The sequence below is a fragment of the Variovorax sp. dw_954 genome (assembly GCF_018449755.1).
In the GTDB taxonomy this organism is placed as follows: Bacteria; Pseudomonadota; Gammaproteobacteria; order Burkholderiales; family Burkholderiaceae_C; genus Variovorax.
This window is the reverse complement of sequence record NZ_JAAVVD010000024.1, coordinates 55,197-111,327: the sequence shown is the minus strand read 5'-3', so window position 1 is coordinate 111,327 and position 56,131 is coordinate 55,197. Positions and strand designations below refer to the sequence as shown.

Annotated in this window: 52 protein-coding genes (1 of these 52 running past the window's edge); 25 read left to right on the top strand and 27 right to left on the bottom strand. The window is 66.2% G+C overall.

The window, feature by feature from the left end; translation table 11 throughout:
• The 12 genes in view from HB681_RS29330 to HB681_RS29275 are tightly spaced (at most 46 nt apart) and all read right to left on the bottom strand, a layout consistent with a single transcriptional unit that may run on beyond the window.
• A protein-coding gene (locus HB681_RS29330; RefSeq protein ID WP_213958405.1) for a dihydrodipicolinate synthase family protein crosses the window boundary here: on the bottom strand, nt 1-939 show its 5' portion. Its footprint begins 231 nt before the window's first position; only the first 939 of its 1,170 coding nucleotides appear in the window; the start codon lies at nt 937-939; its stop codon lies beyond the left edge, outside the window.
• Nucleotides 940-966: 27 nt separating this feature from the next.
• Nucleotides 967-2,586 carry a GMC family oxidoreductase N-terminal domain-containing protein gene (locus HB681_RS29325; protein WP_213958404.1) on the bottom strand — a complete coding sequence of 540 codons (1,620 nt, stop codon included), beginning with the start codon at nt 2,584-2,586 and terminating at the stop codon, nt 967-969.
• Complete coding sequence (locus HB681_RS29320; protein WP_213958403.1) at nt 2,583-3,350, bottom strand: 3-ketoacyl-ACP reductase; 768 nt, start codon at nt 3,348-3,350, stop codon at nt 2,583-2,585. Before HB681_RS29320 ends, HB681_RS29325 begins: the two co-directional genes overlap by 4 nt.
• On the bottom strand, nt 3,347-4,867 hold the full coding sequence (locus HB681_RS29315) for a GMC family oxidoreductase (RefSeq protein WP_213958402.1): 1,521 nt from the start codon (nt 4,865-4,867) through the stop codon (nt 3,347-3,349). Before HB681_RS29315 ends, HB681_RS29320 begins: the two co-directional genes overlap by 4 nt.
• Nucleotides 4,868-4,872: 5 nt before the next feature.
• Nucleotides 4,873-5,994 (bottom strand): ABC transporter ATP-binding protein, encoded by a 1,122-nt coding sequence (locus tag HB681_RS29310; protein WP_213958401.1) that lies wholly within the window; start codon nt 5,992-5,994, stop codon nt 4,873-4,875.
• 26 nt (nt 5,995-6,020) lie between these two features.
• Entirely contained in the window at nt 6,021-6,878 is an 858-nt protein-coding gene (locus tag HB681_RS29305) for an ABC transporter permease subunit (RefSeq protein ID WP_213958420.1), read from the bottom strand.
• Nucleotides 6,879-6,921: 43 nt separating this feature from the next.
• Nucleotides 6,922-7,788 (bottom strand): sugar ABC transporter permease, encoded by an 867-nt coding sequence (locus HB681_RS29300; RefSeq protein WP_213958400.1) that lies wholly within the window; start codon nt 7,786-7,788, stop codon nt 6,922-6,924.
• Between the two features lie 8 nt (nt 7,789-7,796).
• The gene (locus HB681_RS29295; protein WP_213958399.1) at nt 7,797-9,041 is read right to left on the bottom strand and encodes an ABC transporter substrate-binding protein; all 1,245 of its coding nucleotides are present in this window, start codon (nt 9,039-9,041) and stop codon (nt 7,797-7,799) included.
• A gap of 46 nt (nt 9,042-9,087) precedes the next feature.
• Nucleotides 9,088-10,596 (bottom strand): aldehyde dehydrogenase family protein, encoded by a 1,509-nt coding sequence (locus tag HB681_RS29290; RefSeq protein ID WP_213958398.1) that lies wholly within the window; start codon nt 10,594-10,596, stop codon nt 9,088-9,090.
• A gap of 22 nt (nt 10,597-10,618) precedes the next feature.
• Nucleotides 10,619-11,398, bottom strand: coding sequence for an enoyl-CoA hydratase-related protein (locus HB681_RS29285; RefSeq protein WP_213958397.1), 780 nt, complete (start codon nt 11,396-11,398; stop codon nt 10,619-10,621).
• Nucleotides 11,391-13,082: an acyl CoA:acetate/3-ketoacid CoA transferase gene (locus HB681_RS29280; RefSeq protein ID WP_213958396.1), complete on the bottom strand. Its 1,692-nt coding sequence runs from the start codon at nt 13,080-13,082 to the stop codon at nt 11,391-11,393. The genes HB681_RS29285 and HB681_RS29280 overlap by 8 nt, the downstream gene beginning before the upstream one ends.
• Nucleotides 13,083-13,090: 8 nt before the next feature.
• Nucleotides 13,091-14,113, bottom strand: coding sequence for a Gfo/Idh/MocA family oxidoreductase (locus tag HB681_RS29275; protein WP_218628332.1), 1,023 nt, complete (start codon nt 14,111-14,113; stop codon nt 13,091-13,093).
• A gap of 111 nt (nt 14,114-14,224) precedes the next feature.
• On the opposite strand from HB681_RS29275, the gene HB681_RS29270 reads away from it, so the two are divergent.
• Nucleotides 14,225-15,238, top strand: coding sequence for a LacI family DNA-binding transcriptional regulator (locus HB681_RS29270; protein ID WP_213958395.1), 1,014 nt, complete (start codon nt 14,225-14,227; stop codon nt 15,236-15,238).
• 30 nt (nt 15,239-15,268) lie between these two features.
• Here the strand turns inward: HB681_RS29270 and HB681_RS29265 are convergent, their stop codons facing one another.
• The 3 genes from HB681_RS29265 to HB681_RS29255 are packed head-to-tail and all read right to left on the bottom strand — an operon-like array spanning nt 15,269 to nt 17,568.
• Nucleotides 15,269-16,033 (bottom strand): aldolase, encoded by a 765-nt coding sequence (locus HB681_RS29265; protein ID WP_213958394.1) that lies wholly within the window; start codon nt 16,031-16,033, stop codon nt 15,269-15,271.
• Between the two features lie 9 nt (nt 16,034-16,042).
• Nucleotides 16,043-16,681, bottom strand: a complete 639-nt coding sequence (locus HB681_RS29260; RefSeq protein WP_213958393.1) for a 2-dehydro-3-deoxy-6-phosphogalactonate aldolase — start codon at nt 16,679-16,681, stop codon at nt 16,043-16,045.
• A complete protein-coding gene (locus HB681_RS29255; protein WP_213958392.1) occupies nt 16,678-17,568 on the bottom strand; it encodes a 2-dehydro-3-deoxygalactonokinase in 891 nt (296 codons plus the stop codon). The genes HB681_RS29260 and HB681_RS29255 overlap by 4 nt, the downstream gene beginning before the upstream one ends.
• Nucleotides 17,569-17,713: 145 nt before the next feature.
• On the opposite strand from HB681_RS29255, the gene HB681_RS29250 reads away from it, so the two are divergent.
• From HB681_RS29250 to HB681_RS29210, 9 genes are all read left to right on the top strand, one after another.
• A complete protein-coding gene (locus tag HB681_RS29250) occupies nt 17,714-18,688 on the top strand; it encodes a tripartite tricarboxylate transporter substrate binding protein (RefSeq protein ID WP_213958391.1) in 975 nt (324 codons plus the stop codon).
• Nucleotides 18,685-19,629, top strand: coding sequence for a 2-hydroxyacid dehydrogenase (locus HB681_RS29245; protein ID WP_213958390.1), 945 nt, complete (start codon nt 18,685-18,687; stop codon nt 19,627-19,629). The genes HB681_RS29250 and HB681_RS29245 overlap by 4 nt, the downstream gene beginning before the upstream one ends.
• 21 nt (nt 19,630-19,650) lie before the next feature.
• Nucleotides 19,651-20,394: a FadR/GntR family transcriptional regulator gene (locus HB681_RS29240; RefSeq protein ID WP_213958389.1), complete on the top strand. Its 744-nt coding sequence runs from the start codon at nt 19,651-19,653 to the stop codon at nt 20,392-20,394.
• A gap of 80 nt (nt 20,395-20,474) precedes the next feature.
• Entirely contained in the window at nt 20,475-21,851 is a 1,377-nt protein-coding gene (locus HB681_RS29235; RefSeq protein ID WP_213958388.1) for an ABC transporter substrate-binding protein, read from the top strand.
• A 143-nt stretch (nt 21,852-21,994) separates the two neighbouring features.
• Nucleotides 21,995-22,867, top strand: coding sequence for a sugar ABC transporter permease (locus HB681_RS29230; RefSeq protein ID WP_213958387.1), 873 nt, complete (start codon nt 21,995-21,997; stop codon nt 22,865-22,867).
• The gene (locus HB681_RS29225; RefSeq protein WP_213958386.1) at nt 22,864-23,718 is read left to right on the top strand and encodes a carbohydrate ABC transporter permease; all 855 of its coding nucleotides are present in this window, start codon (nt 22,864-22,866) and stop codon (nt 23,716-23,718) included. The genes HB681_RS29230 and HB681_RS29225 overlap by 4 nt, the downstream gene beginning before the upstream one ends.
• A 22-nt stretch (nt 23,719-23,740) precedes the next feature.
• Nucleotides 23,741-24,811, top strand: a complete 1,071-nt coding sequence (ugpC, locus tag HB681_RS29220; protein ID WP_213958385.1) for a sn-glycerol-3-phosphate ABC transporter ATP-binding protein UgpC — start codon at nt 23,741-23,743, stop codon at nt 24,809-24,811.
• 12 nt (nt 24,812-24,823) lie between these two features.
• Nucleotides 24,824-25,207, top strand: a complete 384-nt coding sequence (locus HB681_RS29215) for a hypothetical protein (protein WP_213958384.1) — start codon at nt 24,824-24,826, stop codon at nt 25,205-25,207.
• Between the two features lie 16 nt (nt 25,208-25,223).
• Nucleotides 25,224-26,042, top strand: coding sequence for a phytanoyl-CoA dioxygenase family protein (locus HB681_RS29210; protein ID WP_213958383.1), 819 nt, complete (start codon nt 25,224-25,226; stop codon nt 26,040-26,042).
• Nucleotides 26,043-26,047: 5 nt separating this feature from the next.
• On the opposite strand, the gene HB681_RS29205 is transcribed toward HB681_RS29210, so the two are convergent.
• Nucleotides 26,048-31,558 (bottom strand): CHAT domain-containing protein, encoded by a 5,511-nt coding sequence (locus HB681_RS29205; RefSeq protein WP_213958382.1) that lies wholly within the window; start codon nt 31,556-31,558, stop codon nt 26,048-26,050.
• A 305-nt stretch (nt 31,559-31,863) separates the two neighbouring features.
• Between HB681_RS29205 and HB681_RS29200 the strand changes: the two genes are divergently transcribed.
• On the top strand, nt 31,864-32,598 hold the full coding sequence (locus HB681_RS29200; protein WP_213958381.1) for a toll/interleukin-1 receptor domain-containing protein: 735 nt from the start codon (nt 31,864-31,866) through the stop codon (nt 32,596-32,598).
• Between the two features lie 195 nt (nt 32,599-32,793).
• Nucleotides 32,794-34,425, top strand: coding sequence for a toll/interleukin-1 receptor domain-containing protein (locus HB681_RS29195; protein ID WP_213958380.1), 1,632 nt, complete (start codon nt 32,794-32,796; stop codon nt 34,423-34,425).
• A gap of 49 nt (nt 34,426-34,474) precedes the next feature.
• On the opposite strand, the gene HB681_RS29190 is transcribed toward HB681_RS29195, so the two are convergent.
• From HB681_RS29190 to HB681_RS29155, 8 genes are all read right to left on the bottom strand, one after another.
• The gene (locus HB681_RS29190) at nt 34,475-34,945 is read right to left on the bottom strand and encodes a hypothetical protein (RefSeq protein ID WP_213958379.1); all 471 of its coding nucleotides are present in this window, start codon (nt 34,943-34,945) and stop codon (nt 34,475-34,477) included.
• 136 nt (nt 34,946-35,081) lie between these two features.
• On the bottom strand, nt 35,082-35,774 hold the full coding sequence (locus tag HB681_RS29185; protein WP_213958378.1) for a Crp/Fnr family transcriptional regulator: 693 nt from the start codon (nt 35,772-35,774) through the stop codon (nt 35,082-35,084).
• 89 nt (nt 35,775-35,863) lie between these two features.
• A complete protein-coding gene (locus HB681_RS29180) occupies nt 35,864-36,595 on the bottom strand; it encodes a Crp/Fnr family transcriptional regulator (RefSeq protein WP_213958377.1) in 732 nt (243 codons plus the stop codon).
• Nucleotides 36,596-36,769: 174 nt separating this feature from the next.
• Nucleotides 36,770-37,804: an L-idonate 5-dehydrogenase gene (locus HB681_RS29175; RefSeq protein WP_213958376.1), complete on the bottom strand. Its 1,035-nt coding sequence runs from the start codon at nt 37,802-37,804 to the stop codon at nt 36,770-36,772.
• A gap of 12 nt (nt 37,805-37,816) precedes the next feature.
• A complete protein-coding gene (locus tag HB681_RS29170) occupies nt 37,817-38,590 on the bottom strand; it encodes an SDR family NAD(P)-dependent oxidoreductase (protein WP_213958375.1) in 774 nt (257 codons plus the stop codon).
• Nucleotides 38,591-38,608: 18 nt separating this feature from the next.
• Complete coding sequence (locus HB681_RS29165; protein ID WP_213958374.1) at nt 38,609-39,607, bottom strand: D-glycerate dehydrogenase; 999 nt, start codon at nt 39,605-39,607, stop codon at nt 38,609-38,611.
• Nucleotides 39,608-39,643: 36 nt separating this feature from the next.
• Nucleotides 39,644-40,315, bottom strand: coding sequence for an RraA family protein (locus HB681_RS29160; protein WP_213958373.1), 672 nt, complete (start codon nt 40,313-40,315; stop codon nt 39,644-39,646).
• A 30-nt stretch (nt 40,316-40,345) separates the two neighbouring features.
• On the bottom strand, nt 40,346-41,584 hold the full coding sequence (locus tag HB681_RS29155) for an aspartate transaminase (protein WP_213958372.1): 1,239 nt from the start codon (nt 41,582-41,584) through the stop codon (nt 40,346-40,348).
• Between the two features lie 204 nt (nt 41,585-41,788).
• Here HB681_RS29155 and nac point away from each other — a divergent pair, with 204 nt between their 5' ends.
• The 12 genes from nac (at nt 41,789) to HB681_RS29095 (ending at nt 52,105) form a co-directional block, all read left to right on the top strand.
• Complete coding sequence (nac, locus tag HB681_RS29150; RefSeq protein ID WP_213958371.1) at nt 41,789-42,730, top strand: nitrogen assimilation transcriptional regulator NAC; 942 nt, start codon at nt 41,789-41,791, stop codon at nt 42,728-42,730.
• A gap of 162 nt (nt 42,731-42,892) precedes the next feature.
• A complete protein-coding gene (locus tag HB681_RS29145; RefSeq protein WP_213958370.1) occupies nt 42,893-43,345 on the top strand; it encodes an acetyl-CoA carboxylase biotin carboxyl carrier protein subunit in 453 nt (150 codons plus the stop codon).
• A gap of 5 nt (nt 43,346-43,350) precedes the next feature.
• A complete protein-coding gene (gene accC, locus HB681_RS29140; protein WP_213958369.1) occupies nt 43,351-44,703 on the top strand; it encodes an acetyl-CoA carboxylase biotin carboxylase subunit in 1,353 nt (450 codons plus the stop codon).
• Between the two features lie 71 nt (nt 44,704-44,774).
• On the top strand, nt 44,775-45,446 hold the full coding sequence (gene pxpB, locus HB681_RS29135; protein WP_213958418.1) for a 5-oxoprolinase subunit PxpB: 672 nt from the start codon (nt 44,775-44,777) through the stop codon (nt 45,444-45,446).
• Entirely contained in the window at nt 45,443-46,429 is a 987-nt protein-coding gene (locus HB681_RS29130; RefSeq protein WP_213958368.1) for a biotin-dependent carboxyltransferase family protein, read from the top strand. The genes pxpB and HB681_RS29130 overlap by 4 nt, the downstream gene beginning before the upstream one ends.
• A 404-nt stretch (nt 46,430-46,833) precedes the next feature.
• Nucleotides 46,834-47,241: a biotin/lipoyl-containing protein gene (locus tag HB681_RS29125; protein WP_213958367.1), complete on the top strand. Its 408-nt coding sequence runs from the start codon at nt 46,834-46,836 to the stop codon at nt 47,239-47,241.
• A 19-nt stretch (nt 47,242-47,260) separates the two neighbouring features.
• Nucleotides 47,261-48,028, top strand: coding sequence for a 5-oxoprolinase subunit PxpA (locus HB681_RS29120; protein WP_213958366.1), 768 nt, complete (start codon nt 47,261-47,263; stop codon nt 48,026-48,028).
• 90 nt (nt 48,029-48,118) lie between these two features.
• Nucleotides 48,119-48,871, top strand: a complete 753-nt coding sequence (locus HB681_RS29115; protein ID WP_213958365.1) for an SDR family oxidoreductase — start codon at nt 48,119-48,121, stop codon at nt 48,869-48,871.
• Between the two features lie 46 nt (nt 48,872-48,917).
• Nucleotides 48,918-49,619 (top strand): amino acid ABC transporter permease, encoded by a 702-nt coding sequence (locus tag HB681_RS29110; RefSeq protein ID WP_213958364.1) that lies wholly within the window; start codon nt 48,918-48,920, stop codon nt 49,617-49,619.
• Nucleotides 49,620-49,624: 5 nt separating this feature from the next.
• Nucleotides 49,625-50,389 carry an amino acid ABC transporter permease gene (locus HB681_RS29105; RefSeq protein ID WP_213958363.1) on the top strand — a complete coding sequence of 255 codons (765 nt, stop codon included), beginning with the start codon at nt 49,625-49,627 and terminating at the stop codon, nt 50,387-50,389.
• Nucleotides 50,390-50,484: 95 nt separating this feature from the next.
• The gene (locus HB681_RS29100; RefSeq protein ID WP_213958417.1) at nt 50,485-51,219 is read left to right on the top strand and encodes an amino acid ABC transporter ATP-binding protein; all 735 of its coding nucleotides are present in this window, start codon (nt 50,485-50,487) and stop codon (nt 51,217-51,219) included.
• A gap of 43 nt (nt 51,220-51,262) precedes the next feature.
• The gene (locus HB681_RS29095; RefSeq protein ID WP_213958362.1) at nt 51,263-52,105 is read left to right on the top strand and encodes an ABC transporter substrate-binding protein; all 843 of its coding nucleotides are present in this window, start codon (nt 51,263-51,265) and stop codon (nt 52,103-52,105) included.
• 20 nt (nt 52,106-52,125) lie between these two features.
• On the opposite strand, the gene HB681_RS29090 is transcribed toward HB681_RS29095, so the two are convergent.
• Nucleotides 52,126-53,139, bottom strand: coding sequence for an endonuclease/exonuclease/phosphatase family protein (locus HB681_RS29090; protein WP_213958361.1), 1,014 nt, complete (start codon nt 53,137-53,139; stop codon nt 52,126-52,128).
• A 59-nt stretch (nt 53,140-53,198) separates the two neighbouring features.
• On the opposite strand from HB681_RS29090, the gene HB681_RS29085 reads away from it, so the two are divergent.
• Nucleotides 53,199-53,579: a hypothetical protein gene (locus tag HB681_RS29085; RefSeq protein WP_213958360.1), complete on the top strand. Its 381-nt coding sequence runs from the start codon at nt 53,199-53,201 to the stop codon at nt 53,577-53,579.
• A gap of 34 nt (nt 53,580-53,613) precedes the next feature.
• Here the strand turns inward: HB681_RS29085 and HB681_RS29080 are convergent, their stop codons facing one another.
• Together HB681_RS29080 and HB681_RS29075 are read right to left on the bottom strand one after the other, a co-directional pair.
• Nucleotides 53,614-54,009 carry an MAPEG family protein gene (locus HB681_RS29080; protein ID WP_213958359.1) on the bottom strand — a complete coding sequence of 132 codons (396 nt, stop codon included), beginning with the start codon at nt 54,007-54,009 and terminating at the stop codon, nt 53,614-53,616.
• A 115-nt stretch (nt 54,010-54,124) separates the two neighbouring features.
• Nucleotides 54,125-56,005 carry a DEAD/DEAH box helicase gene (locus HB681_RS29075; protein WP_213958358.1) on the bottom strand — a complete coding sequence of 627 codons (1,881 nt, stop codon included), beginning with the start codon at nt 56,003-56,005 and terminating at the stop codon, nt 54,125-54,127.
• Nucleotides 56,006-56,131: the final 126 nt, after the last annotated feature.

The following is a 56,131-nucleotide window of genomic DNA, read 5'->3' as shown; positions in this document are numbered from 1 at the left end:
CTCGCGCGACAGGGTCACGGTGGGATCGAGCAGTTCTCGAAAGCGTTCGGTGCGGCCGGCGGCCAGCTCGCCGAGCGCGACGGCAGCCACCGGCGCGATGGGGTCGAAGATGCCCAGCAGCCCGTGCGAGTGACCCTGCTCGTCACCGGCCATCAACTCGGCATAGTTGAAGTCGTCGCCGGTGTACATCTTCACGCCGGCCGGCAGGCGCCGACGCAGGTCGAGTTCCCATTTGGCGTCGAGCAGGGAGACCTTGATGCCTTCCACGTGCGAGGCGTTGTCGCGCACGAGTTGCGCGACCGTGTCGAGTGCGGTCGGCAAGTCGGTCGAGCCCCAGTAGCCGCGCAAGGCGGGATCGAACATCTCTCCGAGCCAGTGCAGCACGACCGGCTTCGACGCGTCCCTGAGCAGCCGGCCGTAGAGCGCGAGGTAGTCATCGGCACTGCCGGCGCAGCGCACGAGGGCGCGGCTGGCCATCAGGATCGCGCGGCCGCCTTCGGCTTCGACGACTTCCAGTTGTTCGCGATAAGCCGCTTCGACCTGTGCAAGCGTCACATCCGGGCCTGGCAACAGTTGGTCCGTGCCGACGCCGCAAGCGAGGTCTGCACCGGGGATGGTCTTCGCGTGGCGCAGGCTGCGCTGGATCAGTTCGCGCGCAACCGGCCAGTCCACGCCCATGCCGCGCTGCGCGGTGTCCATCGCCTCGGCAATCTTGAAGCCGAGCGACCAGAGATGCTCGCGAAAGGCCAGCGTGCGCTCCCAGTCGATGGCCGGCGAAGCGTCCCATGGGTCGACGGTCCCCAGGGGATTCACCACGACATGCGCGGCGGCGAACACGGTGCGGTTGAAGGGCGCCAGCTTGCCTGTCGGCACGATCGGGCGGGCCTTGAGCGCGTAGGGCATCAGCGTGCCATCGACTTGGGGAAGGGTGATCTGCATGATGAGTCTCTGGATGTGGATGTGAACTCAGGCGATCCGCCCGAGGATGTGGTCGGCTGCCTTCTCGGCGACCATGATGGTTGGCGCGTTGGTGTTGCACGACGGAACCCGCGGCATGACGGAGGCATCGACCACGCGCAGTCCCTGCATGCCGACGAGGCGCAGGTCCGGCGTGACGACACTGTCTGGATGGCTCGCGGGCCCCATGCGGCAGGTGCCGACCGGGTGGTGGTCGGTCTTGGCGTTGGCGCAGGCGTAGTCGAAGAGTTCCTGGTCGGTCTCGAGGCGCGAGCCCGGCAGGACCTCCGTCTGCACGTAGCGGCGCATGGCCTGCTGCCGCATGATGTCGCGCGCCAGCCGAAGGCCCTTGATCGACATCTCGCGGTCGTACGGATCCGACCAGTAGTTGGGGTCGAGCAGCGGCGCTGCCGCAGGATCCTTGCTCGCGAGTCGCACCGTGCCGCGCGAACGGGGCCGCAGGTAAGCCGTGTTCAGCGTGACGCCGGCATTGTTCAGCTTGGCCATGCCCGCTTCGATGCCGGAGCCCAGACCGAGGTGGAACTGGATGTCCGGCGAGCGGGCGTTTTCCTTCGGATCGGCAAACCAGAAGCCGCCCGTCTCGAAGAGGCTGGACGCCACCGGGCCCGTCTTCAGAAGCAGGTACTGCAAGCCCGCCAGCGCGGCATGCTGCGGCTTGTTGTACTTGTCATAGGTGTGGTCGCCCGTGCACTCGGCGATGACGAACAGGTCCAGGTGGTCTTGCAGGTTGCCGCCCACGCCGGGCAGGTCGTGGATCACCGGCACGCCGACCGAGCCCAGATGCCCCGCTGGACCGATGCCGGACTGCATCAGCAGCTTGGGCGATCCGATGGCGCCCGAGGAGACGATCACTTCGCGATCGGCGCGTATCACGCGCGGGCTCGCACCGCTGCCGCTGACGACCTCCACCCCGACGGCCCGACCGTTCTCCACCACGACGCGAAGGGCACGCGTCTGCATCATCACGGTCAGGTTGGGGCGGGCGCGGACTTCCTTGCCGAGGAAGCCGGTCGACGTCGATGAACGACGGGCGTTCAGCTGCGTCAGCTGGTAATAGCCGAGACCGCCCTGGCTCGCGCCATTGAAATCCGGATTGAACGGAATGCCGAGTTCCTGGCCGGCCTGGAAGAAGGCTTCGCAGATCGGCAACGGGCTGATCGGGTTGGACACGCCCAGCGGTCCGCCGTAGGAGTGGAACTCGTTGGCGAAGCGCTGGTTGTTTTCCGAGCGCTTGAAGTACGGCAGCACGTCGCGATACGACCAGCCGGCGGCGCCTTCCTCGCTCACCCACTCGTCGTAGTCCGCCGCGACGCCGCGCGTGTAGAGCTGCGCGTTGATCGACGAGCCCCCTCCGATGACCTTCGCCTGCGTGAAGCGCAGCACGCGGTCCTTCATGTGCTTCTGCGCGACGGTATGCCAGCCCCACGAGCCGATGCCCTTGGTCATCTTCGCGAAGCCGGCCGGCATGTGGAAGAAGGGGTGGCGGTCGGAGCCGCCCGCTTCCAGCAGCAGCACCCTTGCCGACGGCTCGGCGCTCAGGCGGTTGGCCAGTACGCAGCCGGCGGAGCCGCCGCCTGTGATGATGTAGTCGTAGCCTTCGGTTTTCATAGCGTCGGAATGGAAAGGGCGCCGTCCACATGGAGGACGCTGCCGGTTGAGAAGCCCAGCTGCCCGCCGGCCAGCGCGGCCACCGCGCGTGCCACGTCCTCCGGATAGCCCCAGCGCCCCATGGGGACGAGGCCGTCGGCGATGCGCTGTTCGTACTTGCCCGCCACGCCCTCCGTCATCGGCGTGCGGATCACCCCGGGACGGACCTCGAACACGCCGATGCCGAGCGGCGCGAGCCGAAGCGCGAAGAGCTTGGTCAGCATGCCCAGGCCCGACTTGGAAACGCAGTACTCGCCACGGTCGATCGAGGCCATCTCGACGCTGACCGAGGAGACCGTGACGATGGCGCGCTCATGCGGGGAGCTCACGGCGACCATGTGGCGCGCCACGGCCTGCGTGAAGAAGAAGGTGCCGCGCAGGTTCACGTCGAGCACCCGGTCGAAGGCGGCCGGCGTCACGTCGAGCAGGTCGCCGCGGCTTGGCGCCGGGATGCCTGCGTTGTTGACGAGGCAGGCGATGGGACCGTGCCATTCGACGATGCGCTGCACCACGGCGGCATGGTCGTCGACCTTGCCCAAGTCGGATTCGAAAAGCCTGCATCGCGCACCCTGCGCGGCGATGTCCGCCAGCGTGTCTTCGGCGCCCGTGCCGTCGATGTCGGTGAGCGCGATATCGAAGCCGCGCGAGGCCAGTTCGGTGGCGATGCCGGCGCCGATGCCACGTCGGGCGCCGGTCACCACCGCCAGGGGTCGGGTCGTTGTCATTGGAGTACCTGCGTACGAAGGTGATGACCGACGCGCAACGCCTGCGCGGCGATGGTCAGTGCGGGATTGACGGCCGCCGACGAGGGAAAGAAGCTGGCGTCGACCACGTAGAGGTTGTCGTGGTCCCAGGCCTTGCACAGCGGGTCGAGCGCCGAGGTTGCGGGGTCGTCGCCGAAGCGCGCTGTGCCGCACTGGTGCGACGGCGTGTCCATCGTGAAGGGCTTCGTCAGCACGATCGGATAGCCCGTGCGCTTGATGATTCGAGTCGCGGTCTCGACCCACTTGCGATGAGCGCCCAGGTTGGTCCGGTGCCAGCGCAGATCGATGCTGCCGTCGGCGTTGACGCGCACCGTGCTGTCCCGGTGCGGCAGGTCCTCCGACATGACATACCAGTCGACGCTGTGCCCGGCCACCCACTGGCGCAGCGCACGAGGCGTCCATGCCGGCATGGCGCCACGCAGGATCGGCTCGCTCAGCTTGCCGAGCAGTTGCAGGTTGCCCAGCGGCGGACCCTTGCCTTCCAGGTCACTGAAGTAGCAGTCGTTGATGGAAAGCGTCTTCGGGAACTTCGTGTCGTTGCGCTTGATGGGATGCAGGGCCATCAGCCCCGTGCAGTTGTGGTTCATGAAATGGCGGCCGACCACATCACTGGAATTGGCCAGACCGCGCGGATGGCGCGCCGTGGCCGAACGCTGCAGCAGCGCTGCCGAGTTGATGGCGCCCGCGCTCAGGACGAACAGGCCGCCGTGGATGCGCCGCCTCGCGCCACGCTCGATGATTTCCGCAGCGACGATCCGGCGGCCGGTGTCGTCGGTGATGAGGCGATTGACGTATGCCTCGGAAATCAACTGCACGTTGGGCTGCAACAGGGCGGGGCGGACGAGGCAAGTCTCGGCGTCGCCCTTCGCGTCGATGCGGCAGGGGAAGGCGTCGCAGGTGCCGCAGCGCTGGCAACGGCCGCCCGGACCGAAGTCGACCGCCGCGGGCATGGGGAAGGGCCGGAGTCCCTGCGCCTTCAGGCGCGCGGCGATCTCGGCCAGCACCGGCTCGTGCGGGATGGGTGCGTGCGCATAAGGGGCCTTGCGCGGTGGTTCCGTCGGATCGAGCCCGGCCTGCCCGCGAACACCGAAGTGCTGCTCGGCCTGCGCATACCAGGGTTCGAGGTCGCCGTAGTTGATGGGCCAGGCAGGCGAAACGCCGTCTTCCAGCTCCAGCGCGCCGAAGTCCCGCTCCCTGAAGCGGAACATGGCAGTGCCATAGAACTTGGTGTGGCCGCCGACGTAGTAGTACTGGCCGGGCCTGAAGCGCCGCTCGCCGCTGGTCCAGGTTTCGGTGCTGCGATAGCGCAGGTCGACGAACACCGATTCGGGGCTCCAGTTCTCCGGCTCGCGTGGCAGCACCGGGCCGCGCTCCAGGATCAACACGCGCGCACCGGTGCCCGCCAGCTGCCGGGCCACGGCGCCGCCGCCGACCCCCGAGCCGATGATCACCACGTCGTAGTCGTCGCGTGTCGTCATGGCGGTCACGCGATCAGCGATTCGCTCTTCGCATCGAAGCACACGAGCTTCGACAGGTCGACCAGGAAGCGCGCGTCCTGCTCGGGCTTGAGCGGCGCGTCGGGCTCCAGGCGCACCGTGAACTCGCTTCCGCCGAGGTTCAGCACGACCAGCGTGTCGGCGCCGGTGGGCTCGATGACTTCGACGCGCGCATCGACGAAGCAGTGCATCGGCCCCGCGACCATGCCGTCCCGCGCCAGGCTGACGGCCTCGGCACGGATGCCGGCGATGACTTCCTGGCCGGCATAGGCCTGCAACCCCGCCGGTGCCACGGAAGGTGGCAGCGGAATGCTCGCGCGTGGGCTGTTGCCGGCCTGGATGTCCAGGCCCAGGCCGCCGCCCGTTCCGGTCACCCGCGCCTTGACCAGGTTCATGCGGGGCGAACCCATGAAGCTCGCGACAAAGGTGTTGGCAGGCCGGTTGTAGACCTCGTACGGCGTGCCGAGCTGTTGCAGCACGCCACCCTTCATCACCGCAATGCGCGTGGCCAGCGTCATCGCCTCGATCTGGTCATGCGTCACGTAGACGATGGTCGCCTTCAGCCGCTGGTGCAGCTTCTTGATCTCGGTGCGCATGTCGACCCGCAATTGCGCGTCGAGGTTCGAGAGGGGTTCGTCGAAGAGATAGAGCTGCGGCTCGCGCGCCAGCGCCCGGCCGATGGCCACGCGTTGTCGCTGGCCACCCGAAAGCTGGCGCGGCTTGCGGTCCAGCAGGTGCTCGATCTGGAGCAGCTTCGACACCGACTTGACCCGCTCGGCCCGCGCCGACTTCTCGACCTTGCGCATCTCGAGCGGGAACTCGATGTTCTTGGCGACCGTCATGTTCGGATAGAGCGCATAAGACTGGAACACCATCGAGATGTTTCGCTCTGCCGGCGCAACCGTCGTGATGTCGCGGCCCTGGAGGCTCAGAGTGCCGGCGGTCGGCTCTTCGAGCCCGGCAATGATGTTCATGAGGGTGCTCTTGCCGCAACCCGACGGGCCGACGAGGACGAGGAACTCGCCGTCCTGGAGGCTGATGGAAATGTCGTGCAGGATCTTGACGGGGCCGAAGCTCTTCTGCACGTTGACGAGGTCGAGGGATGCCATGCTTATCTCCTGGGAGGTCCGGGCGTTCAGCCCTTGACCGAGCCGGCCATGAGGCCGCGAACGAAATACTTGCCGGACACGAGGTACACGACGAGCGTTGGAATGGCTGCGATGAAGGCGCCGGCGAAATGAACGTTGTATTCCTTGACCCCGGTGCTGCTGTTGACCAGGTTGTTCAACGCCACCGTGAGCGGGTAGGAGCTGAAGTCGCTGAAGGACGCGCCGAAGAGGAACTCGTTCCAGATGTTGGTGAACTGCCAGATCACGGTGACGACGATGATCGGCGTGCTGTTGGGCAGCAGGATGCGGCCCATCACACCGAAGAAGCCGGCGCCATCCATGCGGGCCGAGCGGATCAGCTCCGCCGGAAAGGCCGCGTAGTAGTTGCGGAAGAACAGCGTCGTGAAGCCGATGCCGTACACCGTGTTCACGAAGATCAGGCCCTTCACCGTACCGGCGAGCCCCAGGAAGCCCAGCGTCTTGGCCATCGGGATCAGCACGATCTGGAACGGGATGAACACCGAGAACAGCATCGCCGCGAACATCAGGTTCGAACCCCTGAACCTGAACTGGGTCAGGATGTAGCCGTTCAGCGCACCGATCAGCGTCGACAGCACCACCGACGGAATCACCAGCAGGAAGGAGTTGATGAAGAAGGGCCTCAGGCCCGTCGGCTGCACGCCGATCTGCGCCGTGCTCCAGGCGCTCAGCCATGGTGCGATGGTCCAGTCGATGGGCAGGGACATCATGTTGCCGGTGCGGATCTCGTCCAGCGGCTTGAACGAGTTGACGGCCATCACGTAGACGGGCATCAGGAACGCCACCGCAAACACCAACAGGACGACGTAGAGCGCGATGCGTGCGATGTCCAGCCTGGGCGCGATGCCGCTGGCGCCGTGCAGGTGCACGACCGGATGGGCAGTTGCATTAGCCATTTTTGACCTTCCGCATTTCACTGAAGAGGTAGGGGAGCACGACCACGCCGATGGCCAGCAACATCAGTACCGAACTCGCGGCGCCGACCGCCATCTCGTTGCGGGTGAAGGTGTACTGGTACATGAACACCGACGGCAGCCAGGTGGAGCGGCCGGGGCCGCCGTTGGTCAGGGCAATGACCAGGTCATAGGACTTGATGGCCATGTGCGCCAGGATCACGAAGGCCGAGACAAACACCGGGCCGAGCTGCGGCAGGATGATGCGCAGGTAGACCTGCCAGGTCTTCGCGCCGTCGACCCTGGCCGCGTTGACCTGCTCGGTATCGACGCCACGCAGCCCGGCCAGGAACATCGCCATCACGAAGCCGCTGGTCTGCCAGACGGCTGCGATCACGACGCAGTAGATCGCCATCTCGCTGTCCTTGATCCAGGTGAAGGAGAAGCTCTCCCAACCCAGCAGGTGGATCGAGCGCTCCAGCCCGACGCCCGGGTCCAGCAGCCACTTCCAGGCCGTGCCGGTGACGATGAAGGACAGCGCCATCGGGTACAGGAAGATCGAACGGAAGGCGCTCTCGGAGCGGATCTTCTGGTCGATCAGGATCGCGAGGCCCAAACCCATCACCATCGCGATGATGATGTAGAGGCTTGCGAAGGTCGCGAGGTTGGACAGGGAGACTTGCCAGTTCTCCAACCCAAGCAGTCGCGTGTAGTTGGCCGTGCCTGCCAGCTCGGACGTCGGCAGCATCGTCGACGTCGTGAAGGACAGGTAGACCGTGAACATGATGTAGCCGTACACGCACACCAGCACGAGAAACGCGCTGGGACTGAACAGCAACTTGGGAAGGACACCGGCTTTCATGGCAGGGCTCAGTTCCTGGCCGCGGACACCAGCTCGGCGACGGCCTTCCTGTCGTCGATCTGGCCGTTGAAGTGGCGCGTGATCACGTCATAGAAGGCGCTCTTCATCGAGGCCGGAACCGCATGCCCGTGTGCGATGGAGCCGACCAGCGTGTTGTTCTTGCTGGCCTCGGCGGCGTCCTTGATGGCTTTCTTGCCGCAGTCGTCGAAGGCCGCGTCCGACACATCGTTGCGTGCGGGGGCTGCGCCCTTGATGACGTTGAAGGAGGACTGGAACGAGGGATCCATGACGTCCGCGGCCATCTTCATCTGCGCGGCGGTCTTTGCCGGGTCGCCCAGCTTGAACATCGCGAAGTTGTCGGTGTTGAATGCGGCCGTGCCCTGCGTGCCGGGGAAGCGATAGCAATAGAAGTCCTTGCCCGGCACCTTCTTCGCATTCACGAACTCGCCCTTGGCCCAGTCGCCCATGATCTGGAAGCCGGCCTTGCCGCTGATGACCAGGCCCGAGGCGACGTTCCAGTCACGACCCGAGAAGTCCTTGTCGACCAGCTTGCGGATCTGCGACATGCGCTGGAACACCTTCAGCGTGGTGGGCGAGCCGAGCGTCTTGGTGTCCAGGTCGATGAAGGCCTTCCTGTAGTAGTCGACGCCGCCGGTGGACAGCACGACGCTGTCGAAGACTGTCGCGTCCTGCCACGGCTGGCCGCCGTGCGCGATCGCGATGAAGCCGGCCTTTTGCACCTTCTCGGCGCTGGCGATGAACTCGTCGAAGTCCTTGGGTTCGCTGGTCACGCCAGCCTTGGCGAGGACGTCCTTGTTGGCCCAGACCCAGTTGGTCGTGTGGAGGTTGACCGGCACGGCGATCCACTTGCCGTTGTACTTGGTGAACTTCTGCAGCTGCGGCGGAACGACCTTGTCCCAGTTGCCCTTGGCCGCCATGTCGTTCAGGTCGGCCAGCACGCCTTGCTTGGCCCAGTCCTGTACGTCGAAACCGAGCAGCTGGACGGCAGTCGGCGGGTTGCCCGCGGTGACGCGTGCGCGCACGGCCGTCATGGCCGCCTCGCCGCCGCCGCCGGCAACGGGCATGTCGTTCCAGGTCACGCCCTGCTTCTCGAGCGTGGTCTTGAGCACGTTGAGGGCCGAGGCTTCGCCGCCGGAAGTCCACCAATGGAGGACCTCCACGCTCTGTTGCTGGGCCAGTGCGGGAGCCGCAAGGGTCGTCGCGATCGCGAGGCTGATGAGTTGCTTCTTCATGGTGGTCTCCGGATGGGTGAGGGTGGTGGAAGTGGCGGGTGGGATGTCAGCGCGGCAGGTACCAGTCGGTGCGGCCGCCGAGGTGCATGTGCAGGGTCTTGGTCTCGGTGTAGTCCTCGGTCGCGAAGCGGCCGAGTTCGCGGCCGATGCCGCTTTCGTGGTAGCCGCCGAAGGGCAGTTCGGCATGGCCCTCCAGGAAGGTGTTGACCCAGACCGTGCCGGCCTTGATGCGGCGCGCGGCGTTGAGGCAAGTGCTGAAGTCCTGGCTCCAGACAGCAGCCGACAGGCCGTAGAGCGTGCCGTTGGCGAGGTCTACCGCGTCGTCGAGATCCTTGAAGCTCAGGACCGCCAGCACCGGGCCGAAGACTTCCTCCCTGGCGATGGCCATGTCGCGGGTGACGCCTGTCACGACGGTGGGTTCGACGTACATGCCGGTCGTGTCGATGCGCGAGCCGCCGAGTGCAACGATGGCGCCGCCGCGGCGGGCGCCCTCGACGTGGGAGAGGATCGTCTCGAGTTGCTTGTCGGTCGTGATCGCGCCGACCTGCATGCCAGGCGTGAGCGGGTCGCCGACCTTGACGAGCTTCGAGCGTTCGACCACGGCCGCGGTGAAGCGTTGCGCAATCGACTCGTGCACGAGGATGCGGCTGCCACTGTTGCAGCACTGGCCGGCATTGAAGTAGATGCCGTACACGGCCGCGTCGACGGCGGCATCCCAGTCGCAATCGGGGAAGATGATCTGCGGGTTCTTGCCGCCCAGTTCCATCGAGACCTTCTTCAGGGTCTGGGCCGACTTGGCTACCGCCTGCTTGCCGATCGCCGTCGAGCCGGTGAAGGACAGCATGTCGACATCGGGATGCGTCACCATCACTTCGCCGACCACGCTGCCGCGACCGACCAGGATGTTCACGACGCCGCCGGGCACGCCGGCGGCCTGGAGGATTTCGCCGAGCATCACGGTGGTGCCGGATGTCACCTCGGCAGGCTTGACGATGGTGGTGCAGCCGGCGGCCAGCGCGAATGGCAGCTTCTGGCTGACGATGAGGAACGGGAAGTTCCAGGGCGTGATGATGCTGACCACCCCGATCGGCTCGCGCAGCACGACGCCGAGGGTGTTCTCGCCGAGCGTGTTGTAGCTGTCGCCGTGCAGGTTGCGCGCCAGCGTCGCGGCGTAGTGCCACAGGTCGGCCGCGCCTTCGATCTCGGCCAGCGACTGGGCCATCGGCTTGCCGTTTTCCAGCGTCTCCATCAGCGCCAGTTCATGCTTGCGCGACAGGATGCCCTCAGCCACGGCGCGCAGGATGCGGGCGCGCTCCGCACCCTTCATGCGAGGCCATGGGCCCTTGTCGAAGGCGTGGCGCGCGGCGGCGATGGCCCGCTTCGCATCGGCTGCGCCGGCCTGGGCGTATACCGCCACCAGCGTGTCATGGGCAGGCGACTTGCGATCGAGCGTCGAGCCATCGGCGGCGTCGGACCAGGCGCCGTCGATCAGCAGCTTGCCTTGGTAGGGCGCGCGGGTCAGCGCCTCGGTGGGGGAGAGGGTGGAAGTGCTCATGGGGTTGTCCTGTGTCGGTGGGTCAGAGGCCGGCGAAGCTGGCTGCGCGCTTCTCGCGAAAGCTCCGGATGCCTTCTGTGGCGTCTTGCGTGGTGGCAGCGAGTGCACCGGCCATGGCTTCCAGCGTGGCGGCGGTGTCTTCGCCGGCGGCGGCGTTGATGAGTTGCTTGGTGAGTTGCAGGGAGACGGGTGCCTTGGTTGTCATCTCGCGGGCCAGCGCAGCGGCGCAGTCCCTGAGTTGCGCCGCGGGCACCACTTCGTGGACGAGGCCGGCGCCCAGCGCGTCCGCGGCCGTCTGGCGCACTCCGCTCAAGGCCAGGTACTTGGCACGGCTCGCACCGATCAGCTGCACGAGCCGCTGCGTACCTGACCAGCCCGGGCAAGTCGCAATGGAGGCTTCGGGCAACGCGAACTGCGCGCCTTCGACGGCAATGCGGATGTCCCCCGTGATCGCGAGTTCCAGCCCGCCACCGAAGGCGTGCCCATTGATGGCGGTGATGACGGGTTGGCGAAGACGGGCCCACTGGTCGAAGACCTGGTGACCACGGCGCACCCAGCGGCGCCACATGTCGAGCGGTTGCAGTGCGGCCCATTCGTTGATGTCGGCTCCCACGCAGAAGGCCTTCTCGCCGCCGCCCAGGAGGATGACCACGCGCACGCTGGTGTCGGCATCCAGTTGACGGGCAACCAGCTCCAACTGGTCCAGCATGGCTGGCGTCAGCGAGTTGAGCTTGGATGGGCGGTTCAGGATGACGGTCGCAACAAACCCGTCGCGCTCGAGCTGGATCAAGGACTCAGCCACGGTGCAACTCCGCCACCAGGACTTCCTTGGCCACCGAAGGACTCGACGTGGCATCCAGCGGGCGCGTATCCTTCGCAATCGGAAGCGATGTACCCCGACGCACTTCCTCCGCCTTGAGCCGAAGACCGAACGGCGCATCGGTGAACAACGCGGGGTTCATCACACGCAGGTCCTTCGCGACCCGCAGCGGGATCTCCGCCTGGTCCAGCACGTCGCGCTGCAGGTCGATGCCGGGCGCGATCTCGCGCACCACCAGCGCGTCGTCCTCCAGGTCGATCACGCAGCGCTCGGTGACGTAGGTCACGCGCTGGCCGCGCTGGCGTCCGACCACACCGCTGAAGGTGATGTGCTCGGCCGACTGGACGAACTTGCGGGTCTTGCCTTCCTTGAGGATGGTCAGCTTGCCGTTGCCGACTTCCAGCTTCGCGCCCGCCGTGAAGAATCCCGAGAACACGATGCGCCGCGCATGCGCGGTGATGTCGACAAAGCCGCCGCAGCCTGCGGTGAGGTAGGGCTTGGCGCCCAGCTTCGAGACGTTGACGCTGCCGTTGCCATCGACCTGCAGGAAGGACAGCAGGGTCACGTCGAAGCCGCCGCCCTGGAAGTAGGTGAACTGGTTCGGCGAGGCCATGATCGCGTCTGCGTTCGATGCGCAGCCGAAGGCGAAGCCGAGCAGCGGCATGCCGCCGACGGCGCCTTGCTCGATGGCCCAGGTCACTTCGCCGTGCAGGCCTTCCTCGAGCAGGATGCGCGGCACGTTGGCCGAAATGCCGAAGCCGAGGTTCACCGCGTGGCCGTGCGCCAGTTCCATCGCTGCGCGGCGGGAGATGACTTTCTCGGCGCTCCACGCTTGCGGCTCGAAGGTCGCCAGAGGCTGTGCGATCTCTCCGCTGATGGCCGGGTCGTAAGGCGTCTGCGTCGTCTGCCACTGGTCCGCATCGACCACGATGTAGTCGACCAGGTTGCGTGGCACATGCACGTCGTGCGGACGCAGGCTGCCTTCCTTGACGACACGCTTGACCTGGGCGATGACGATGCCGCCGTTGTTGCGTGCGGCCAGTGCCTGGTCGAGCCCGCCGAGCAGCGCGCCTTCGTGTTCGTAGGTCAGGTTGCCGTGCTCGTCGGCCGTGGTGGCGCGGATGATCGCCACGTCAGGCACGATGGCCGGGAAGTAGAGCCATTCCTGGCCGTCGAAGCTTTCCTTGCGCACGACCGGGTTGGCGGCAGCGGCCTCGTTCATCGCGCAGCCCTGGAACTGCGGATCGACGAAGGTGCCGAGGCCGACCTTGGTCAGCACGCCCGGGCGCTTGGCGGCGGCATCCCGGTGCATGTCGTAGAGGATGCCGCTCGGGATGTTGTAGGCCTCGATCTGGTTGTCGACCACCAAGTGCCAGATGGCGGGCATCGGCAAGGAGGAGGGGCCGCTCGGATACGAACCCGCCAGCACGCGCGACAGCAGCCCCGGCTTGGCGATGTGGTCGATGCCCTTGATGCCGTACATGTCGCCGGCGGCAATCGGGTTCAGCGTCGTCAGGTTGCGGGGCTGGCCTTCCTTGTCGAAGCGCGCGCCGATGGCGGCCAATACCTTGTCGGGGCAGCCGAGACCGCTGGAGGAACTGATGCTCACGACATCGCCGGAGCGCACCAATCCCGCCGCCTGCTCGGCGGTGATCACTTTTTTCATGGAGTTTCCTAAGGTTGGAGAGGAGCCACTCGGACGGTCTTGCCGCCTTGGCAGGCTTCGGCGATGGCCAGTGCCGTGGCGAGGGAACGCACGCCGTCGAGGGCAGTTGCTGCCGGTTCGCCTTCGCCGCGGAGGGCCGCGCAGAAGCGCGCCACGCCGCGTGCGTAGAGGCTTTCATGTTCGACCGGCACGGCGCGCTCGCCCTGTGCGTCGCGCAGAAGCACCTCGCCGACCGGCTTCTGGGTCATGACATTGCGGCCGATCACTGAACCCTTGTCGCCGTGGATCTCGATGCCGGTTCCGGCGAAGGGCACGGTGAAGGCGTCGTGCAGTTGCGCCACGACGCCGTTGTCGAAGCGAAGCACGGCCATCACGCCGTCTTCCAGGCCTTCGCGGGCCAGCGAAGCGGACTGGGAGATGCCGACCGCCTCGACCGGCTCGGCGCCGAGGATGAAGCGCAGCGTGTCTGCGTCATGCACGGCAATGTCGAGGATGACGCCGCCGCCGGCGGCGGGCTTGTCGATGCGCCAGCCCTGCAGATGCGGTGGCAGGTAGACGGCGTGGAACACGCGGGCGAAGAGGGGGCGACCGATTGCGCCGGCCTGGATCAGTTCGCGGATCTTGCGATGCGTGGCTGCATTGCGCAGGTGGTGGTTGGTGGCCATCACCACGCCAGCGTCCGCACAGGCACCGACCATCTTCCGGGCGTCGTCCAGCTTCAGTGCCAGCGGCTTCTCGCAGAGCACGTGCTTGCCGGCAGCCGCTGCAGCGATCACCTGGTCGCGGTGCAACTCGTTCGTCGTGCTGATGTAGACGACTTGCACGGCCGGGTCGGCCAGCAACTTCGCGACGCTGTCGTACGCCCCGGCGATCACGTGCCTTGCGGCGAAGTCCTTGGCGCGATCGGCGTTGCTGCTCGCGACTGCCACGACCTTATGCCCTTGCTGTGCGCGGATCGCCTCGATCATGTACTCGGAGGCGATCGTGCTGGCCCCGATCAGGCCCCATCCGGTCACTGCTTTGCTGTCCATGTTGTCCCCTTTGCGGCTACATTTGTTGGAACGGTTGAATGAATTATTGGAACGTTCCAGTAAAAGATCAAGCGCTTTTATTTAAGTGCGGGAAAACACCTAGAGATCACCATGAGCAAAGCAAACTCGCCACGGGCAGTCACGATCCTCGACGTCGCGGCTGCGGCGGAGGTTTCCAAGTCCACCGTCTCGCTGGTGCTGAAGAACAGCCCGTTGATTCCGGCCGAGACGGCCGAGCGGGTGCGCGAGGCGGCGCGCAAGATCGGGTACGTCTACAACAGCCGTGCCGGAGAACTTCGCGGCAGGACCTCAAAGACCATCGGCGTCATCGTCAACGACCTCAGCAATCCATTTTTCGCGGAGATCCTGGTGGGGGTCGAGCGCAGGCTCGTGGAGGCCGGGTACATCGTCCTGATGGCGCACACCGCCGAGGACGTCGAGCGGCAGAACACTGTCTTGCGAACCATGCGGGAGCAGGGCGCCGCAGGCATCGTCCTGTGCCCGGCCTATGGCACGCCCCGGACGCTGACGAAGGAAGTCGAGTCCTGGGGCATGCCACTGGTTGTCATGGTCCGCACCCTGGGACCCGGTAAATATGACTTTGCGGGCGCGGACAACGAGCGCGGGATCTACACGGCAACCAGGCACCTGCTCGATGCGGGGCACACACGCATCGGTTTCCTGGGTGGGCGCACCGGCGTCGTGCTCGAGCAGCGGCTGAAGGGCTTCAGGGCGGCGCTGGCCGAACGCAAGATCGAGTTCGACGAGGAACTGCTGGTGCCGTGCCAGCCCACGCGCCAGGGCGGTTCTGAAACCATGGGCGCGCTGCTGGACAAGAAGCCGCGACCGACCGCGGCCGTCTGCTACAACGATGTGGTCGCTTTCGGCGCACTGTCGGCATTGGGGGAACGCGGCTTGCGCGCCGGACAGGATTTCGCGGTGATGGGCTTCGACAACGTGCAGGACGCGGCCCATTCCAACCCGCCGCTGAGCACCATCGACATCCGCCCGGGCGAGTTGGGCGAGCATGCCGCGGCGATCCTGCTGGACCGCATTCAGGCGCCGGCGCGCGCGCGTCAGACTTACTTGGCCGACCCGCAGCTGGTGCTGAGACAGTCTGGATAGCGGCGATCGCCGATGCAGCGACCGCGGCTCTCAGGGCGCCGGCAACATCCGCCGCAGCGCCTCGAAGAACAGATCCGACTGCTCCCGCTCCCCCTGGATCTGCGCCGCCACGCGCGCGGCCAGCGTCGCGTCCACGGGCGCGAGCGGACGCCCGGTCTGCTGCGCGATCACCTGGTGCAGGCAACTGCGTTCCAGGTAGTAGAGATCGTCGTAGGCATGTGCAACCGTCGCGCCGGCCACGATCACGCCGTGGTTCGCGAGGAAGGCCACGTCCTTGCCGGCCATGGCCCTGGCAATGCGCTCGCCCTCGGCATCGTCGAGCGCGAGGCCGTTGTATTTCGTGTCGATGGCGATGCGGTTCATGTAGCGCATCGCGTTCTGGCTCAGCGTGGGGTCGAGCGCGCGGTCGGTGGTCAGCGTGAGCGCCGTGGCATAGGGCATGTGGCAATGCAGCACCACCGAATGGCCCGTCAGGCGATGCACCGCGCCGTGGATGAAGAGGGCGGTGGGCTCGACGCGATGGCGGCCCGCGAGCACCTTGCCCTGCACGTCGATGAGCACGATGTCGTCCGGCCCGATCTCGCTCCAGTGCAGCCCGCGCGGGTTGATGAGGTAGCGGTCCGCGGCGCCGGGCAGCAGCACGCTGAAGTGATTGCAGACACCTTCCGACAGGTCGTGGTGCGCAGCCGCGCGCAGCGCCAGCGCGAGGTCCTCGCGCAGCTTGCGCACGCGGGGGTGGGCGTATTGGGCTTCAGGCGTATCGCGGATGTTGCCCTTGATGATGGTTTCAACCATGGTCGTTCCTCAAGCGGTGATGGTGCCGGCCCAGGCCGACACGAACTTCGTGGCGTCCTCGCGCACGGCCGCAGCCGTCTTGCCGGGCTTGTAGAGCGACGAGCCGATGCCGAAGCCGGCCGCGCCCGCGGCGCGCCACTCGCCCATGTTGTGCGGCGCGATGCCGCCCACGGGCATCAGCGGCGTGCCGGCCGGCAGCACCGCCAGCAGCGCCTTCACGACAGCGGGCGAGGCCAGCTCGGCCGGGAACAACTTGAGGCCCGTGGCACCGGCGGCCAGCGCGCCGAAGGCCTCGGTGGGCGTCATCACGCCGGGCAGGCACACCATGTCGAGCCGCACCGCCTCGGCGATCACTTCGGCATTGAAGTTGGGCGACACGATCAGTTGCCCGCCGGCCGCATGCACCTCGCGCACCTGCTGCGCGTTCAGCACCGTGCCCGCGCCGACCAGCGCCTGCGGAAAGCGCTGGCGCATCGAGGCGATGCTCTCCAGCGGCCGGGGTGAATTGAGCGGTACCTCGAGCAGCCGGAAGCCCGGCTCGACGATGGCATCGCCCATGTCGGCGGCCTCGGCCGGCGTGAGCCCGCGCAGGATCGCGATGAGGGGGAGCTGCTGCATGGCAGCCTGGAAGGTGGCGAGTGCGGTCATGGTGTGCGTCGGGACAGGTGGGTGGCCAGCGCATGCAGTCCGGCCCAGGTCGCTTCGGCGCCGAGCGTGCGCGTCGCGACGCCAGCGGCGCCGATGGCCAGTGCATAGCGTTGGGTGAGGATGGGGGAACCGATCAGCACCACCTCGGCGGTGGCTTGCAGCGACTGCGTGCGCAGTTCCTCGCCGATGAGCAGCCCCGAGAGATAGCTGGCCAACTGCGCCTTTGGCATGCGGCTGAACAAGGCCAGCGTGCGCGCGCCGAAGGCGTTGTGCAGCAGTCCCTCGCCGTTGTCCGACTGGGTCACGCCTTGCAGGAAGGCGGCCTCATCGAGCGGGGCATCGACGTCCAGCGTGCGCGCCAGGATCGAGTGCTGGCTCAGCAGCGCATAGAACTCGCCGGTCATGAAGGTGCGAAAGCCTTCGACGCGCCCGTTCTTCACGCGGGCCCACTTGTTGTGCGTACCCGGCAGCACGAAGAGCCCGTCGCGCAAGCCGGTGAGCGCGATGGCGCCGAAGATCTGCACTTCCTCGCCACGCATCACATCCGGCACGCCGGCATGTTCGTCGCGCAGGCCCGGCACCAGCGCGATGCGGCCCGGCTGGATCTCGATGATGCTGCGGGCCACCTCGTCGAGCCCGGCGGGGCAGGCGCAGTAGGGCGCCTCGACCCAGCCCTGCTGGCTGCCGGCCATGCCCGAGATGATGCAGCGCGCGCCCTCGGGCCGCATCCAGTCGGCGAACAGCGACTCGAACACATCGGGGAACCCGCCGGCCGGAACGCTCAGGATGCCGCGTGGATGGCCCTGTTCCGCAAGCACCTTTCCGGTGGCGTCGAGCAAGGCTCCACGCAAGGAGCTGGTGCCCCAATCGACCGCGACCCATTGCATCGGTTTCCGTCTCCGTATGGCATGTTTTCGAGGGCCGCAACTCAGGGTTTCCCTGCAGCGGCGGTCATTTCAATCATCATATGATAAGCCGCGAACCCCGCCCCTGGCCTAGGGTTTCCGAGTGACAAACCAACGGGACATCTCCATGCACAGCTCACCTGTGGCGCACCGCCGCCAAGTCCTGCAGGGCCTCGCCGCCATGCTCTTGCCAACCTCCTTTGCCGCCTTCGCGGAAGACTATCCGAGCAAGCCCGTGGAGCTCATCGTGCCCGCGTCGGCCGGCGGCGGCACCGACGCATTGGCCCGCAGCTTTGCCGAGCTGGCGAAGAAGAACTTCCCGCAGCCCTTCATCGTCAACGACAAGCCCGGTGCGAGCGGCGTGATCGGCATGGGCGAGGTGCTCAACAGCAAGCCCGATGGCTACAAGGTGAGCGTGGTGATCGCCGAGCTGGTGATCCTGCCGCACCTGAACCTCTCCAAGTTCACCTATGCCGATTTCCGTCCGATCGCGCGCCTCAACGCCGACCCGGCCGCCATCACGGTCAAGGCCGATGCGCCGTGGAACACCATCGAGGAGTTCATTGCGGCGTGCAAGGCCAAGCCGGGCGAGATGAAGGTCGGCAATTCGGGCAACGGCTCGATCTGGCACCTGGCTGCCGCGGGCTTCGAGGACAAGACCGGCGTCAAGCTCAGCCACGTGCCGTTCCAGGGCGCGGCGCCGGGCGTGATCGCATTGCTCGGCGGCCATATCGATGCGGTGGCGGTGAGTCCTGCCGAAGTCGCCACGCATGTGCAGGGCGGCAAGCTCAAGATACTGGCCGTGATGGCCGACGAGCGCCTCAAGGCCTTCGACAAGGTGCCCACGCTGAAGGAACGCAAGATCGACCTGTCGATCGGCACCTGGCGCGGCCTCGCGGTGACCAAGGCCACGCCCGACAACATCGTCAATGCGCTACGCGACGCAGCGCGCAAGACAGCCGCCGATCCCGCCATGAGCGATTCGCTCGAAAAGCTCAACCTGGGCTTTGCCTACCTGGACGCCGACGCCTTCGGCAAGGCCATGGAACGCGACCACGCGTACTTCAAGCAACTGGTCGAAAAGATCGGCATCAAGTCATGACCGACAAGGTCGAGGTCCTGGCCGTCGCGCCGCTGATGCCCTTCCTCATGGATCAGCTGCGTGCCGAATACACGGTGCATGACCGCATCCACGTCAGCGACCCGGACGCCTTCGCGGCGGTGGCGCCGCGCATCCGCGGCATCGTCGCCAATGGCGAGGCCAAGGTCCCGCGCGAACTCATCGACAAGCTGCCCGCGCTCGAAGTGATCTCGGTCTTCGGCGTTGGCTACGACGGTGTCGACGTTGCGGCAGCGCATGAGCGCGGCGTGCCCGTGACCAACACGCCGGAAGTGCTGAACGACGACGTGGCCGACCTGGCCATCGGCCTGCTGCTGTCGATCGCGCGGCGCATTCCGCAAGCCGACCGCTTCGTGCGCAACGGCTCGTGGGTCAATGGCCCGATCCCGCTGGCGCGCAAGGCCACCGGTGCGCGGCTGGGCATCGTGGGCATCGGCCGCATCGGCCAGGCCATTGCGCACAGGGCGCAGGCCTTCCGCATGGAGATCTCGTACACGGCGCGCTCGCCGCGCGCCGGCGTGCCCTACACCTACTACCCCAATGCCGAGGCGTTGGCCGCGGCGGTCGACTTTCTCGTCGTCATCACGCCCGGCGGCGCGGCCACGCGCGGCATGATCGATGCAAAGGTCCTGACGGCGCTCGGCCCGCAGGGCTACCTGATCAACGTGGCGCGCGGCACGGTCGTCGACCAGCCGGCGCTGATTGCCGCACTGCAGGCCGGCGACATTGCCGGCGCGGCGCTCGATGTGTTCGTCGACGAGCCCAACGTGCCCGCCGTGCTGCGCGAGATGAACAACGTGGTGCTCACGCCGCACATCGGCAGCGGCACGCGGCAGACGCGCGAGGCCATGGGGCAGCTCACCTTCGACAACCTGCGCGCGCACTTCGCCGGCCAGCCCCTGCTGACCCCCGTCGCGTCTTGAGCCCCGTCGCGTCCTCGCCCCATGGTCAAGAACGCTCACGGCCACACGGTCGACCTGCTCGGCGAGTCGATCGTCGCGGGTCGCTACCGCGAGGGCGGCGTCATTCCGCCGGAGCCCATCCTCGGCGAGGAACTGGGCGTGAGCCGCACCGTGGTGCGCGAGGCGATCAAGGCACTGGCCGCCAAGGGCCTGATCGTGACCGGGCCGAAGGTCGGCAGCCGCGTGCTGCCGCAGGACTCCTGGAACTGGTTCGACCCCGACGTCATCACCTGGCAGGCGCGCGTGGGCCTGACGCCGGAGTTCCTGCGCGACCTGCAGGACCTGCGCCGCGTGGTGGAGCCGGCCGCCGTGCGCCTGGCCGCAGAGCGCGCCACCGCCGAGGACATCGGCGAAATCGAGTCGGCCTATGCCGGCATGAAGAATGCCATCGAGCATGGCGGCGACTACGTCACCCACGACCTGCGTTTTCATCACGGGCTGCTGCGTGCCGCGCGCAACCGCATGCTGACGCAGATGAGCAAGGCACTGAATGCGCTACTGCGCACCAGTTTCGAAATCTCCACCACGCGCAGCAACGGCCCGGCGCTCTCGCTGCCGATGCACCGCGCGGTGCTGGACGCCGTCATCGCCCATGAACCCGCGAAGGCCGAGCGCGCCGTCCTCAAGCTGATCGACGGCGCACGCACGGACATCGAGGCAGTGCTGGGCTCGCGCCGGCGCCTGCCGCGATTGAGCAGGCCGCCCCCACGGCTCAAGGCCCATTGACGCCCGGTCACCGGCACCTGATTTTTTTCCGTTCCCCCCGTAGCAATCGAAGCATCCGTTCATCCAGGAGACAACTCACCATGAAATTGAAACCGCTATTCGCCGCATCGCTCGTTGCGCTGGGGCTCGTGGCCAGCGGCCAGGCGGCCGCCCAGGAAAAGCTCACCGTCTGGTGGGTCAAGGGCTTCTACAAGGCCGAGGACGACGCGCTCTTCGCGGCCATCAAGAAGTACGAAGAGAAGCACAAGGACGTGAAGATCGACCTGTCGCAGTACCCGATCCAGGACATGATCCCCAAGACCGTGTCCGCGCTCGACTCGGGTAGCCCGCCCGACGTGGCCTATGCCGACGTGTATGACTTCCAGGTCACCGGCAAGTGGGCCTTCGAGGACAAGCTCGAAGACATCAGCAGCGTGATCAACCCGATGAAGGCGCGCTTCGCGCCCAACACGGTCGAGACCACCTTCCTCTATGACGACAAGACCAAGCAGAAGGCCTACTACGCCTTCCCGATCAAGCAGCAGACGATGCACGTCGAGTATTGGCTCGACATGCTGACCGAAGCCGGGTTCAAGGAATCGGACATCCCGACCGCATGGAAGGACTACTGGGCGTTCTGGTGCGACAAGGTGCAGCCGGCCAGCCGCGCGAAGTCGGGCAAGCGGACCTTCGGCATCGGCCAGCCCATGGGCGTGGATTCGAGCGACTCGTTCTATTCGTTCCTGACCTTCGCGGACGCCTACAACGTGAAGCTGGTCGACGACAGCGGCAAGCTGCTGGTCGACGACCCGAAGGTCAAGGCCGGCCTCGTCGGCGCGCTGACCGACTACACCGCGCCCTATACCAAGGGCTGCACGCCGCCTTCGTCGACGAGCTGGAAGGACCCGGACAACAACGTCGCGTTCCACAACAAGACGACCGTGATGACGCACAACGCGACCATCTCGATCGCGGCGAAGTGGCTCGACGACATGGACAACCAGACGCTCACGCCCGAGCAGCGCGAAGAGGCCAAGAAGAACTTCACGGAGCGAATCCGCACGGCCGGATTCCCCAACAAGCCCGATGGCGGCAAGATGGTGTACCGCACGGCAGTGAAGACCGGCGTGATCTTCAAGGAAGCCAAGAACAAGAAGCGCGCGAAGGAGTTCGTCGAGTTCCTGCTGCAGGAAGAGAACCTGACGCCGTACGTGGAAGGCTCGCTTGGCCGCTGGTTCCCGGTGACCAAGGCCGGCCAGGCCAGCCCGTTCTGGCAAGCCAACGAGCATCGCAAGTCGGTGTTCAACCAGTACGCCAGCGGCACGGTGACTTTCGAATTCACGAAGAACTACAAGTTCACCATTCTCAACAACGAGAACGTGTGGGCCAAGGCGATGAGCCGCGTCGTGACCGACAAGATCCCCGTCGACAAGGCAGTGGACGAGATGATCGAGCGCATCAAGGTGGTCGCCAAGTAAGCCTCGCCCCGGCTGCGCGCACTTTCGCGCGCCGCTCCAACGCCCCGGGGGACAACACCCGCGGGCCGGCAAGGCCGGCCCTGCGGTGTTTCTGAAATGGGGCGTTGATCTGTTGAAACGCTGAAAGAGAAAAGGGGGCTTGTATGAGCAGTACCGCATCCGCCGTCGGCACCGTGAGTGGTGCGTCGACCATGCAGCGAAAGGACCGATGGCAGGCCTGGGGTCGATGGATGGTCCTGCCTTACCTCTTGATCTTCCTGATCTTCGTGCTGTATCCGGTGGGCTACGGGCTCTGGCTGGCGCGGCATCCGCAGAGCTACGTTCACCTGGAAGCCGACCCGATCTTCCTGCGCTCGGTGGTCAACACCTTCGTGTTCCTGGTGGTCGCGATCAACATCAAGATGGGCGTGGCGCTGGTGCTGTCGGGCTTCTTCGTGCAGACGCGCTGGTGGATCAAGATCGTGTCGGCGCTGTTCATCCTGCCATGGGCCATGCCCTCGATCCCGACCATCCTGTCGGTTCGCTTCATGCTCAACCCGGAGTGGGGCGTGATCAACACGACCATCTTCCGGCTGACGGGTGCGGACGGGCCCAACTGGCTCAACGACCCGACGCTGGCACTGACCTTCGCGATGCTGATGCACGTGTGGAAGTCGCTGCCATTCTGGACGCTGATCCTCGTGGCGGGCCGGCTCGCGATCCCGAGCGAACAGTACGAGGCCGCATCTGTCGACGGCGCCACCTCGTGGCAGAAATTCAAGTTCATCAGCTGGCCGGCGTTGAAGACGCTGTACCTCACATCGACCATCCTCTCGATGATCTGGACGCTGGGCGACTTCAACAGCGTCTACCTGCTGACCGGCGGCGGCCCGGCGGACATGACGCACGTGCTGGCCACGCTGGGCATTCGCTACCTGCGGCTGGACCAGGTGGACTTGTCGATGGCGTCGATCGTTGTGGCGATGCCTCTCGTTCTTCCATTGGTCTATTTCATGATGAAGAGGTTGTCGAAATGAGCAAGCGCTGGACACCCAAGGCCATCGCCACCGAGGCCAAGCTGCTGCTCATCGGCATACCGGTCACGCTGTGGACGCTGATCCCCGTTTATCACATGGTGTTGTTCGCGATCTCGCCGCGAGACTCCGCAACCTCCGGCCACCTGTGGCCCACGCATCCGACGCTGCAGAACTTCGCGACGGTGTTCGGGGAGAAGCACTTCTACCTCAACCACTTCTGGCTGCAGCTCTGGAACTCGCTGATCATCGCGGTGGCGGTGGGCGTGCTCACGCTGTTCGTCGCCACGACGGCCGCCTTTGCCATCAGCCGCCTGCGCGTGCGCGGCGGCCGCACGGTGATGAACATGGCGCTGTTCACCTACTTCATCCCCGCCGCGTTCCTGGCCGTGCCGATGTACAAGACCATGGGCAACTACGGGCTGCTCAACAGCCAGTGGTCGCTGATCCTGGCCATGGTGACCATCGCTTCGCCGTACTGCATCTGGGTGCTCAAGCAGGCATCCGACAAGCTGCCGTACGAACTCGACGAAGCCGCGCGCATGGACGGCGCCTCGCCGCTGCAACTGTTCCGCCTGGTCTACCTGCCGCTGATGGTGCCGTCGCTGGTGGCCGTGGGAACCTATGCGCTGCTGCTGGCCTGGAACGAGTACCTGTTCGCCTTCCTGCTGCTATCGAAGGACACGAGCGTGACGCTGGCCGTGGCGCTCGGCAACTTCCTTTCCGCCGACGATTCGCCATGGGAACTCCTGATGACGACGGGCCTGATCTACGCATTGCCGCCGGCAGCCATCTACTACACCTTCAAGCGCTACATGGTCGGCGGCCTCACCGCCGGCGCGGTGAAGAGCTGAACAACGATAACGAGGAGATCCAATGGCTTCCGTCACATTCCGCAATATCAAGAAATCATTCGGCAAGACCGACATCCTCAAGGGCCTGGGCTTCGAGATCAGCGACGGCGAATTCGTCGTGCTGGTCGGCCCCTCGGGCTGCGGCAAGTCCACGCTGCTGCGCATGCTCGCGGGCCTGGAGGACATCACCGGTGGCGAGATCCTCATCGATGGCAAGGTCGTCAACGAGCTCGAATCGAAGGACCGCGACATCGCCATGGTGTTCCAGAGCTATGCGTTGTATCCGCACATGACGGTCGGTGAGAACATGGCCTTCAGCTTGCGCCTGCGCGATGCCGACAAGGGCGTGACGGCCGAGCGCGTGGACAGGGCCGCGAAGATCCTCAACCTCGACAAGCTGCTCGGGCGCTACCCGCGCGAACTCTCCGGCGGCCAGCGCCAGCGCGTGGCCATGGGCCGGGCCATCGTGCGCGACCCGAAGGTGTTCCTGTTCGACGAACCCTTGTCCAACCTCGACGCCAAGCTGCGCGTGGCGATGCGTGCCGAGATCAAGGCGCTGCACCAGCGCCTGAAGACCACCACCGTCTACGTGACGCACGACCAGATCGAGGCCATGACCATGGCCGACCGCATCGTGGTCATGCACGACGGCATCATCGAGCAGATCGGCACGCCGCTGGAGTTGTTCGACCGGCCCGGCAACCTGTTCGTGGCGCAGTTCATCGGCTCGCCCTCGATGAACGTGCTGGCCGGCACGGCGCGCAAGGTCGAGGGCAGCTTCTGGGTCGAGGCGCAGGGCGCGTACTGGCCCCTGCCGGACGGCGCGAAAGTCAAGGACGGCCAGTCGGTGCACTACGGCGTGCGGCCCACCGACCTCGTGCTGGCGCCAGCCAACCAGGGCATTCCGGCGCAGGTGGTGGTGGTGGAGCCCACCGGCGCCGAGACCGAACTGCTGGTGCAGGTGGGGCAGGAGAAGCTGGTGCTGGTGATGCACGGCCGTACTGACGTGGGACCGGACGACACGGTCTACCTCGCGCTCGATCCGGCCAATGCGCATGTGTTCGACGGAACGAGCGGCTTGCGCCTGGATTGAAGGACCATCGACATGACCGCATTCAGCAAGGTGATCCTCTTCACAGATACCGACGGCAAGGCGCGCTTTCGCGAGGAGCCCATCGAACTGGGCGAAGGCACGCCGTCGTCGCAACTCTCGCAACTCTTCCCCTCGCAAGGCTACCAGTTGCGCCACAGCCCGGTGGGCTTTCGCAGCCAGTTCCATTGCACCGTCACGCCGCAATGGGTGGTGATTCTCCAGGGGCAGATGGAGATCGGCCTGCAAGGCGGCACATCGCGCGTCTTCAAGGCCGGCGAGCATTTCTATTCCGACGACAGGCTGCCCGAGGGTGCGACCTTCGACCCTGCGGTGCATGGCCACTGGAGCCGCCAGGTCGGCGACGAGCCGCTGGTGACGATGTTCGTCCGTAGCTGAACAAGGAGTGCAGGCCATGGCAAGCTTGTCCGCCAGCGAGGTCGCGCAGTACGGCGCGCAAGGCTATGTGATCCCGCAATTCCGGCTGCCGCCCGATCGGGTCGCGCAGATGCGCGAGGCGCTCGATGCGCTGATTCGCGACAACCCGGGCGTGCGGCCGGAGAAACTGGTCTCCGCGCACATCGAAGGCGACAACGGCGAGGGCGTGCGCGGCAGCCGCTCGTTCCTCGACCTCGCGAAGGACCCGGAGATCGTCGAGCTCGTATCCGGCGTGATCGGCGAGGACGTGATCCTCTGGGGCTGCCACGTGTTCTGCAAGCCGCCGTCGGAAGGCTTCGAGACGCCATGGCACCAGGACGGCCACTACTGGCCCATTCGCCCGCTGGCCAACTGCACGGTGTGGGTGGCACTGGAGGAGTCGACGGTGGAGAACGGCTGCCTGCGCGTGATCCCGCGCTCGCACATCGGCCAGATCCTGCACCCGCACCTGCACGAAGACCGCACCGACCTCACGCTGAACCAGCGCATGGCCGAAGGCGCCTTCGACGAAGCCGATGCGGTCGACCTCGAACTGCAGCCGGGCCAGATGTCCTTGCACGACGTCTACATGATCCACGGCGCCAAGGCCAACACGTCGACCAGGCGACGCACCGGCGTGGCCTTGCGCTACATGCCGGCCACGTCGGTGTTCGAGCGCGACTTGCGGCCGGTGGATGGCAAGAGCGGCGTGGCCGTCAACTTCGCGCAGCGGCCGTTGTGGCTGCTCAGGGGCGTGGATCGCAGCGGGCGCAATGATTTCGAGGTGGGGCACCAGCGGCGCGTGGCCGCCGGCTGACCGCCTCATTTCAACTGGGTCAGCTGCTTGTGGATTTCACCCAGTGCCACTGGCACGCGGGCGTCCCAGCTGGCCTGCGGATCCTGCGTCAGCTCGATGAGGAACAGCAGGTGCTCGTAGACCGACCCCCGGTTGCGTTCGCTGACGCCGCGTGAAAAGGCGCGCGTGTAGGCGTCGATCGCCTTCTCCTTGTTGAGCAGCGCAGTTCCGATGCTCGACGGGTCCGCGCCTTCCACCAGCAACATTGCAACGGCCAGGTCTCCCTGGCCTGACGCGCGCCAGAAGTCATGCTCCGCCTGCAGAAGCGTTGCGTCACGCCTCCTGGTTTGTTCGATCAGGCTGCACATCTCCTTCCGCCACGTCGAATCGGCCTCTGCGGCGACCAGTTTCTCCAGCAGCACGCCGGCCACGGCGCCGTTGGCCACGGGGTAGTAGTCGTTGTCGCCCGGCAACTGCCACGCCTTGAAATAGGCCGTGGCGGTGTCGAACAGGCTCTTGCGGCGCTGCGACCTGTCCAGGGCCAGCCAGGCTCGCCGCTTGTGCGCACTGCCGATCAAGGACATCCGTTCCCGGTTCGGCGCCTGCAACACCAGCGCCTCCAGCGGCGCGATGGCGGCCGCGATCTCGGCAGAGAGTTCGGCGTGCTTGTCCGCATGCGTGCCTGTGCGACGCTCGTCTTCGCGCAGCGCCGACCACAGGTCGGCCGTGCGTCGAACCCGCAGGTTCGCGCACTGTTCGATGGCCAGCAACGAGCATTCGCCGATCGGCGCCGCGATGGCGATCGTCAGGTGCTTGATGGCCTGATCGCGCTCGCCTGCTTCGCCATACAACAGCCCGAGGGCGGCGGCCACGTCGGCACGCGCCAGCCAGAGGTCGCGAACGCTAGCCGGCGCGCGGTCGAGGCAGGTCTGTACCCGCTCCTCGAGATCCCTGGTGCGCGCCTTGCTGTCCCCGCTCCTGGGTGCGTCCTTCTCCGCCACGAGCAAGCTGTCGAGTTCGGCCACCAGCTCACGCGGGGAGACGTAGTCCGGCACGACCGGGCGCGCATCCTGCATGCCGTCGTTGACCAGGCGCCAACCGGGGTCGCCATAGCATTGGTACGCGCCCCAGGTGTTGGTGCTGGGGTGGTCATCATGCGTCTTGCTGCGTGCTCGCCGGACCGCATCTCTAAACGTGCTGCCGGCCAGCAGCGCAGCGTAGAACGTGCGCGCGAAAGTCACGGCCGCGGCGTCGTCCACCGCCCAGCCCGCAGCCACCACTGCGCGCGCACCCATGCGGATGCATTCCGCGCCGAGGTTGGCGGCGAGCTTGTGGTACTCGGGCACCTTGCCATCGGTGCGCCCGAGGTGACAGCAGTTGATGAACACCAGCTCCGGAACATGGCGCATCTGTGCGATCTCGCCCGCACCAAGGAAAACATTCTTGCCCACGACCATGCCGGACTGGGGCGCCGACTCGGGCGTTTCACGCCACTCGTGCTCGCCGTGGCCGGCCAGGTGCAGTACGCGCCAGGCGCGCTTGTGCAGTGCAGGCATGATGTCCTTGAGGATCGCGTCGGGGCCGATCAGCGCAAGCACTTCGTCGGTGGGGAACACGGCGCGGAGCGTATCCCGCACCGCGGCGGCCTCATTCTCCGCACCCTTGAGCTGGGGAAACTTGTCCCAGCCCTCGAGCTGGGGGTCGCCCACGATCAGCACCGCATGATCGCTGGCGGTCAGCGGCGCCGGACGGTATTCGACGGTCTTGAGCTGCCGCAACATGCCGGCGTCGATCGCCAGCGGACGCGCGTTGATGCTCCAGCGGTCCTCCAGCAACTCCCAGGGAAATCGCGCCGAGCGCTCGTCCAGCAACAGCACCATCCCGCGCGCATCGGGTGAGGTGAGGCGGAATTCCAGCGGCAGGAGCATTTCGAAAAGGGTGTTGGCCACCTCGCTGTCGGCACGGGTGTCGCCGACTGCACGTGCGATGTAGTGCTCGGCGAAGGCGACCCGACTCGTGGACTTCTGTTGTTCCGCCCGCGCCCGCTGGCCGGCAATCGAGAAACTCAGCATGCCTGTTCTTTCATCCTCGAGGATCTCGACGCGCTGATCCCAGGAGCGGTCGGTGTCGAAGACGCGGCGCTTGCGCCCGCGAAGTTCGACCCCGCTCAGGACCACGGGAGGATCCCAGCGAACGGCCGACCCCAGGTCGCTGTTCTTCAACGCCTCGTTCAGTGCGAGGCCGGCCGACAGTGCAATGTCCTCATACACCTCGATGAACTCGATGGTGTCGATCAGCACCCGGCTGTCGAGCCTGGCGCGTTCAAGGCGCCGGTTGGCGTCGATCGCGGCATGCAGCAGCGACTCGACGGATTCGCGCGCGCTCAGCCCCGCATCACCACTGCCGACCAGCACGCACGAAAGGCCGACGGAAAGCCGCTCGCCGTCCCGTGCGTGGTGCTGTGCCAGCTGCCGTGCATGGTCGACCATCGCGGTGCGGGCGGTGGCGCGCAACCGGGCCGCGGTCAGGTCGCCAACCTGGCCCAGGCCGAGCACGACCGCTCCCTTGAACGTGCCGTCCGTGTTGGCGCACGCATCGGCGAAGAAGCTCATGGAACTGCCGCTGCCGCCCGGATAGACCCCGGCGGTGTAGGCCTGCGACAGCGCACCGTTCAGGGCGTCGTCGATCACCCGTTCGGCGCTGACGATGAGGTCGCCCATGTAGTGCCCCACCATGACCGCGTGGTTGGCCATCTTGAGGTCGGCATGGCGCACAAGGACCTTGATCGGCGCCTGGGTGATTTGCGGGGCACGGCGCCGCGGCTGCGTGCCGCCGAAGCCCGCGCCGCGCAGGTCTGCCTCACTCGGAAACGCGTCGACCGGGGGCTGGACCAGTTCGAAGCGTTCGCGCGCACCGCGTGCCCGCGCCGGTGGCGCCTGCGAGAGCTGGTCGGTGCTGCCGCGCGCGAGCAGGTCGACATACGCGCGGAAGATCCTCCGGTCGTCTTCGTTGGCACACAGTTCGTCGTGCGCGGTGTCGGGTGCATACCAGGTCTTGACGGTGTCCAGCTTGCCCGAGTCCCAACTGACGGTGCCGTCGCCGTCGCTGCTCGCGATCCAACTGATGCGTTGTCGCTGCACCTGCTCGTCGACGACCAGTTCATGGTCGACCACGGTGGCGCGCGCGCAGCCGGCGACATAGAGCATGCGCTCGGGATCGACCACGGTCCCTTTCAGGCGCTTCCAGGTCTGCTTCGCCTGCACGAACACGTCCGGCTCGACGAGCGGAAAGCCGGCATCGCAGGCGGTCCGGAGATCCTTCCAGAATTTGACGGCGCCAAACTGCGCCTCGGTCTGGTCGTCGCCAAACGGCAGCATTTCCACCAGGCCCGGGTAGCGACGCACGATCTCGATCAGCCCGTTGGCGCCGCGTGTGAGATCGAGCAGGGCCAGCTTGGCCTGGGTCGGATTGAAGCCGGTGAGCCAGCGCATCGCCTCGTGCGATCCCCGGTTCGGCGTGCCCAGCATCAACAGCCGACTGCCAGTCGTGAGTCGGCCCATGTCGTTCCACAGAGCCGTACCGGCCGCGCCGTCGGCGATCATCGCGCGCACGACCAGGCCACCCATCGAGTGGGCGAGGATGTGCAGCGCTACACCCTCGTCATTGGCGCGCTTGAGAAGCGGCGCCACTGTTGCTTGCAAGCCGGCCGCGTTGTCGCGTACCGACAGGCGCCAGTCGTAGGGAAAGAGTTCGACCCGGTGGTCGCGCGCCAGGTGTGCAATCAGCGGGCCGTAGAAGTCGTCCAGCGGTTCGGTCGCCTTGACGCCGTCGGCGTCGATCACCAGCTTGCCCATGCCGCCGAACATCAGCGCGCGGTAGTTGACCCATACCGGCGCTCCCTTGACGGCCAACGCGCTGCCCAGCGCGCCGGGCACGAAGACGACGATCGGCAGCTTGCGCGTGTCGGCGGCGCTGCGCTGTAGTGCGGAGCGGTAGCGTGGTTCCTGCTGGCTCGCCTGCGAGATCGGTGCGAATCCGCCGTCCTGGTTGTCTTCCCGCGTCAGGCCCTTGACCAGCCACCCGATGGTGGTCGGATTGCGGAAATAGTGCGTGTGGGTCACCTCGGGCCCGCGGTCCTCGAGTACGCGCGCGAAGCCTGGCGGGCGCGCCAGCCCGCCGCTCATCGAGCCCGTGTTGACCACGAGATCGTTCTGGTCGCCATAGAACCAGTCGATGAGGAACATCTTCAGCCGGCTGAAGGCACCATTGCCCTGGGTGTCCCCGGCGATCACGGAGAGGTCGGCGCCGGTCGTGATGCCGCCCTGGTTGAGCAGGCGTGTCAGCGCCGAGCCAGGCATCATGGCTTCGATGCCCGGCATCACGCGCGCATCGGTTCGCTCTTTCAGCACCGCAAGCAGGAACTCCAGCCCGTCGCCGACAAAACTCTCGGGCACCAGTGCCTGCAGCACCCCCAGCCAGCGATCGAGCCGGCCAGACGCAAGCGTGGTGCCGCGCGCTGGGCAGGCCACGCGCACGAAACGGCGAATGCGCACCCGCTTGGCATCGAGCAGCCGGAGCAGATCCCGCAGGCGTTCTGCATCTTTCTCGTAGGTCTTCGCCAGACGCTTGGCGTCCTCCTCGTTCAGCCGGGGCAGCCCCGGCGGGCGAGAGAGCTCGGGATCCTGTTCGAACAAGCGGCTGATGAGGTCTTCGGCCAGCGGATCCATCTCCCGCATCCGGCCGGCCAGGGCCAGCAGTTCCCCGACCAGTCCGCCGCGCGAGTGCGACACGATGTGCAGCTCGGCGTCATCCGGCAAGGCACCTGCAAGCGCCAGTGCGTTGTCGATCGGACTCTCTGTCAGCGTGCGGTGCTCGAACGCATAAATGCGTTCACCATAAGCCTTGGCAATTGCCTCGCGCGCCAACCCTGCGGCACGACCGGCCGCGTCGTCGGTGCGCGCCATCAACCCGCCGTAGCCACCCTCGAAATTCGAGAACGTGCCGTGCACGAACAGCAGCAGCGGCTGCTTGCCGGGCGGGCGCGCGTTGGCCGGAAGCGGTGAAAGCGGCGCCGCCTTGTCGAGTTGGCATCGATAGAGTCCTGGCTCCGGCACCTTGAGCTGGCGTTGGTCGACGAGCGCGGCCAGGTTGAGAGCGGCCTTCTGCTTGAGGTTGATGCCGAAGAACTCCAGTACCTTGATGCCGATGGACAAAGCGCCCCGCTGGTCGGCTTGGCCGCTGTCGTCGATCTCGATGAGTTCCGGCTCCGTGGCGCCGCGTCCCTGGTTGCTGCTCGAACCCCGCAGCGCGACCAGCTCGTCGGCGCGCATCCAGATCACCTGGTCATCGGCGAAGACGACGCGGACCAGTTCATCGGATGCGACCTTGACCTCCGGCGCGGGACCGGCCGCGCGGCTTGCGCCGCCGATGCCCACGCGCCGGGCACTGGTGACGGTCAGGTGCTGCATGCCCTGGATCTCGGCGGGGCCCAGGTACGTGCCGCGCAGATGCAGGATTCGAGGTGCGTTGTTGGCCATGCCCTTGCCTCTTGAGGTTCGTTATTGGGGCAGCGCCGGTCAGCATGCTGGTGAGTTGGACGCGTCTTGCGTGGGCTGTCGACGTCGGCGCGGCTTCCTCCTCAGCCTGAATTATCAAGTCGGTGCGAGGTGGCGGTCGAGGAAAAGCATCCCTCGATGGGTGGATGGACCTGCCGGGAGCCTGCGCGCAGAATGCCGCCAGGACTCGGGTGCTTGACCGCGATCCCTCACCCACGATTCGACCGAATGCATGCTGGTTCCGACCTTTACTCTGGCGGCGATGCGGGGTCTGACAAGGAACTGACATGGCCGATTTCAATTGGGTTGCCGCAGCCTTGGACGATCTCCGAGATCGCTACAAGAGGCCACATGACGATGCTGATGAGTGGGTTGATATCGGCCCAAACGAATGGGCTGCGCTTGTCGAAAGGCTGCGCGAGATCGGATCGCCGGACAGGGCCGAAGAGGATTCCTGGACAAGGAGCAGCCTCGGCGCTTTCGATGCCTTCCTGAATGCAACCTGGGCAGAAGCACAGGAACAGAAGCAGAACGGAGTGCAGAAGCCCTGCCGCGTGTTCGTCTCACACCAGCAGGCCGATGTCGTATACGCCGAGCGCATCGCGTGGTTGGCAAACAAGAATGGCCTCGAATATTGGCTCGATGTCCATGACCCCGTGCTGCGACTTGCCAATGGATGGGCTTTGCCGCCACTCACGAAGTCCATCCTGATTGCGTCCATCATCGAGATGGCGCTGCTCAACTGCTCCCATGTGATCGCGGTGCAGACGAAGAATGCCGTGCACTCCCGATGGGTCCCCTACGAGTTTGGACGGGCAAAGCAACACATCCTGCATTCCTCCCAGGCCGCGAGTTGGTTCGACGTGGGCATGGACCCAGTGGTGAATGGAAACGACTATCTCCTTCTCGGCATCTGCGCGAAGTCGGAGGCTGCAGTCATCAATTGGTTGCAGAACCATGGAGGGGGCTGCATGGGCACGAATCCGAAGGTCGGGACGGAGCCAGCGCCACTGCCGATCTAGCGCTTTCCCGCTGGGACTCGTGCGCCAGGGGTGTGCACTTCGACTCGCGTGGTGCGCGGTGGCCATGACCACGCCTCGCCATGACTTCCGACGAGACGCCCATGGGCACCCCGACGCAGCCACGCGCACTTGGATCTGGAGCGGGCTTAGCCGCTAGACTTTCGTTCACCCTCGGAGCCGCTCTGGTCGTACCCGATGTCTCGCATCTTCCTGTCGTATCGCCGTGTGGACGAACACTACGTTGGGCGCGTCTACGACCGTCTCGAAGACAAGTTCGGCGAGAAGAACATGTTCAGGGACATCGACTCGATGTCACCGGGGACAGACTTCCGGGCCGAGATCGAAAAGGCGCTTGGATCCACTCAGGTCCTTGTCGCGATCATTGGTCCCGGCTGGTTGAATGCGGCCGACGCCGCCGGAAATCGCCGTCTCGAGGATGTCAATGACTTCGTGCGCCTGGAACTGGAAACGGCCATCCGTCGCAAGATCCCGCTGATCCCCGTCTGCGTCGGCGGCGCGGTCATGCCCCAGGCGAACGAACTTCCGCAGACCCTGGCAGAACTTTCGTTTCGCAACGCGATTCCCGTTCGCTCCGGCGCGGACTTCAAGCATGACATCGACCGACTCATTGGCGCAATCACTGCGAGCCTGCCGAGCAAAAGGATTGGCGTCCCCAAGACGCCGATCGCCCTTGTCTTGCTTGGGCTCGTGGTTTCGGCTGCCCTTTATTGGTATGTGCGCCAACCTGTGCCTGAACCTGCGCCAGGTCCAACCCTCTCGACGAACCCGCCGCCCTTGCCAGAGCCCTCCGTCCCTGCGCCCTCGCAAAACATGGACGCAGTGCCGACGACGTTGAGCATGAACAACCAGGTCGTCCGCGACTCAAAGACAGGTCGTGTCTGGGCGCGCGACATCTTCCAGCTCGGTACGACGAAAGAGCTTCTCAAGGCCAGCGCGGCAGGGACGGCCACACGCTCCCAGGACCTTGCAGCGATCGACGCGAAGGCGAAGGCGCTGCTGCTTGACGGCCTTACAAATTGGCATCTGGCCTCGGAAGAGGAGATGCAAGACCTGAAAGCCATCGACGGGAGCGCCTTGTTCCGGGCCTTTGCGACGCGCCAGATCCCCGGCGGAGCCACGAACGTGATGGGAATCCATCGCGCCAGCGATGGCGGCATGAAGGTCTGGGGCTATCAGTATTCCAACTACTTGCAAGGACCCTACGACAACGCATGGGCAGAAGGGAACGATCTCGGCGTCTGGATTGCCCATGGCCCCGTGAAGCAACTGAAGGATGAGGCGGGCACCCAGGTCGTACCGAGCACACCTGAACGCCGGACGGAAAAGCGCCTGGAACCACTTCTCACCGGCCTGATGGCCAGCAAGGGCGGCGCCATCACGGGGCGTGAGGAGAAGGTTGCGGACGGATTCGTCGGCAATCTCGACGCGGACGATCGTCGAGCGATCTACGTCTACAGCCTCAAGCCCCTGGGGCCCGGCGCCCTGGTGCAGGCTGAAGTCACTCTGGCGCCACAGCAGTCGTCCGGGACCGGGAGCATCTCAGTGTCGCTATACGAATCGACCGGCGTGTTCCGACCTGAGCAAGGCGGCGACTGGCAACCGGTGAATCTCGCCGAACCGCTGACATGGGATGGACTTCATCAAGTCCGCCTGACGCTTCCGGAGCACATCATGCGCAACGCGTTCAACACCGGATCGTTGCTCGGGCTGCACTTCAAATACACGGGCAAGGGCGATGTTCGATTCAAGGCGCCAAGCCTGGTCATCACATTCATCAAGACCGAAGACCTGTTGATCAAGCGCTGAGTCGCAAGCCGCGACACCGGTGCTCCGCGGTGGCAGGTTGAGCGGCCTGTCATTCGCTCAAGGCCAGGTACGTGAGGAAGAGCGGCGCCGTCCTCCGGAGCATCGAGACCTCGCCCGGGTCAATGCTTCGCCGTTGCACGTCGAAGTGGATCAGCACGCCGCAGGGCAGGGCGCCTGCATTGGGTTGAAGCAGGCTTCCGCAGCACGATTCGAGGGAGTTGAGCGGGTCACTGCGGCTGAGTCGACTGTCTTCCGATGCGCAACTCGTCGTGAATTCGCCCTGGCGGAGCATGTGACGCCAGATGCTTGCGCGAAGCGGGACCAGCCGGTGCCAGGTGCGAGAGTCGGCCGTCCGGTCGAATACGACGGTCGGACACATGCCAGCGCCTCGCAGATTGAACAGCCCGGTGTAGCGGTAGTCCGTCCTGTGGTTGAGCATGGCCAAGCCCGCGAGGACGCCGCGTGTCGCAAGAACACTCCTGACAGCCGCGATCCGAAGGTCGAAGTCCAATTCATGCATTGCATGGCTCCCTGTACCTGCGCATCGCATCGGCCGAAAGCGTCGACACGCCACGCGCATGCATGAAACGATAGTGGGACGGTCGACCGGCCGTCTGTACGCTGCCGCACCATGGCAAAGCCGAAGCCGCGAAGCCCTAGTCCAGGAATGCCTCGTAGGCCCGGCACTCGGCGGCATAGCAGCCACAAGCGGCAGCCTCGAGCCCCTTGCGATCCAGGACCTCGATATCGCCCCGGTGATAGACGATCAAGCCACTGCGTTGCAACGCACCGGCGGCGGCCGTGATGCCCACGCGTCGCACGCCGAGCATGTAGGCGAGGAACTCCTGCGTGACGTGGAAGTGCGTGGACTGCGCGCGGTCCTGGCTCATCAGCAGCCAGCGCGCCAGGCGCGGCCCGATCATGTGGAAGCGCAGGCACGCGGACGAGGTTGCCAACTGCGTCATCAGGACATGGACATAGCGAAGAATCGCATGCTGCAGCTCGGGGCTGCGCTTCAACGCCTTGCGAAACGCCGGAGCGCTGATGCGCAACGCCGTGCCCGGGCCCTGCACCAGCGCCCGCAGCGGCGTCACGGAAACACCCAGTGCCAACTGTGCGCCCAGCATGCCTTCGCTGCCGACCATGCCGACCTCGACGCCGGGGCTCTGGTCGATCATCGAAACCAGCGATATGAAGCCTTCGACCGGGAAGTAGGCATGGAACGTCGGCATGCCGGTCTCGCAGAGAACCTCGGACAGCACCAGCTCGAAAGGCTCGCACATCGCGAGGAGGCGCCCCTGGTCAGCGGCGGGAAGCCCGGCGATCAGCCGGTTGCGGACGTTCGTCATGCGGCATCTCCAGAAGATTGCCACTCGTCCGGTTGGGCGAGCGGCTCGCCGTCAACGCTCTTTTCTCGCCTGCAGTAGGGTCCGGTGCGTCAGTATGCGCGCAATCCCGTCTCGTTCATCGGCGGAAGCAGCCTGTCGTATTCCTTCTTCACGACGGCATAGCATTCGCAGCTGCGCCTTTCGAGCCCTGCCCGATCGAGCACCGATATGCGACCTCGTGCATATCGGATCAGGTTCGCCTTCTGCAGCTTGAGCGCCACCTCGGTCACGCCTTCGCGCCGCACGCCGAGCATGTTGGAGATCAGTTCCTGGGTCATGGAAAGTTCGTTGTCCCGCAGCCGGTCGAGGCTCAACAGCAACCACCTGCACAGTTGCTGGTCCACCGTGTGGTGCCGGTTGCACACCGCCGTCTGCGACATTTGCGTGATCAGGGCCTGCGTGTAGCGCAGCAACAGCTGGAGCACCGGACCGGCCCGGTCGAACTCGTCCTTCATCGCGCGCGCTGACATCCGCAGGCCCTTGCCGGCGCTCTGGACCACGGCGCGGCTGGGCGTCGAGCCACCACCCATGAAAAGAGGCACGCCGACGATGCCCTCATTGCCCACGATGGCGATCTCCGCCGAGGCGCCGTTCTCCAGCACGTACAGCAGCGAGACGATGGCGGTGGTCGGAAAATACACGTGGGTCTGCTGGCTGCCCGACTCATGGAGCACGTCGCCCAACGCCATCTCGAAGGGTTCGAGGTTCGGAAGCCACCGGCCCCATTCGGCAGTGGGCAACGCGGCCAGCAGCCGGTTCTCCCGGGGATCGGGCGTGGACATCCGCAAAGCTCCTTGACGCAACGGGCAAGGACTCTGCCCAGTCGGCGCCCCCCTGCAGAGTGCCGGCCGAAGTATAGGAAGCGGGGCGGATCTCGTATGTTCGTTAGCGCACAGAGTCAATCGAATGTCCGCCTGACCTCGATTGCCCGCGTGCCGGCTTTTGAAGGCGAGCCCTCAATCGAAATTCAGGATCACTTTCATCGCTTGTGTGCGATCGGCCGCGAGCGCGAAGGCACGGGCCGAATCCCGATACGAGAGCGTGGCGGAGATCAAGGGCTTCACGTCGACCAGGCCCTTGTTGAGCAACTCCACGGCGACCGCGAATTCCTCGTGGAAGCGGAAGGCGCCGCGCAGGTCGAACTCCTTGGCGACGATGGTGTTGATGGGCAGCGTGAAGTCGCCGCCCAGGCCCAGTTGCACGATGATGCCGCGCGGGCGCAGCGCATCGAAGGCGCCGACCAGGGCGCGTGCATTGCCGCTGGCTTCGAAGAGCACGTCGAAGCTGCCCTTGTCCGCGGTGAAGCGGGCCAGGCCTTGTGGATCTTCGGCCACGTTGACGACCTCGTCGGCGCCGACTTTCAAGGCCTTGCCGAGCGTGTGCGCGCCGACGTCCGTGGCGACGATGTGGCTCGCGCCCGCGCGACGTGCCGCGATGATCGCCAGGGCTCCGATCGGCCCGCAACCCGTGACGAGCACGCGCTTGCCCAGCAACGGACCTGCGCGCCGCGCGGCATGCAGCGCCACCGCGAAGGGCTCGGCCATCGAGCCTTCGCCGTCGCTCACCGAGTCGGCCAGCAAGTGCGCCTGGTGCTGCTCCACCACGATCTGCTGGCGGAAGGCGCCCTGCACGTGCGGCGTGCGCATCGCGCTGCCGTAGTAGCGCATGTCGAGGCAATGGTTCTGCAGTCCTTCCTGGCAAAACTTGCAGATGCCGCAGGGCCGGCTCGGGCTGATGGCGATGCGCTCGCCCACCTTGAACTTCGTGACTTGGGCGCCGACGGCTTCGATCATGCCGGCCACTTCATGACCCAGCACCATCGGCTCCTTGATGCGGACGGTGCCGAAGCCGCCATGCTGGTAGTAGTGCAGATCGGAGCCGCAGATTCCGCCGCAGCGCACGCGCACCTGCAGCTGGTCGGAGCCGAGTTCGGCGGTTTCGTATTGCTCGACGCGCAGGTCGCCGGGAGCGTGGATGACGAGGGCTTCCATGATGTGCCTTGATCAGAGTTGAGCGGTCACGCCGCCGTCGACATAGAGGATGTGGCCATTGACGAAGTTCGACGCGTCGCTGGAGAGGAACACGCCGGCGCCCACCAGGTCTTCCACGTCGCCCCAGCGCCGCGATGGCGTGCGGCCGATCAGCCAGGCAGAGAACTCCGCGTTCTTGACGAGCGCATCGTTGAGTTCGGTCTTGAAGTAACCCGGCCCGATGCCGTTGACCTGGATGCCATATTGGCCCCAGTCGATCGCCATGCCCTTGGTCAGCATCTTCAGCGCGCCCTTGGTCGCGGCGTAGGGTGCGATGCCGGGTCGGCCCAGCTCGCTCTGCACCGAGCAGATGTTGATGATCTTGCCGCGCTTGCGCGGGATCATGCGCTTGGCCACCGCCTGCCCGACGAGGAACACGCTGTCGAGATTGGTCTTGATGATCTCGTGCCAGTGGGCTTCCTCGAATTGGTCGAGCGGGTTGCGGCGCTGCATGCCGGCGTTGTTGATGAGGATGTCGATGGGGCCGGTGCCGGTTTCGATCTTCTCGATGGCGGCGTTGACCGCTTCGCCGGAGGTGACGTCGAAGGCGGACGTGACCACCTGCGCACCTTCGGCACGGAGCACGTTGGCAGCAGCTTCGAGCTTGTCGGCGTTGCGCGCGTTGAGCACGATGCGCGCACCCGCGCCGGCCAGGCCGCGCGCCAATGCAAAGCCGATGCCGGCGCTGGAGCCGGTGATGAGGGCGGTGCGCCCGGTGAGGTCGAAGCTCTTGAGGACGGGGTTCAAACAGGTCTCCTGGATCGTTCAGCGGGCGGCCAGCACTTCGGGGTTGACGGGCGTGGGCGGTTTGCCGGCCTGCGGGCCGAAGCCGAGCGCGGCGATCAGATTGTCGATCGTCAGGGCGGCCATCGCCCGGCGCGTTTGTACCGATGCGCTGCCGATGTGGGGTGTGAGCAGCGCGTTCGGCAAGCCGAGCAGTCCGGGGTGGATGGCGGGCTCGCCTTCGAACACGTCGAGGCCCGCGGCCGCGATGGTGCCGGCGCGCAGGGCTTCGGCCAGTGCGGCGTCATCGACGATGCCGCCGCGCGCGATGTTCGTCAGCGTGGCCGAAGGCTTCATCTGCGCCAGTTCGGCGGCGCCGATGGCGTGGTGCGATTGCGGCGAATAGGGCAGCACCAGCACCAGGTGATCGGCCTCTTTCAGCAGCGTTGCCTTGTCCACGTAGCGCGCACCGAACTCGGCCTCCGCCTCGGCCGGCAACTGCGAACGGTTGTGATAGATCACCCGCATGCCGAAGCCCAGCGCGCCGCGCCGTGCAATCGCGCGCCCGATCCGCCCCATGCCCAGGATGCCGAGCGTCGCGCCATGCACGTCGCCGCCGACGAACATGTCGTGGATGCCCGGCTTGTTCCATTCGCCGCGGCGCACGAAGTCCTGAGACTCCGCGATCCGGCGCGCGGCGGCCATCATCAGCGCGAAGCCGTAGTCGGCGGTGGTCTCGGTCAGCACGTCGGGCGTGTTGGTCACCAGCACGCCGCGCGCGGTACACGCCGCCACGTCGACGTTGTTGTAGCCCACGCCCACGTTGCACACCGCCTTGAGCTGCGGGCATGCATCGAGCAACGCGGCGTCGATGCGCTCGCTGCCGGTGCTCATCACGCCGTGCTTGCCCTGCAGGCGCTGGCGGAGTTCGGCGGGGCTCCAGATGGTGTCGTGGGGGTTGTCTTCGACGTCGAAGTAAGGGTGCAAGCGGTCGGCGATGTCGGGGAAGGTGGCACGGGTTGCCAGGACGGAAGGGCGCAAGATGTCTCCGGGGAGTTTGTTCGATGTTTGAGAGCATCAGTTCGGGCAACGCGCCTCGAGCGCATCGATGAACGAACGGTCCCAGCGCCCTTCGGTCATTGCGCGGATCGTCTCGGCCTCCGTCGCGAGGTGCGCGCGTGCCTTCTCGATCAGCCACTCAGCATCGTCGGCGGAAAAAGCCATCAGCCCGTCCATGTCCCCGACCACGATGTCGCCAGGGTTCACCACCATCCCGCCCACCGACACCGGCACGTTGATCTCGCCGGGCCCATCCTTGTACGGCCCGCGATGGTTCACGCCGCGCGCATACACGGGGAACTCGCGCTCCGCGATTTCCGCCAGGTCGCGGATGCAGCCGTCGAGCACCACGCCCACCGTGCCGATCTTCGCGGCATAGAAGGACAGGATGCCGCCGATCATCGCGTTGGACATGTCGCCGCTGCCGTCCATCACCAGCACGTCGCCGGGCCGGCAGAACTCGAACGCACGCAGCATCGTCAGGTTGCAGCCGCCGCGCGACTTGAGCGTCACGGCCGTGCCTGCCATCGTTTTCTTGCCGGCGCGGTGATAGGGCCGCAGTCCCACGCTGCCGATGTTGCGATGCATGTTGTCGCTCAGCGCGGCAACGGGAATGTCGCGCAGCGCTTCGAGGATCTTCGCGTCGGCCTGCGGGGCGGAGGGGTTCTTGCGGATGGCTTTGAATTGCACGGGATGTCCTTGGTGTTGTCGTGTTGTTGATCAGTGCAGTTCGGAGACAGCGCCGGCGATGCGCTTGCAGCCTTCATCGAGGATCTCGATGGACGTGGCAATCGACAACCGGAAGTAGGGCGAGAGGCCATACGCCGTGCCCGCGACCGTGGCCACGCCCGCGCTTTCCAGCAGGTACATCACGACATCCCCGTCCTGCTGCAACGGCTTGCCGGCTGGCGTCTTCTTGCCGATCAGGTCGTTGCAGTTGATGTAGAGGTAGAACGCACCCGGGGGCGTCGCGCAACTCAGGCCGGGGATGGCGTTGATGTTCGCCAGCGTGCGGTCGCGCCGCTGCTTGTAGACCGCCACGCTCTCCGCGACGAAACTTTGATCGCCGTTGAGCGCCATGGTCGCGGCCGCCTGGCTGACCGAGCAACAGTTGCCGGAAGTCTGCGAGAGCAGGGTGTCCATCGCCGTGATCAGGTCGGCGGGGCCGGCCGCGAAGCCGATGCGCCAGCCGGTCATGGCATAGGTCTTGGAGACGCCGTTTACCACCAGCGTGCGGTCGCGCAGCGCCGGCTCGACGGTCAGGATGTGCGCGGTGGCCTCGCCATCGAAGCGGATGTGCTCGTAGATGTCGTCGGTCATCACCATCACGTGCGGGTGCTTCAGCAGCACGTCGGCCAGTGCGCGGTATTCGCTGGCGGTGTAGCTGGCGCCCGTGGGGTTGCTCGGCGAATTGATGAGCAGCCAGCGCGTGCGCGGCGTGATGGCCGCTTCGAGCTGCGCGGCCGTGAGCTTGAAGCCGTTGGCCTCGGGGCAGGCGACGGTGACGGGCGTGCCTTCGCAGGCGATCGCCATGTCGGGGTACGACACCCAGTAGGGCGCGGGGATGATCACTTCGTCGCCGGGCTCCACCGTGACGGCGAAGGCGTTGTAGATCGCGCTCTTGGCGCCGCTGGTGACGATGATCTCGTTCATCGCATAGTCCAGCCCGTTCTCGCGCTTCAGCTTGGCCACGATGGCTTGCCGAAGTTCTACTGTGCCGGCCATCAATGTGTAGCGCGTCGCGCCCTTGTCCATCGCCTCGGTGGCGGCGCGGCGGATGTGGGCCGGCGTGTCGAAGTCGGGTTCGCCCACGACCAGGTTGACGATGGACTTGCCTTGCCGGCGCAGTTCGTTGGCGCGGTCGGCGGCGGAGGTGCTCGGCGACGGCTTGATGCGCCGGACGCGCGAGGCAATGCGGGAGGGGGTGTTCACGGAACTTCCTTGGAGTGAGCGGTGCATGGGGCGTAACGGTACGCAGATCGCCGCGCCAAGGCCAAGACAAGATCGGTCTGTATCGATAGGCTCAGCTTATGACTGCGCCCGACGGGCCTGCGCTATGCGCGTGGACGCAACGATGAGAAAAGCTTCGACGCTCGCGTGGGCGCCGTCCGATAGGCAGCCCGACCGCCCGGTGCTAGGCTCGGCTTTTGCGTGGGACCCCCCGTGAACCTGCGACGCCTCAAATACTTCGTGAAGATCGTGGACATCGGCAGCCTGACGCAGGCGGCCGAGGTTCTTTTCATTGCCCAGCCCGCGCTGAGCCAGCAACTGGCGACGCTCGAAGGCGAGGTCAGGCAACAGTTGCTCGTGCGCACCAAGCGCGGGGTGACGCCCACCGAAGCGGGCAAGGTGCTCTACCGGCACGCGCAGATCATCCTGCGGCAGTGCGAGCAGGCGAGGGTGGACATGGAGGCGGCGGGCGAGGGCTTGTCGGGGCAGGTGTCGGTCGGCTTGGCACCCGGCACTGCGGCCTCGGCCTTGTCGCTACCCCTGCTGCGCACCGTGCGCGCGCGGCATCCGGGCATCCTGCTCTACCTCAACGAGAACTACGGCACCACGCTCAGCGAACTCATCATGAACGGGCGCATGGATATGGCCGTCCTCTACGGCGACAAGGCCATCCACGGCCTGACCTTCCTGCCGCTGCTCAAGGAGCCGCTGTTCCTGGTCGGCCCGGCCTCCACGCCGCCGCCTGCGCAGCCGGTCAAGCTGGCCGACCTGCGCGACATGGAACTGATGCTGCCGCGCCCCTACAACGTCGTGCGCAAGCTGGTCGATGCGGCCTTCGTGCGCGCGGGCATGGTGCCGCACGTGGTGGCCGAGATCGAATCGGCCTTCACGCTCACCGCCGCGATTGCCGACGGCCTGGGCGCCAGCATCCTGCCGGCCTCGATGGCGCGGGAGGTGGTGGCGGCCTGCGGCGCCTGGCAGTTCCAGATCGTCGAGCCGGTGATCGAGGCGCCGCTGGCGCTGTGCCTGTCCGACCATCTGCCGCTGTCGGAGCCGGCGCAGGCGGTGAAGGACATCCTGCTGGAACTGGTGGTGGATCTCGCCGGCACCGTCGCATCGACCACGCCCGCGCCCGAGCTGACCGCCTTGTCCTGACCGCGGTGTCATACCCGGTGTCATAAGCCCCCCTTATCCCGGCACAGCCAATCCGTCTTTGGCAGGAAGCCCGGCGGCCGTTACCTTTCATGCATGCCGTCACGCGTCCGCTGGATGCGTCGGCCCTCACCGGATGCCCCGCCTCGACGGCGGGCTCGATGCATGAACCAGGAACAGATCAAGACCCTCATCGATGCACTGGCAGGCTCCGACCTGTCGGAGCTGGAGTTCAGCGAGAACGGCAGCACGCTGCGGCTGGTGAAGCAGTCGGCGCTGGCGGACGCGGCGCCGCGCCGGATCGCGCCGGTGCGCCGGGGATTTGGCGGCGGCGCAGCGCAGCGGCCTGCGGCGAAGCAGGAAACCGCGGCGGCACTGAACGAATGCCTGGCGCCCCTGTACGGCGTGGTGCATCTCCAGGCGACACCGGGCGAAGCGCCGTTCGTGCAGGTCGGCCAGGCGGTCAAGGCCGGCCAGGCGTTGTGCGTCATCGAGGCCATGAAGGTCTTCAACGAAGTGCGGGCCGAGCGGGATGCGACGGTGCTCGAGGTGCTGGTCGCATCGGGCCAGGAAGTCGAGGCGGGCCAGCCGATGTTCCGGTTCACGCAGGAAGGATGAAGCGCATGTTCGACACCGTCCTCATCGCCAACCGCGGGGAAATCGCCCTGCGCATCTTGCGCGCCTGCCGGGGCCTCGGCCTCAAGACCGTGGTGGTGCATTCCGAGGCCGACCGCGACGCCAGCTACGTTGCGCAGGCCGAGCAGGCGCTGTGCATCGGGCCGGCAGCGCCGGGGCAGAGCTACCTGAACCAGTCGGCGATCCTGTTCGCGGCCGAGGTCAGCGGCGCGCAGGCCATTCATCCGGGCTACGGATTCCTGTCGGAGAACGCCGGGTTCGCGGAAAAAGTGGAGCGCGCTGGGCTGACCTTCATCGGCCCGAGCGCCGCCTGCATTCGCACGATGGGCGACAAGGTGGCTGCGAAGAATGCGATGCGCCGCGCCGGCGTGCCCTGCGTGCCGGGCCCGGACGAAGGGTTGCCGGGCGATCCGGCGCAGGTGCTCGCACTGGCGCGCGATATCGGCTACCCGGTCATCGTCAAGGCGGCTGGCGGTGGCGGCGGGCGCGGCATGCGCGTCGTCCACGAAGAGGCCGCCCTGCTGGATGCGATGGCGCTCACGCGCGAGGAAGCGCGGCGCGCCTTCGGCAACCCCGAGGTCTACATCGAGAAATTCCTGCTACATCCGCGCCATGTCGAGATCCAGGTCCTGGCCGACAGCCACGGCAACGCGGTGTGGCTCGGCAGCCGCGACTGTTCCTTGCAGCGCCGGCACCAGAAGGTGATCGAGGAAGCGCCCGCGCCGGGCATCGACGAGGCGCTGGTGGCCGAGGTGGGCGAGCGCTGCGCTGCTGCCTGCCGGCAGATCGGCTACTGCGGCGTCGGCACCTTCGAGTTCCTCTACGAGCGCGGCGCGTTCTTCTTCATCGAGATGAACACGCGCTTGCAGGTCGAGCATCCGGTGACGGAGATGACGGCGGGCATCGACATCGTGCAGCAGCAGATTCGCGTGGCGCGCGGCGAGCCATTGGCTCTCACGCAGGCCGACATCCGATGCCAGGGCCACGCGATCGAGTGCCGCATCAACGCGGAAGATCCCGAGACCTTCGCGCCGTCGCCCGGCCGCATCACCGGATGGCAAGTGCCGGGCGGCTTCGGCGTGCGCGTGGACTCGCATGCGAACGCAGGCTACCGCGTGCCCCCGTACTACGACTCGATGATCGCCAAGCTCATCGTGCACGGCAGCACGCGCGACGACGCGCTCGACCGCATGCGGCTCGCACTCGCGGAGATGCACATCGAAGGCATCTCGACCAACGTGCCGCTGCACCGCGACGTGCTGCGTGACGAAGGCTTTGCCACGGGCGGCGTGGACATCCATCACCTCGAACGCTGGCTTCAGCAAAGGAGTGCGGCGTGAGCACGACCACAGATCCAAGAGCAGCAGGCCCGCGCGCAAGCGGCGCGACCCCGCGCAAGAAAACCGCATCGGTGAAGAAAGCTCCCCCTGCCTCCATCAGCCTGCTCGGCACCACCGCACTGCTTTTCGAAGCGCCCGGCGAACTGGAACTGGCTTCGCAGAAGCGCATCTGGGCGCTGGCACGCGAGACGCAGGCCTGGCCCGAGGTGCGCGAATCGGTGCCCGGCATGAACAACCTCATGCTGACTTTCGTCCGCCCGCCGCGCAGCGCCGTTGCGCTGGAAGAACTGGAAGCCCGCCTGCAGGCCGCGTGGGCCGCGGCTGTCGAATTGCCGATCGAGGGCCGCCTGATCGAGCTTCCCGTGGTCTATGGCGGCGAAGGCGGCCCGCACATGGCGGATGTGGTCGCGCACACCGGTCTCAGCGTGGAGGAAATCGTCGAGATGCACAGCGCGCCGACCTACCCGGTCTACGCGCTGGGAAGCCACCCCGGCTACTGTTATCTCGGCGGAATGGACTCGCGCATCGCCACGCCGCGACGCAAGGTGCCGGTGCTGAGCATTCCCGGCGGCGCCGTGTCGATCGGCGGCGCGCAGACCGGCGTGTCGGCGTCGGCCGGGCCGAGCGGCTGGAACACCATCGGAAGCACCTCGATGTCATTTTTCGACCCCACGCAAGACCCGCCCGCGTTGCTGCAGCCGGGCGACATGATCCGCTTCCGCGTCGAAAGGATCGTCCAATGATCGAAGTGCTTTCCTCCGCGGCGCTGGCCACCGTGCAAGACCTCGGGCGGCCCGGCAGCCTGCGCTGGGGCGTGGGCACCTCCGGCGCCATGGACAACCTGGCGCTGGCGGCGGGCAACATCATGCTCGGCAACGACGCCAATGCAGCCGGCATCGAAGTGCCGGTGTTTCCCTTCAAGGTGCGCTTCGATGAAGACTGCGCCTTCGCGTTGACCGGTGCCGACTGCGCCGCCCGCCTGGACGAGCAACCGCTCATGCCCTGGTGGAGCCACCAGGCGCGCGCCGGCCAGGTGTTGACGCTGGGCCTGCCGCAGGGCGGCGCGCAGCGGGGCAGCCGTGCCGTCCTGTGCGTTGCCGGCGGCGTCGACGTACCGGAAGTGCTGGGCTCACGCAGCACGCAGTTGCGCGGCGCATTCGGTGGTCATGAAGGCCGCGCCTTGCGCCGCGGCGACACGTTGCGAGCCGCCGGCGCAGGGCAGCCGTGCAAGACCGGTTTCGGCCTGGTGCCGCCCTCGCTGGCGCTGCCGCTGCGCAAGGACGACGCGCTGGCAGTTCGCGTGCTGCCGTCCGCCGAATATGCAGCCTTCGAGGAAAGCTCGCGCGCCGAATTCTGGGCCGGCGAATGGAAGATCACCGCGCAGAGCGATCGCTACGGCTACCGGCTGGAAGGAGAAGCGCTGCGCCCGATCGCGCCCATGGAGATGCGTTCGCACGGCATCGTGCCGGGCGTGATCCAGGTGCCGCACAGCGGCCAGCCGATCATCCAGATGCGCGACGCGCAGCCGTCGGGCGGTTATCCGAAGTTCGGCACGGTCATCGAGGCCGACCTGTGGCGGCTGGGGCAGGCGCCGATCGGCAGCCGCATTCGCTTCGTGGAAGTCAACTGGGACGAGGCTGTAGCTGCATTGGACGAAGTCGAAGCGTGGCTCGACAAGGTCAAGCGCGTCGTCGACCTGCATCGCAGCGCACCGCGCGTGAATTGACATGACGCAGCGCCAAATCTTGCGACCGTCACGCTCAGCCGGTTCCACGAGCCAAGGGCGGGATCACGCCGACGGCGTACTCCCCTCCACGAATGTGCCCCGCCGTCAGCCTGCGGCTGCCGGCTGTCGCAGCTCCTCCTTTGTTTCGCTGCGTGGAGCACACCATCGACGTGATCCAGGCGCGCTGTCGTTGAACGGCCGGCACGACGCGGCGTGTCCTGGGCCGAGGGTGGTGGGTGTCCCCCGCAGCGAAATAAAGGAGGAGGCCGAAGGCCGGGGGACATTCGCGGAGGGGGATACCCGCCGCCCTCGGACCCCACCCCTGACCGTGCGCTTGCCAGTGTCTCTGTCCGCGTTCGCGCACCGTGCGCCTCGCGCGGCGCACGGTGCAATGGAGAACTGACATGCAGCGTATCGAACAACTACAGCAATTGATCGAGTGGCTGGCCGGCACGGACATTGGCCTTCTGGACCTGCGCACGCCGACGGGATCGATCCGCCTTGGGCGCACCGGCGGTTCGAACGCGATCGAGGAACTGGGCAGCGACGCCACGATGGCTCCGTCGGAGACGACAGTCGTTGGCGCTTCCACAGTGGGCGTCTTCCTGCAAGCGCATCCGATGCATACGAGCGCACTGGCCAGCGTCGGCGACCCGGTGTCGACGGGCCAAACCCTCGGCCTGCTGCAAATCGGCCCGTTGCTCCAGCCAGTGACCGCACCGCTGGCCGGCGTGGTCGCCGAGCTTCGCGTCGACAGCGGCCGGGCCGTGGGCTGGGGCGAGCCGCTGATCGACCTTCACGCTTCTGAATGAACCAAAGGACTGTCTCATCATGGACATCGACCTGAACGCCGACCTCGGCGAAGGCTTCGGACCCTGGCGCATGGGGGAAGACGAAGCGCTGCTGAAAATCGTCTCCTCCGCCAACGTGGCCTGCGGCTTCCACGCCGGCGATCCAGTCATCATGGACCGCACCGTGCGCATGGCGCAGGCGCGCGGCGTCGATGTCGGCGCGCACGTGGGCTTCCCGGACCTGCTCGGATTCGGCCGGCGCCAGATGCAGATCGACCCTGCGGAGCTCGCGACCTACGTCACCTACCAGCTCGGCGCACTCGCCGGCATGGCGCGGTCCGCGGGGCATCGCATGACGCACATGAGCTTCCACGGCGCGCTCGGCAACATGGCTGCGGCTGACGCGGCACTGGCCGCGCCGCTGGTGCGTGCCGTCGCCGCCTTCGACCCGCAACTCATCATCAGCTCGTCGGCCAGCCGCGCGATCGAAGACGCCGCCGCCGAGTGCGGCCTGCGCGTCGCCACCACCTTCCTTGCCGATCGCGCCTGCGACGACGATGGCCTGCTGGTGCCGCGCAGGCTGCCCGATTCGGTCATCCACGACCGCGAGGCCGTGCTGGCGCGCGTGCGCCAGTTGCTTGGCGACGGCACGGTCACGACCTACAGCGGCAACCGGATTCCGATGAAGGTCCGCTCGATCCTCTTGCACGGCGACACGCCCGGCGCGGTCTCGCTCGCACGGGCCGTGCGCGAGGTCGTCGAAGCCGCCGGCAAGGTGGTGCCCATATCGCACCAACTCGCAACATAAGGCTGCCTTATCTCTCCACAGACATTCCGTCTTGGCGCCATCGGGCCGTGCTCGATACAGTGAAACCACTCCCTCAAGAAAGAAGCAACGATGCCGTTTTCCGACTACAAGACCGCGCTGGTGACAGGTGCCTCATCAGGGATCGGCGCGGCCGTCGTCGAGCGTCTTTGCAAGGAAGGGCTTCAAGTCCACGCCGTGGCCCGCAGCGTCGACAAGCTCGCTGAACTGGCTGCGCGCACAGGCTGCATCCCGCATGCCTTCGACGTGAGCAATCTCGAGGCGATGACCAAGCTGGCGGCCGAAGTCCCCTTCGACGTACTCGTCAATAACGCCGGCGTCGATCGCCCCGGCTCCATCCTCAAGGCCGACGCGGAAGGCATCGACCTGCTCGTCGACGTCAACCTGCGCGCCGTGCTGCACCTGTGCCGCCTCGTCGTGCCCGGCATGGCCGAGCGGGACAACGGCCACGTCATCAACATCAGCTCGATCGCAGCCGCCTACAACTTCGGCGGCAACAGCACCTACCACGCGACCAAGGCGGCCGTGAGCATGCTGTCGCGCCAGTTGCGCATCGACCTCTTCGGCAAGCGCGTGCGCGTCACCGAGATCTGCCCGGGCCGCGTGGCGACGGACATCTTCGCCCACGTCCACGGCGACTCCGAAGAGACCTACAAGCGCTTCGTCGAAGGCTTCGAATTGCCGAAGGCCGAGGACATCGCCAACGCCATTGCCTTCGCCATCGCCGCGCCGATCGCGGTGAATGTGGGCCACATGGAAATCACGCCGACGCTCCAGGTGCCCGGCGGACTCTCCACCACCCGGCCCGAAGTGCCGCGGGCCTGAGCACACACGCCGCCGCAACGCTCGACACGACGACAAGGACCCGCGCATGAAAGACTTCGACCTTCTCGCGATCCTGCTGAAGCCGGAGTTTGGCGACCTGCTGCTGCACGGCGTGGTCATGACCTTGAAGATCGCGGCCGGCTCCTGGCTGTTGGCCATGGCCATCGCGGTATTGCTGCTGGTCGTGCGGCTGAGCACCAATCGCGTGGCCGAACGCGCGGTCGCCGCCTATGTTTCCTACCACCGCAACGTGCCGACCCTGGTGCAGCTGATGCTCTGGTACTTCGGCATCTTCAGCCTGCTGCCGGACGGCGTGCAGGAGTGGCTGTCGAACCACAACGCCGAGGCGCTCATCTCCATCATCGCGCTCGGCCTGTGTCAGGCCGCGTACTTCAGCGAAGACATGCGCTCCGGTTTGCGCTCCATCCCGGCAGGGCAGGCCGAGGCTGCGCGCGCCCTCGGCCACGGCTACATCGGATCGATGCGGCACGTGATGCTGCCGCAGGCCGTTCGCAACGCGATCCCGGCACTCATCAACCACAGCGTGTCGCTCTTCAAGAACAGCAGTCTCGCGATGGCCATCGGCGTGGCCGAACTCACGCACGCGGTCAAGGAGGTGGAGAGCCAGAGCTTCCGCGCCTTCGAGGCCTACAGCGTGGCCACGGTGCTGTACCTGGTGTTCTCGCTGGCGATCATGGCCATCGGCGCCGGCGTCGCACGCCGCTATCGCATTGCCGGCGCGAGGTAGGAACCATGTACAGCATCTACGAAATCCTGCGCGACAACTGGCTGCTGCTGCTCGTCGGCCAGTACCCCAACGGCCCGATGGGCGGCATCGTGGCAACGCTGGTGCTGTCGGTGCTCGGCATCGTGCTCGCGTTCCCGTTGTCGGTGCTGCTGGCGCTGGCACGGCTCTCGCCCTGGAAGCTGCTGAGCTGGCCGGCCGCGGTGCTGGTGTACGTGGTGCGCGGCGTGCCCCTTCTGATGGTGATCCTCTGGGTCTACTTCCTGGTGCCGATCGTGATCGGACGCGAGGTCTCGGGCTTCACCACCATGCTCTGCACGCTGGTGATCTACGAAGGAGCCTATCTCTCGGAAGTGGTGCGGGCGGGCATCCAGTCCTTGCCCAAGGGCCAGTCGGAGGCGGCCCGCGCGCTGGGCCACAGCCATCTCGGAACCATGTGGTACGTGATCCTGCCGCAAGCGCTCTACAACATGCTGCCGAGCATGCTGAGCCAGTTCATCTCCACCATCAAGGAGACCACGCTGGGCTACGTGATCAACGTGCAGGAACTCACCTTCGCCGCGAACCAGATCAACAACCAGTTGCTGACCAAGCCCTTCCAGGTCTTCTTCATCCTCGCGATGACCTTCTACGTCGTTTGCTTCAGCCTCACGCAACTGGCGCATTGGGTGGAACGGCGCATCGCGCACAAGCGGCGGGGTGCCGCGCCGGTCAAGGCGCTCGACGACGACGCCGCTGCATTGCCGCCGCCGGTGGCAACCCTCCTTCCCTGAGGTCGCACAAGACGATCCGAACCAGAACATCCGGAGACAAACGCATGACCCCCGTTCCAGCCCAGGGCCGCCCGCAAGGCGCCGAGGACATCCCGATGATTCTGTTCAACAACATCAACAAGTGGTACGGCGACTACCAGGCGCTCACCGACGTCAGTGCCGAAGTGAAGAAGGGCGAGGTCGTCGTGGTCTGCGGGCCTTCGGGCTCCGGCAAGTCGACGCTGATCCGCACCGTCAACCGGCTGGAGGAAGTGAAGTCGGGCCAGCTGCTGTTCGACGGGCACGACATCCATGCGCCGATGGGCAGCGCGGCACTGAACAAGCTGCGCAGCCGCATCGGTTTCGTGTTCCAGAGCTTCAACCTGTTCCCGCATCTGTCGGTGCTCGAGAACATCATGCTGTCGCCGATGCGCGTGCTCGGCGTGAAGCGTTCGGCAGCGCGCGAGAAGGCGATGCAGTTGCTGGAACGCGTGGGCCTGGCGAACAAGGCCGGCGCCTATCCGGCGCAGTTGTCGGGCGGCCAGCAGCAACGCGTGGCCATCGCGCGCGCGCTCGCGATGGAGCCGCCCGCCATGCTCTTCGACGAACCGACCAGCGCGCTGGACCCCGAGATGGTCGGCGAGGTGTTGTCGGTGATGCGCAGCCTGGCCAATGACGGCATGACCATGATGTGCGTCACGCATGAAATGAACTTCGCCCGTGAGGTCGCTGACCGCGTCTGGTTCATGGACGCCGGCCAGATCCTCGAAAAGGCCGATCCCGAGACCTTCTTCAACAGCCCGCAGCACCCGCGCGCCAAGCGCTTCCTGTCGGACCTGCGCGCGCACTGATTCCAACAACGTTCACACATCATCCAACCGGAGTTCCATCATCATGTCGAAGAAGACCGCCTTCCGTCTCGCCGCCATCGGCTGCTGCCTTTCCACGCTGGGCATGCTGGCCCATGCCGACCAGTGGGCCGAGATCCAGCAACGCAAGGAACTCAAGTGCGGCACCTTCGCCGACGTGCCGCCCTTCGCCGCACCCGATCCGAAGACGCGCGAGATGGTGGGCTTCGACGTCGATCTCTGCAATGCCCTCGCCAAGCAGCTCGGCGTCGCGGCCAAGGTCACGCCGCTGTCGGTGGAAGCGCGCGTGCCCGAGGTCAAGCTCGGCCGCGTCGACGTCACGGTCGCCAACCTGGCCTACACCAAGAGCCGCGGCGAGCAGATCCAGTTCAGCGACCCGTACTACGTCGCCAAGGAAATGCTGGCAGTGAAGGCGTCGGACCCCGGCACCACCAAGGCCGACTTCAAGGGCAAGCGCCTGAGTTCGACCAAGGGCTCGACCTCGGAGCTGTCGATCAAGATGAACGGCTCCGAGCCGGTCACCTTCCAGGACACCGGCTCGGCCTTCATGGCGGTGCAGCAGAACAAGTCGATGGGCATGGTCGCCAACACCATGACGATCACCAAGCTCGTCAACCAGTCGAAGACCTCCGGCGTCGAACTCAAGATGATCAAGGACCCGATGGTGCTGCAGCCCGTCGGCATCGGCATGAAGAAGGACGAGCCGGTGCTGCTCGCCAAGGTCAACGCCGCGCTCTACGCGCTCGACAAGGCCGGCGAGATCGACAAGCTCTGGGCCAAGTGGCTCGGGCCGAACACCGAATACAAGCTGACGCGTGACGAGAAGGTCACGCCGCTGGCCGATCTCAAGTTCGAGTTGCTTCCCTGAAGTTGACGGCCCCCGGGCGATCAGTTCGTCCGCAGCCGCAGCAGCGCCCGCACGAACCCGTGGTCCGAGCGCGAGCGGTCGCGCCCTTCGTGCAGGTGATCGTTGAAGTAGTCGACGCGGCGCACGTCGCCCAGGTTGTGGTGGCTGCCGGGCATGAACTCCTCGCTGACCAGGATCTGGTCCAGCACCTCCGGGTAACCCTGGTGGATGTGCGAATAGGCCACGTCCTTCTTCAGCGCCGACTCGCCCTGCATCTCGTAGGCATTGAACAGCGCCACGTCGCGCGCGGCCTTGTCGTAGGCCACGTCCGAAGTCGCGGCGACGAGCTGCGTGGTCACGCTGTGCGGGCTGTCGTTGAAGTCGCCCATCACGACCAGCGGCGTGCCGGAGCCGCGCAGCAGGTCGATGACGATGCAGCGCAGCGCAGCCGCCTCCGCGCCGCGCATCAGCAGCGAGCGCAGTGACGCGCGCGCCGCCACCTTGCGGTCGTCGCGGTCCTCGATGGCATTGCCGTTGGCGTCCTGCAGGAACTTGGGCCGCTTCGACTTCAGGTGCACCGACATCACATGCACCAACTGGCCATGCTTCATGCGCACCGTGGCCAGCAACGGCGGGCGCTCGAAGCGCGTGTGCGGACCGAGCCCCGGCACGTCGACGACAAAGCCCGGCTCGAACTCGGTGAACGAGCGAACATTTTCCACATGCAGGCGCGTCGCGATACCCACGCACGGCGTGCCCTGCGCGCCTCCGGCCGGCGGCGTGTTCTCCGCGCCCGGCACCGACACGAAGTCATAGCGCAGGCCGCTGGCGCCGATCGCGTCCTTGAACGCCGCTTCATCCCACACCTCCTGCACCGCCAGTACGTCCGCGTTGAGCGCGCGGAAGCGCTCCCCGGTCCATGCGATCTTGCGTTCGTACTCCTGCTGCGTGTAGCCGTCCTGGTTCTCGTAATAGAGGCGGTTCGGCAGCGCCAGGTTCAGCAGGTTGCCGGTGGCAAGGAAGAGGGTGGCGAAGTTGGGAGGGATGTCGGGCATGGCGCAATCTAACGCTTTGCCTGCAGAATCGGCTCCGTTCAAGCACAACCCCAACACAGATGAGCGATTCGGTATTTGCGGAACTGGACTTCTGGCTCATGGCGATCGGCTCGATCGCCATTCCCATCGGTATCTACGTTGCGCTTCTCTACAAGCGCGCCGTATCACGCATCACGGTGCTCGTGCTGGGCGTCACGCTGGTCATCCTTGCCGGCGTCGACATCTACTTCCTGCGGCACATGGCCGCGGCCGCCGCAAAGACCCCGTCCCTGGCCGATGACGCCTTGTTCCTGTCGGAGATTTCATTTGCCCTGTACCTGTTCCCGCTGATGTTCGGCGGTATTGGCGTCAACCTCATCTCGCATGTGCTGATCAGCCACCTTGTCGGGGCCGAACGGCGGTTCGAGAAGGAGCACCAGGAGCATCGGCGAGCGGATTGACTGGCGCTGCCGCGGATCGCGAGCGCGAGCCCCGCTACAGGATCGCAGAGAGCATCATGGCCAGGCCAACGATGCTGACCACCCACAGGCCGGTGCGCAGGTAGGTGATGCCGGCGTAGTAGACCGGTACGTAGAGGACGCGGGCCCAGAAGAAGATCTGCGCGCCCGCCGCGACCTTCGGGCCGTCGACGCCTGCGGCATGGGCGACCAGCGCGACCGCCGCGAAGAGCACGAAATTCTCGAGGGTGTTCTGCGCCGTTCGCAGGGCGCGTCCAGCCAACGGTGTCGCCTCGGGCATCTTCTCGCGGTTGCCGAGGGCGAGCATCGTTCCCGCAAAGGTCCATCCCCTGACGCGAATGAGGCTCGCGACAAGCAGCAGCAGCCAACTGAAGATGGCCATGTAGATGACGTACCTGAGCGTGCTGGTCATCGCAGTCTCCTGTTGGGATGAGCGAGAGGGGCGGCCAGTGTAAGGGTGGGCAACGCATTCCGCCCAAGGAAAAAGGCGCCGAAGCGCCTTTCATGCTGGGTCCGCAGGTGCGTACTCAGTAGGAGCGTCCGCCGCCGGAACGGCCACCGCCGCCGTAGCCACCGCCACCCGAACGGCCACCGCCGCCGCCGCCGAAGCCACCGCCACTCGAGCGGCCGCCGCCGCCGGAGCGGTTGCCACCGCCGTAGCCGCCACCACCGCCACCACCACCGCCGGTGCGACGACCGCGGCCGCCGCCCATGCTGTCGACGCTGGTGCGCAACGGATCCGGTTGGCCTGCAGCTACACCACTGACGACCGATTCAGCACGGCGATGCGCGACCTGGTCGGCCTGCGTCGGGCTGTGGCTGTTGCCGTGATGGCGCGGTTGACGCTCTTCGTGCGGCATGCCGTGGTTGGCTTGATGGCCGTGATGCGTGGCGTGCGGCTGCGGTGCGCGGGCAGCGCCCTGGTGACCGCCAGCGCCTGCGCCGGCACCTGCTCCGCCGCGACGGCGACGTCCACCCTGGCCGCCAGCACCGCCGCCTGTACCACCGCCATTGGCGCCGTGGTTTGCGCCACCTGCGTTGCGGGCTTCACCACCTGCATTGCCTGCGCCGCCACCGCGACGTTGACCGCCGCCGTTGCCGCCACGCTCGCCACCTTGCGTAGCCTTGTTTTCGCGAACGCGCTGCAGCATCTCGGTGCGCGCAGCCTTCGCAGCCGCCTGCATGACTTCACGGCTCGGCGGACGGCCGGCGCCGCCCCAGATCGTCTGGCGACCCATGGCGATCGGCTCGGCGCGTTCGCCGGATTCGGGGCCGAAGCCGTCGACCAGCTTGACCGGGATCGTCTGCTTGGTGAAGCGCTCGATCTCCAGCATGAAACCTTCTTCGTCGAGGCAGACGAGGCTCACGGCCTCGCCGCTGTTGCCGGCGCGGCCGGTGCGGCCGATGCGGTGGACGTAGTCTTCGCTGACGTTCGGGATTTCGTAGTTGACGACGTGCGGCAGCTCGTCGATGTCGATGCCGCGGGCAGCGATGTCGGTGGCGACCAGCGCGCGGATGTCGCCGCTCTTGAAGCCGGCCAGCGCCTGGGTGCGCGCGCTCTGGCTCTTGTTGCCGTGCAGCGCCATCGCTTCGATGCCGTTCTTGGTCAGGAACTCGGCCACGTTGTTGGCGCCGAACTTGGTGCGCGTGAACACCAGAACCTGGCTCCAGTTGTGCTCGTTGATGATGTGCGCGAGCAGTTGCTTCTTCTTGCCGCGGCCCACGGGATGGATCACTTGCGTGATGCGCTGCACCGTGGTGTTGCGCGGCGTGACCTGCACGCTTTGCGGATTCTTCAGCAGCGTGGCCGCGAGATCGCGGATCTCGTCGCTGAAGGTGGCCGAGAACAGCAGGCTCTGCTTGTCCTTCGGCACCAGTGCCAGCACCTTCTTCACGTCATGGATGAAGCCCATGTCGAGCATGCGGTCGGCTTCGTCGAGCACCAGGATCTGGACTTGCGCCAGGTCCAGCATGCCTTGCTGCTGCAGGTCCAGCAGGCGGCCCGGCGTGGCCACGAGGATGTCGACACCCTTCTTGAGCTTGCTGATCTGCGGGTTCATGCCGACGCCGCCGAAGATCACGGTGGAGTCGAGTTCGAGGTACTTGCCGTAGGTGCGCACGGACTCCTCGACCTGGGCCGCGAGTTCACGCGTGGGGGTCAGCACCAGGGCACGGATGCCGATGCCGCCGAACTTGTTGGTGGCCGTCTCGCCGGTGGCCAGGCGATGCAGCATCGGCAGCGTGAAGGCTGCCGTCTTGCCGGTGCCGGTCTGGGCGCCGCCCAGCAGGTCGTGGCCTTCGAGGACCACGGGGATGGCTTGCGCCTGGATGGGGGTGGGGGTGTCGTAGCCGTGCTCGTGCACAGCCTTCAGGATGGCCGGGGCCAACTTCAGATCGTCAAAGTTCATTGAGAGTAATAGCGCCTTCCATGGCGCAGTGGCATCGGCCCGCCGTGGTGCTCTTTTGTTTGGGAGCGACCCGGCCAGTAAAGGCTGATGAGATCAAGGGTGGGAGCCGAAGGCCTGTGATAAGCC

Excerpts from the sequence above, each read along its gene's own strand:
- HB681_RS29210 (WP_213958383.1), top strand. The coding sequence starts at position 25,224 with ATGGCAAGCTTGTCCGCCAGCGAGGTCGCGCAGTACGGCGCGCAAGGC.
- HB681_RS29245 (WP_213958390.1), top strand. The coding sequence starts at position 18,685 with ATGACCGACAAGGTCGAGGTCCTGGCCGTCGCGCCGCTGATGCCCTTC.
- HB681_RS29275 (WP_218628332.1), bottom strand. The coding sequence starts at position 14,113 with ATGGACAGCAAAGCAGTGACCGGATGGGGCCTGATCGGGGCCAGCACG.
- HB681_RS29230 (WP_213958387.1), top strand. The coding sequence starts at position 21,995 with ATGAGCAGTACCGCATCCGCCGTCGGCACCGTGAGTGGTGCGTCGACC.
- HB681_RS29250 (WP_213958391.1), top strand. The coding sequence starts at position 17,714 with ATGCACAGCTCACCTGTGGCGCACCGCCGCCAAGTCCTGCAGGGCCTC.
- HB681_RS29080 (WP_213958359.1), bottom strand. The coding sequence starts at position 54,009 with ATGACCAGCACGCTCAGGTACGTCATCTACATGGCCATCTTCAGTTGG.
- HB681_RS29180 (WP_213958377.1), bottom strand. The coding sequence starts at position 36,595 with ATGTCCACGCCCGATCCCCGGGAGAACCGGCTGCTGGCCGCGTTGCCC.
- HB681_RS29125 (WP_213958367.1), top strand. The coding sequence starts at position 46,834 with ATGCAGCGTATCGAACAACTACAGCAATTGATCGAGTGGCTGGCCGGC.
- HB681_RS29280 (WP_213958396.1), bottom strand. The coding sequence starts at position 13,082 with ATGAAAAAAGTGATCACCGCCGAGCAGGCGGCGGGATTGGTGCGCTCC.
- HB681_RS29310 (WP_213958401.1), bottom strand. The coding sequence starts at position 5,994 with ATGGCATCCCTCGACCTCGTCAACGTGCAGAAGAGCTTCGGCCCCGTC.
- ugpC (WP_213958385.1), top strand. The coding sequence starts at position 23,741 with ATGGCTTCCGTCACATTCCGCAATATCAAGAAATCATTCGGCAAGACC.
- HB681_RS29265 (WP_213958394.1), bottom strand. The coding sequence starts at position 16,033 with ATGGTTGAAACCATCATCAAGGGCAACATCCGCGATACGCCTGAAGCC.
- HB681_RS29105 (WP_213958363.1), top strand. The coding sequence starts at position 49,625 with ATGTACAGCATCTACGAAATCCTGCGCGACAACTGGCTGCTGCTGCTC.
- HB681_RS29225 (WP_213958386.1), top strand. The coding sequence starts at position 22,864 with ATGAGCAAGCGCTGGACACCCAAGGCCATCGCCACCGAGGCCAAGCTG.
- HB681_RS29190 (WP_213958379.1), bottom strand. The coding sequence starts at position 34,945 with ATGCATGAATTGGACTTCGACCTTCGGATCGCGGCTGTCAGGAGTGTT.
- HB681_RS29315 (WP_213958402.1), bottom strand. The coding sequence starts at position 4,867 with ATGACGACACGCGACGACTACGACGTGGTGATCATCGGCTCGGGGGTC.
- HB681_RS29115 (WP_213958365.1), top strand. The coding sequence starts at position 48,119 with ATGCCGTTTTCCGACTACAAGACCGCGCTGGTGACAGGTGCCTCATCA.
- HB681_RS29185 (WP_213958378.1), bottom strand. The coding sequence starts at position 35,774 with ATGACGAACGTCCGCAACCGGCTGATCGCCGGGCTTCCCGCCGCTGAC.
- HB681_RS29300 (WP_213958400.1), bottom strand. The coding sequence starts at position 7,788 with ATGAAAGCCGGTGTCCTTCCCAAGTTGCTGTTCAGTCCCAGCGCGTTT.
- HB681_RS29235 (WP_213958388.1), top strand. The coding sequence starts at position 20,475 with ATGAAATTGAAACCGCTATTCGCCGCATCGCTCGTTGCGCTGGGGCTC.
- HB681_RS29240 (WP_213958389.1), top strand. The coding sequence starts at position 19,651 with ATGGTCAAGAACGCTCACGGCCACACGGTCGACCTGCTCGGCGAGTCG.
- HB681_RS29110 (WP_213958364.1), top strand. The coding sequence starts at position 48,918 with ATGAAAGACTTCGACCTTCTCGCGATCCTGCTGAAGCCGGAGTTTGGC.
- HB681_RS29095 (WP_213958362.1), top strand. The coding sequence starts at position 51,263 with ATGTCGAAGAAGACCGCCTTCCGTCTCGCCGCCATCGGCTGCTGCCTT.
- HB681_RS29175 (WP_213958376.1), bottom strand. The coding sequence starts at position 37,804 with ATGGAAGCCCTCGTCATCCACGCTCCCGGCGACCTGCGCGTCGAGCAA.
- HB681_RS29215 (WP_213958384.1), top strand. The coding sequence starts at position 24,824 with ATGACCGCATTCAGCAAGGTGATCCTCTTCACAGATACCGACGGCAAG.
- HB681_RS29145 (WP_213958370.1), top strand. The coding sequence starts at position 42,893 with ATGAACCAGGAACAGATCAAGACCCTCATCGATGCACTGGCAGGCTCC.
- HB681_RS29155 (WP_213958372.1), bottom strand. The coding sequence starts at position 41,584 with ATGCACCGCTCACTCCAAGGAAGTTCCGTGAACACCCCCTCCCGCATT.
- HB681_RS29295 (WP_213958399.1), bottom strand. The coding sequence starts at position 9,041 with ATGAAGAAGCAACTCATCAGCCTCGCGATCGCGACGACCCTTGCGGCT.
- HB681_RS29075 (WP_213958358.1), bottom strand. The coding sequence starts at position 56,005 with ATGAACTTTGACGATCTGAAGTTGGCCCCGGCCATCCTGAAGGCTGTG.
- HB681_RS29255 (WP_213958392.1), bottom strand. The coding sequence starts at position 17,568 with ATGCAATGGGTCGCGGTCGATTGGGGCACCAGCTCCTTGCGTGGAGCC.
- HB681_RS29120 (WP_213958366.1), top strand. The coding sequence starts at position 47,261 with ATGGACATCGACCTGAACGCCGACCTCGGCGAAGGCTTCGGACCCTGG.
- HB681_RS29270 (WP_213958395.1), top strand. The coding sequence starts at position 14,225 with ATGAGCAAAGCAAACTCGCCACGGGCAGTCACGATCCTCGACGTCGCG.
- HB681_RS29320 (WP_213958403.1), bottom strand. The coding sequence starts at position 3,350 with ATGACAACGACCCGACCCCTGGCGGTGGTGACCGGCGCCCGACGTGGC.
- HB681_RS29325 (WP_213958404.1), bottom strand. The coding sequence starts at position 2,586 with ATGAAAACCGAAGGCTACGACTACATCATCACAGGCGGCGGCTCCGCC.
- HB681_RS29100 (WP_213958417.1), top strand. The coding sequence starts at position 50,485 with ATGATTCTGTTCAACAACATCAACAAGTGGTACGGCGACTACCAGGCG.
- HB681_RS29290 (WP_213958398.1), bottom strand. The coding sequence starts at position 10,596 with ATGAGCACTTCCACCCTCTCCCCCACCGAGGCGCTGACCCGCGCGCCC.
- HB681_RS29200 (WP_213958381.1), top strand. The coding sequence starts at position 31,864 with ATGGCCGATTTCAATTGGGTTGCCGCAGCCTTGGACGATCTCCGAGAT.
- HB681_RS29195 (WP_213958380.1), top strand. The coding sequence starts at position 32,794 with ATGTCTCGCATCTTCCTGTCGTATCGCCGTGTGGACGAACACTACGTT.
- accC (WP_213958369.1), top strand. The coding sequence starts at position 43,351 with ATGTTCGACACCGTCCTCATCGCCAACCGCGGGGAAATCGCCCTGCGC.
- HB681_RS29260 (WP_213958393.1), bottom strand. The coding sequence starts at position 16,681 with ATGACCGCACTCGCCACCTTCCAGGCTGCCATGCAGCAGCTCCCCCTC.
- HB681_RS29090 (WP_213958361.1), bottom strand. The coding sequence starts at position 53,139 with ATGCCCGACATCCCTCCCAACTTCGCCACCCTCTTCCTTGCCACCGGC.
- HB681_RS29085 (WP_213958360.1), top strand. The coding sequence starts at position 53,199 with ATGAGCGATTCGGTATTTGCGGAACTGGACTTCTGGCTCATGGCGATC.
- HB681_RS29130 (WP_213958368.1), top strand. The coding sequence starts at position 45,443 with ATGATCGAAGTGCTTTCCTCCGCGGCGCTGGCCACCGTGCAAGACCTC.
- HB681_RS29205 (WP_213958382.1), bottom strand. The coding sequence starts at position 31,558 with ATGGCCAACAACGCACCTCGAATCCTGCATCTGCGCGGCACGTACCTG.